The sequence below is a fragment of the Stenotrophomonas lactitubi genome, from assembly GCF_002803515.1.
GTDB lineage: Bacteria > Pseudomonadota > Gammaproteobacteria > Xanthomonadales > Xanthomonadaceae > Stenotrophomonas > Stenotrophomonas lactitubi.
This window is the reverse complement of record NZ_PHQX01000002.1, coordinates 399,985-442,018: the sequence shown is the minus strand read 5'-3', so window position 1 is coordinate 442,018 and position 42,034 is coordinate 399,985. Positions and strand designations below refer to the sequence as shown.

Here is a 42,034-nt window from a genome sequence, read left to right as displayed (position 1 = left end):
CTTGCTTTAAAACAATTAATAGTTGCTTGATCAAACGTCTGCAAGATGGACAATCATCCTTCCTGCAGGCGCCTTCACAAGATACCTGCGCATACTTTCAAAGATCCTGGGAAGTGGCCTCAGCGCCGTTCCCGTGTGCTGCGAAGTTTCCTTCGTAGCGAGCCGCCTATTATGCCGGACTTTTCGAGTCCGTCAACACCTTTCGTTCGATCATCTCGTTCGGCGGTGATGGCGTCCCTTGTGTCGCTGAAGCCCCTTGTTGGCGACCCCTGCGACGGGGGAGGGAAAGTATGTCCCTATTCGCGGCCTTTGTGAAGGGGGTGTGGCAACTTTTTTCATCGGATATTGCATCTGTTCATCCAGAAGGTCCTGGCAGGGACTGTTCCGCGGAGAGCAGAAGCAGCCGAGCGTGGGCTCGGCTGTACAAGAGCAGAAGCAGGGGCCGGCTGCGCCGGCCCCTGCGCCCGGTCAGGCAGCGACCAGGCGCACGCGGGCGAAGGTGCGCTTGCCGACCTGCAGCAGGCCCTCAAAGCCAGGCTGCAGCACCTGCTGGCCGTCTTCCACCACTTCGCCGTCCACCTTCACCGCACGCTCCTTGAGCTTGCGATTGGCCTCGGAGTTGCTCGGAGTCAGGCCGGCAGCGGTCAGCAGTGCGGCAATACGCAGCCCCTCGGCCGGGATCGCCACGTCCTGCAGCGGCAGCTGGGTGATATCGCCCTGCCCCGTAACAGCCGCTTCCCAGCCGGCAATCGCCTGTTCGGCCGCTGCGGCGTCATGGAAGCGGGTGGCCAGTTCACGCGCCAAGCGCAGCTTCACCACGCGCGGGTTCAGGCCAGCGGCGATCTGCTCGCGCAGGGAGGCCGCTTCGGCCTGGCTGATATTGAAGGACAGCAGCTCGATCCAACGCCACATCAGGGCGTCATCCACCTTCATGGTCTTGGTGACGATGTCGATGGCCGGTTCGCTGATGCCGATGTAGTTGCCCAGCGACTTGGACATCTTGTTGACGCCATCCAGGCCTTCCAGCAACGGCATGGTCAGCACCACCTGCGGCTTCTGGCCGTGGTGCTCCTGCAGGCCACGGCCCATCAGCAGGTTGAACTTCTGGTCGGTACCCCCCAGCTCGACGTCCGCTTCCAGGGCCACCGAGTCGTAGCCCTGCACCAGCGGGTACAGGAATTCGTGGATGGCGATGGACTGCTGGGCGGCGTAGCGCTTGGCGAAGTCGTCGCGCTCGAGCATGCGCGCCACGGTGTGCTGGCCGGCCAGGCGGATCATGTCGGCCGCGCTCATCTTGCCGAACCACTCCGAATTGAAGCGGACCTCGGTGCGGCTGCGGTCCAGCACCTTGAACACCTGCTCTTCATAGGTACGGGCGTTGGCCAGCACGTCGTCGCGGCTGAGCGGCTTGCGGGTCAGGCTCTTGCCGGAGGGGTCGCCGATCATGCCGGTGAAGTCGCCGATCAGGAAAATGACCTGGTGGCCGAGGTCCTGGAACTGACGCATCTTGTTCAGCAGCACCGTGTGGCCCAGGTGCAGGTCAGGCGCGGTGGGGTCGAAGCCGGCCTTGATGCGCAGCGGGCGGCCTTCCTGCAGGCGCGCGCGCAGATCCTCGAGCTTGAGGATCTCGTCGGCACCGCGGCCGATCAGGGCAAGGGCTTCTTCAATCGAGGACACGTGACTACTCCCGGCAACGCCGTTTCTTATGTGGGGTGTTAAAGCGAAGTTAACCCGATCGGCTTCACAAAAGCCAATAGGCACAAGGGTTTGACGCGAATTTGTTAGGTGTCTATGTTACCGGCGTTTGGGCCCGCGTTCCCGGGTCAGCCAGAGACCGACATCTGATGCTCAATTCCGATCAAGGCCGCGCACGCAAGCAGCGCTTCCAGGAACGACTCCATGTCCTGCACGACAACGCCCTGCACCGGAAGCTGAGGCAACACCTCCCCGCTGCGTTCAATGAGCGCTGGACGCGCCGTCATTGGATGCACGCCAGCCTGTTTGTGACCATCGGCGCACTGGTGGCCACGATCGTGCCGGGCTTCTCGCACACCATCGATGCCCCCTACGCCGACAGCCACACCAGCCTGGCCCTGCCGTTGCCCCCGCTGGCAATGGCCCGCCAGCAGCAGATCCCCGGTGACAGCTGGCAGGTGCTGCGGGTACAGCGCGGGCAGACCCTGAGCGACCTGTTCGACAAGGCCGGTATCTCCGCGACCACCCTGCACCGGGTGCTGGACCATCCAGGTGCGCGCGAATCGCTGACCAAGCTGCGCCCGGGCGCCGAGATCGCCTTCGACATGCCGCTGTCCGGTGACCTGCGCAGCATCCGCTTCGACCGCGATGCCGACAACCGGGTCGAGCTGAGCCTGAGCGGCGATGACATCAAGGAAACGGTGACCAAGCGCGAGACGTCCACGCGGACGGTGGTCACCAGTGGCGAGATCACCAGTTCGCTGTATGCGGCTGCACGTCGCGCAGGACTGTCGCCATCGGCAATCGCGACGATGACCGACGACATCTTCAAGTACGACATCGACTTCTCCAAGGACCTGCAGCCGGGCGACCGCTTCAGCGTGGTGATGGACGAGACCTGGCGCGAGGGCGAGAAGGTCGATACCAGCAAGATCCTGGCCGCGACCTTCACTACTGGCGGCAAGACCTATTCCGGCTTCCGCTTCGACCGCAACGGCAAGTCCGAGTACTACGACATCAGTGGCCGTTCGCTGAAGAAGAGCTTCATCCGCATGCCGATCCCGTTTGCGCGGCTGAGCTCGACCTTCGGCGCGCGCAAGCACCCGGTGCTGGGCAAGATGCGCATGCACAAGGGCGTGGACTATGCCGCGCGCACCGGTACCCCGATCATGGCCGCCGGCGACGCGCGGGTGCAGTTTGTCGGCGTGCAGCGCGGTTACGGCAACGTGGTGATCCTCGACCATGGCCGCGGCCACACCACCCTGTACGGCCACATGTCGCGCTTTGCCGGGATCAAGAACGGCCAGCGCGTGGCCCAGGGCACGGTGATCGGCTACGTCGGCTCGACCGGCCTGGCGACCGGCCCGCACCTGCACTACGAATTCCGGGTCAATGGCGAGCACCGCAACCCGCTGACGGTGACCATGCCGCCGCCGGAGCCGCTGAAGGGCGCCGAGCTGGTGGCGTTCCGGGCACAGACCGCGCCGGCAATGGCCCGCATCCAGGGCATGGAGAAGCTGATCTACGCCGACGCCAGCCCCGCACCGGCCGCCGAAAGCGCGACCACCGAGGTGGCCAGCACCAAGGACAAGGCGCCGGCAGGCCGCAAGCGCGGCTGAGCCCTGCGTTGACGAAGGAGGACACGGCAGCACAAGCTTGCCGTGTCCTTTTTTTATGCCCGCCATGAACACCACTGCCGATCCGTCCCTTCCCCTTTACTTGGGCCTGATGTCGGGCACCAGTGCTGACGGCATCGATGCCGCGCTGGTGCAGTTCCCAGCCGACGGAGGTTGCCGCTTCGTGCATGGGCTGACCGCCCGCTGGGAGCCGGTACTGCGGGCGCGGCTGGTAGCCCTCGGTGAAGGCGGTCCGCTGCAGTCGCTGGAGGAGCTGGGCGAGCTGGACGCGCGGATTGCGATCAGCTTCGCCGCCGCCGCCAACCAGCTGCTGGACGAAGCCGGTGTCGACCGTTCGCAGGTGCGGGCCATCGGCTCGCACGGGCAGACGGTGCGCCATCGACCGCTGGCCGATCCGGCGTTCACCCTGCAGCTGGGTGACGGCAACCGCATCGCCGAACTGACCGGCATCACCACGGTGTGCGATTTCCGCCGCCGCGACGTTGCCGCCGGCGGTCATGGTGCTCCGCTGATGCCGGCCTTCCACCTGGGCATGCTGGGTGCGGCCGATGAAGACCGCGCGGTGCTGAACCTGGGCGGGATCGCCAACCTGACCCTGATTCCGCGCGAAGGCGTCGTGCGTGGCTTCGATACCGGCCCGGCCAACGCGCTGATGGATGCCTGGTGCCAACGCCATACCGGGCGCAGCTTCGACGCTGACGGTGCCTACGCGGCCAGTGGTGCGGTGGATGACAGCCTGCTGGCCGGCTGGCGCGCCGACCCGTGGTTTGCGCTGCCACCGCCCAAGAGCACCGGGCGCGAGCAGTTCCACCTGCCGTGGGCCGAAGCGCACATGGAGGAAGGCCAGTTTGCCGCCGCCGATGTACAGGCGACGCTGCTGGAGCTGACCGCGGCGACGGTGGTGGATGCGCTGCTGGCCCAGCAGCCGGACACCCGCCGGGTACTGGTATGCGGCGGCGGTGTGCGCAACGCGCAGTTGATGCGGCGGCTGGCGGCGCGACTGCCGGGCGTGGTGGTCGAATCCACGGCACTGCACGGGCTGGACCCGGAGTATGTGGAGGCGATGGGGTTTGCGTGGCTGGCGCAGCGGACGATGGACGGGCTGGCGGGCAACCTGCCGAGCGTGACCGGGGCGAAGGGGCCGCGGATTCTCGGGGCGATCCATTTGGCGTAGAGGTTGGCGCCATCCACGCATGGCGTGGATCTACTGTTAGCCGGCCCTGCGGCAGCTAATCGAAGCCTTGGCCGGCAGGGAGGGCCTGCAGTGCGGCGATCGCATCGGACAGGGCGTCGACTTCGGGATCACCGAAGCCGGAGCGGACCTCCAGTTCACTGCTGAACAGGCCCTGCTCCAGCAGGACCGCGCAGGTCTGTTCATGGGTCCAGCCTCGGGCAACCGAGACCCGTTTGATGCGTTCCAGCAGCAGCGGGTCCAGGTCCCGCAGCACTACGTCGGCCATGCTCACTTCCCCGTTCGCAAGGCACCGCCCCCTCGGCGCGTCGGGGCGATCATCCCGCAGTAAGCGCGGACAGGCAATCAGGCGGCGGGTGACGGCCCACGATCAAGGATGCGTGGCCACAGCCAAGCCAGCAGCAGCATGGTCGGCACCACCGTGACAGCGCTGAGCATGAAGAAGGTGCTGTACGAGGTGGCCTCCACGATGTAGCCGGAGACGCCGCCGACGAACTTGCCCGGCAGATTGGCCAGTGATACCAGCAGGGCGTACTGGGTCGCGGTGAAGTTGCGATCGGTCAGCGAAGACATGAACGCCACCAGTACCGTGCCGGCGAAGCCCTGGAACAGGTTGTCGGCACTGAGCGCAGCGTAGAACGCCCACAACTGCCCCGGATTGTGCGCCATCAGCAGGAAGGCCAGGTTGGACAGGGCTACGCCCAGCGCCGCGACAAGCAGCATCCGGCGGAAACCGAAGGCGGCAACGGCGATACCGCCAATGAACGCCCCACCAATACCCATCCACACGCCGAACAGCTTGGAGACCGTAGCGATGTCGGCCTTGTCGAAGCCCGAGTCGAGATAGAAGGGTCCGGCCATCACGCCGATGACCTGGTCGGGAAACTTGAAGAACCCGACGAACGCCAGCAGCGCCAGTGCCAGCCCCATGCCGTTGCGGCTGAAGAAGCTGGTGATCGGCTGCACGAACGCTTCGGCAATGTCGATGCGGCGCTGGACGGCGTTGGCCGGACGCTCGGGCTCGCGGCAGAACAGGGTGGTGATGATCGGCAGGATCATCAGTGCAGCCATGGCCAGATAGGCAATGATCCAGCCTTCGAACTGTGCCAGGTACAAGGCGCCGGCACCGGCCAGGATCAGGCCGATGCGATAGCCCAGCGTATACGTGGCGGCCAACGCGGCCTGCGCGGTCTGCGGGGCGATCTCGATGCGGTAGGCGTCGACCACCGAATCCTGGGTGGCGCCTGCAAAGGACGCCACCAGTACCCAGGCCACCAGCGGCCACACACCCTGCTCTGGCCGAACGAACGCCAGTGCAACCAGGCCCACCAGCACCAGGATCTGCGAGACCAGCAGCCACGAGCGGCGGCGACCCAGGAAACCCAGCAACGGAAACGCGTAGCGATCCAGCAGGGGAGCCCAGACGAATTTGAGCAGGTAGAAGAAGCTGGCCAGGCTGATCAGGCCGATGCTGCCCAGATCGAGGCCGACATCGCGCAAGCGGGTGGACAGGGTCTGCGAGGCGATCAGCAGGAACGGCAGGCCGCTGCCGAAGCCCAGCAGGGCCATGGTGAGCGCCGAGGGCGTGCCGAACGCACGCTTGATGCCGGCCCAGCCCTTGTAGCCGGCCGGCTTGGCAGCCTCAGTCACAGGTCGTAGTCCACGATGAACGGTGCGTGGTCGGAGAAGCGCTGGTCGCGGTAGATCGAGCAGCTGCGCAGGCGGTCACGCAGGCCCGGGGTGATGAACTGGTAGTCGATGCGCCAACCCACGTTGTTGGCGCGGGCGGCACCACGGTTGCTCCACCAGGTGTAGTCCTCGCCGGTCGGATTGAGCAGGCGGTAGGCATCGGCCCAGCCGCGACCGGTGGCTACGTCGGTGGCCTGGCCGTGGTCGGCGCACAGGGCGTTGAGCCAGTCGCGCTCCTCGGGCAGGCAGCCGGAGTTCTTCTGGTTGGACTTCCAGTTCTTGATGTCCAGCGCCGAGCGGACGATGTTCCAGTCGCCACACAGCACGTAGTCGCGGCCGCTGCGCGCCCACTCCTCAAGGATCGGCCGCAGCCACTCCATCACTTCGAACTTGAAGCCCTGCCGCAGGTCACCCGAGCTGCCGGACGGAATATAGAAGGAGACCACGCTGAGGTTGCCGAAGCGTGCCTCGATGTAGCGGCCTTCGTCGTCGAACGGTGCCCAGCCCAGCGAGGTGATGACCTGGTCCGGTTCGCGCTTGCTGTAGATCGCCACGCCGCTGTAGCCCTTCTTGGTGATGGCATCGCGGTAGAAGCAATGGTGGCCATCCGGGCGGAACATCGGGTCGGTCAGCTGGTCTTCCTGGGCCTTGGTCTCCTGGATGCAGAGGACGTCGGCGTCCTGGCCACGGAACCAGTCGAGGAAGCCCTTGGTGGCGGCCGAACGGATGCCATTGGCATTGAAACTGATGATGCGCATGCGGAAGAACCTACGGCGGGAAACCGGGCAAGCATACCGGTTGCCTGCCGGGCTGAGCAGCCCGCGGGGGCCGCCCCGGATACCCGCGTGAAGGAGCCGGACGAGCGCGAAAAGCCCAGCTGGATTAGGATTTGCGCTCCAAATGAAGATGAATCGAGTTTTGATGAGCGACCACCGTCACCGTTTCCTGCAGCTGGCCCTGACCGCCGATGCCCTGCGCTTCGGCCAGTTCACCCTCAAGTCCGGCCGGCTGAGCCCCTATTTCTTCAACGCCGGCCGTTTCGACTCCGGTTCCCTGCTGTCGCAGCTGGGCGCGTGCTATTCCGACGCCATCGACGCCACCGGGATCAAGTACGACGTGGTGTTCGGCCCGGCCTACAAGGGCATTCCGCTGGCCACCGCGATGGCATGCGAGCTGGCCCAGCGCGGCCGCGATCTGCCGCTGTCGTTCAACCGCAAGGAAGTGAAGGACCATGGTGAAGGCGGCCAGCTGATCGGCGCCGACATGACCGGCAAGCGCGTGCTGATCGTCGACGACGTGATCACCGCCGGCACTGCCATCCGCGAGGCGCTGGCGATCATCCGCGCTGCGGGCGGCATTCCGGCCGGCATCGTGGTGGCCCTGGACCGCCAGGAGATCGCCTCGGACAGCGACCATCGCTCCGCCGCACAGGCCGTGGCCGAAGAAGCCGGCATCCCGGTGATCGCCGTAGCGACGCTGGCCGACCTGCTTGATTTCGCGTCCGGAAATCCGGAACTTGTAGGCTACCGGCAGCCGCTGGAGGCCTATCGCGCCCAGTACGGCGTCCGTTCCACGCGCTGACCACCAGGGGGAAGGTCGCATGTTCCGAGTTCCTGCCATCGTCGCCGCCAGCCTGCTGCTGGTGATGCCGCAGACGCTGCTGGCACAGTCCGGCGGCAAGGCTGCAGACAAGAAGCTGTACTGCTGGAACGAGGGCAAGGAGCGGATCTGCAGCGATGCGCTGCCAGCCGATGCGGTCAACCACGCCCGCGATGAGTTCAGCGCCAACAGCGGCCTGCGCAATGCGCAGGTGCAGCGCGCGTTGAGCGATGAGGAACGCGCTGCCGCCAGCACGGCGGCGGCGCAGGCCCAGCTGGACCAGATGGCCGAGCAGACCCGCCAGCGCACCGAACAGGCGATGCTGACCACCTACGGTGATGAGAACGCGCTGCGGCGCGTGTTCGCCGAGCGCCAGGAGGTGCTCGACAACAACCTCAAGACCGCCCAGTACAACGTGGCCAGCCTGCGCGATTCGCTGGTGGCCCTGCTTGCTGCCGCCGGTGACCGCGAACTGGCCGGCGGCAAGGTGGCCGACAAGCAGGCCCAGGCGATCGCCCAGCGCCATGCGCAGCTGAAGTCGCAGCAGCGGCTGCTGGCCAGCTTCGAACAGCAGCAGCAGGCATTGAAGGTCGAGATCGAAAGCAGCCTGCAGCGCTATCGGCAACTGAAGGGATTGGCGCCGGCGAGCCAAGCCCCGTGACTGCCGGTAGAGCCGAGCCCACGCTCGGCTCCGCTTGACCTCGGGAAAGAGCAGCCGAGCGTAGGCTCGGCTCAGCAGGGGGGCTGGTTACGGGTTGGCCCACGGAATTTATGCACTCTTTACGCGTCGGCCCGGTCCGGCGCGTAGTGCGTTTATGGGGGTGGGGACGACGATGACGGCCTGAGGTGGAGGGGTTCCACCAGGTCTCAATTCCATGTCCCCCTGGCTGTCGTTGCTGTGTGGCGTGCTGGTGCTGGTTGCCGCCGCCTATCTTCTTTATGTCGTGCTGCGGCCCGAGTCGTTCTGAGCGGAGCCTGCCATGACTGAAATTCTTGCCATTCTTGCCGCCAGCCTGCTGTTGGCCTGGCCCCTGGGCCTCTATCTTGCCCGGGTGATGCGCGGCACGCCGATGAAGGTCGACGTGCTGTTCCACTGGATCGAAAAGCCGCTGTACAAGGTGCTCGGCGTCGATCCCTCACGTTCGATGTCCTGGCGGGGCTACGTGCTGGCGTTCGTGCTCAGCAACGTGGTGATCGCGGTGCTGACCCAGGCCGTGTTCATGACCCAGGCGTGGTTGCCGTTGAATCCGGACCAGATCCCGAACATGCGCTGGGACACGGCGCTGCACACGATGATCTCGTTCCTGACCAACACCAACCAGCAGCACTACTCCGGCCAGGCGCAGCTGTCCTACTTCTCGCAGATGACCGGCATCACCGGCCTGCAGGTGGTGACGCCGATGATGGGCCTGGCGCTGGCCGTGGCGACGCTGCGTGCGTTGTTCTCGCGTGCGCCGAAATCGGTCACCGCGCCCGTCGCGGGCGATGACCGCCAGGTGGCGGTGGGCAATTACTACGCGGACGTCGTGCGCTTGTGCGTGCGCTTCCTGTTGCCGCTGTGCCTGGTATGGACGCTGCTGCTGACCAGCCAGGGCGTGCCCTCCACGATGGCCGGTGGCCCGCAGGCCACGCCGATCGACGCCAGTGCCGGCATGGCGCAGCAGAAGCTGCCGCTGGGTCCGGTTGCGGCGATGGTCGCGGCCAAACAACTGGGTGCCAATGGTGGCGGCTGGTATGGCCCGAACAGCAGCTTCCCGCTGGAGAACCCGACCCCGGTGTCGAACATGCTGGAGGTGATCGGCATCCTGCTGGTGCCGATGGCGGTGATCTTCATGATCGGCGCGTTCACCGGGCGCCGTCGTTTCGGCGCGCTGGTGTTCAGCTGCATGCTCGGCATGTCGCTGCTGTCCACCGGCGCGATGGTGTGGAGCGAGGGCCATAGCGCCAGCGCGGCCACGCCGCTGCTGATGGAAGGCAAGGAAGTGCGCTTCGGCGCCGATGGCACCGCGCTATGGGCGGCGGTGACCACCCAGGTCTCCAACGGTTCGGTCAACGGCATGCACGATTCGCTGAGCCCGCTCTCTGGCGGCCTGGCGATGGTCAACATGCTGGTCAGCGCGATCTGGGGCGGCATCGGCTGCGGCCTGCAGCAATTCATCGTGTACCTGCTGCTGGGTGTGTTCCTGGCAGGGCTGATGACCGGCCGTACGCCGGAGCTGTTCGGTCGCAAGCTGGAAACGCCACAGGTGCGCCTGCTGGCCCTGCTGGTGCTGCTGCAGCCGATCACCCTGCTGCTGTTCACCGCGATCACGCTGGCCGTGCCCGGTCTGGCCGGTACCTCCAATCCCGGTTTCCACGGCATCAGCCAGGTGTTCTACGAGTATGTCTCGGCCTACGCCAACAACGGCTCGGGCTTCGAGGGCCTGGGCGACGCCACGCCGTGGTGGAACCTGAGCTGCTCGCTGGTGTTGCTGCTGGGCCGCTTCCCGCTGCTGATCATCCCGCTGGTGGTGGCCGCGCAGCTGGCCGCCAAGCGGCAGGCCCCTGAATCGGCTGGCAGCCTGCAGATCGAAACCCCGACCTTCGCCCTGACTCTGGTCTCGGTGATCGTCATCCTGACCGTGCTGCAGTTCATGCCGGCGCTGGTACTCGGCCCTATCGCCGACCACCTGAGCCTGGGACTGCACTGAGGACACCCCATGAGTAGTCACGCAACCGCAAACCATTCCTCCTCCGTGGCGTCCCGCCCGGCCCTGCTCGATGCCGCCGGCCTGCGCCGCGCGCTCATCGAGGCCGTACGCAAGCTGTCGCCGATGCACCTGGTGCGCAGCCCGGTGATGGCGGTGGTGATGGCCGGCACGGTCGTCGCCGCGATCATCACCCTGACCGGCAACGCGCCACTGGGCTTCGGCCTGGCGGTGACGGCGATCCTGCTGGTCACCGTGCTGTTCGGCAATTTCGCCGAGGCCGTGGCCGAAGCACGCGGCCGTGGCCAGGCCGCCTCGCTGCGCCGCGCCCGCCAGGACCTGGTGGCGCGCCGTCTGGCGTCGGCGCAGGCCGGTGCAAGTGAAACCCAGGTGCCCGCCGCCGAGCTGCGCCCCGGCGACCACGTGATCGTCAGTGCCGGCGAGCTGGTGCCGGCCGACGGCGAGATCGTGCAGGGCCTGGCCACCATCAACGAAGCGGCGGTGACCGGCGAGTCGGCACCGGTGCTGCGCGAGGCGGGTACTGATCGCTCCGGCGTGATCGGCGGCACCAAGGTGCTGTCCGACCAGATCGTCGTGCGCATCACCGCCGAGCCGGGGCACAGCTTCCTGGACCGGATGATCGCGCTGGTGGAAGGTGCCAACCGACAGAAGACGCCGAATGAAATCGCGCTGACCCTGCTGCTGGCGGCGATGACGCTGACCTTCCTGGTGGTGGTGGCGACGCTGCCGGCGATCGGTGCCTCGGTGGGCGTCAAGGTCGATCCGCTGCTGCTGATCGCGCTGCTGGTGTGCCTGATCCCGACCACCATCGGTGGCCTGCTGCCGGCCATCGGCATCGCCGGCATGAACCGTGCGCTGGCCGCCAACGTGCTGGCCAAGTCCGGCAAGGCGGTGGAAGTGGCCGGTGACGTCGACGTGCTGCTGCTCGACAAGACCGGCACCATCACCTACGGCGACCGCCAGGCGAGCCACTTCCATGCACTGGCCGGGATCGACGCCGACCAGCTTCGTGAGGCGGCACTGCTGTCTTCGCTGGCCGACCCGACCCCGGAAGGCAAATCGATCGTGCGCCTGGCCCGCGAACAGGGCTGCACCACCGCCGAGCCGGACCAGGCCGACTACCTGGCTTTCAGTGCGCAGACCCGCATGTCCGGTGTCGACCTGATGCACGGCCGGCAGATCCGCAAGGGCGCTGCCGATGCGATCCGCGCCCATGTGCTGGCGCTCGGCGGCACCGTGCCGGCGGAACTGGCCGGGCGCGTGGACCAGGTCGCACGCAATGGTGCCACGCCGCTGGTGGTGGCCGAGGGTCGCCATGTGCTGGGCGTGATCGAGCTGTCGGACGTGGTCAAGCACGGCATGCGCGAGAAGTTCGCACAGCTGCGGGCGATGGGTATCCGCACGGTGATGATCACCGGCGACAACCCGCTGACGGCCGCCGCGATCGCTGCCGAAGCCGGTGTGGACGACTACATCGCCGAGGCGCGGCCGGAGGACAAGCTGGCACGCATCCGTGCCGAGCAGGCCGGTGGCCGCCTGGTGGCGATGGTCGGCGACGGTACCAACGATGCGCCGGCGCTGGCCCAGGCCGACATCGGCCTGGCGATGAACTCGGGCACGCAGGCGGCCAAGGAAGCCGGCAACATGGTCGACCTGGATTCGGATCCGGCCAAGCTGCTGGCGGTGGTGGAGGTGGGCAAGCAGCAGCTGATCACCCGCGGCGCGCTGACCACGTTCTCGCTGGCCAACGATGTATCCAAGTACTTCGCGATCCTGCCGGCGTTGTTTGCCGCCACCGTGCCTGCGATGGCCGCGTTGAACGTGATGCAGCTGTCGAGCCCGCGCAATGCGGTGCTGGCGGCGCTGATCTTCAATGCGCTGGTGATTCCCGCCCTGATTCCGCTGGCGTTGCGCGGTGTGCGCTTCCGCCCGGCCACCGCAACGGCGCTGCTGCGCCGGAACATGCTGGTGTACGGCCTGGGTGGCGTGCTGCTGCCGTTCGCGGCAATCAAGTTGATCGACCTTCTTCTTGTCCTGGTATTCGGCGCATGAACCGTTCTGACTCCCCTTCCCTTTCCCGCGAGCTGAAAAGCGAGGCGCGCGTGGCCACGTTGCAGGATGGCGCCAGCTGGCGCCCGGCCATCGGCCTGGGCGTGGCCACCCTGCTGCTGGCCGGTGCGGTCTACGCCGGCATCGCCACCGGTTTCGCCGGCCTGTCCTTCCCGGCGCAGGCCGAAGGCAGCCTGCTGCGTGATGGCAGCGGCCAGGTGCGTGCTTCGGCATGGCTGTCGCAGCCGTTCACTGGCGATGGCTACTTCCAGGCACGACCGTCAGCGGCCAACTACGACCCGATGGCAGCGGCCGGTTCCAACCTGGCACGCAGCAACCCGGCGCTGGCCGAACGCGTGGCGGCGAGCACTGCGGCAGTGGCCGCGCGCGAAGGCGTAGCGCCTGCGCAGGTTCCTGCCGATCTGGTCACCCAGTCCGGCGGCGGCCTGGATCCGCAGTTGTCGCCGGCGGCAGCACAGCTGCAGGTGGCACGCGTGGCCCGTGCGCGTGGCCTGCCGGTCGAGCGCGTGCAGGCGCTGGTGAAGGCCAACACGCAAGGGCGGCAATGGGGTGTGTTCGGCCAGCCACGGGTGAACGTGGTGACGCTGAACTTCGCCCTTGACCACGCAGCACGCGCACCGTGATGCAGGCCTGCACCCGCTGCGCGCACAATGGCGGCCATGACAGCGGCCCCCATGACTGATCTGCGGACCCGCCAGGCCAACGCCCTGGTGGAAGGCCTGCAACGCGAAGCCGGTGGCAAGCTCACTGTGTTCCTGGGCGCTGCGCCGGGCGTCGGCAAGACCTACGCCATGCTGACCCGTGCGCAGGAACAGCTGCGCCGTGGCGTGGACCTGGTGGTGGGCCTGGTGGAGACCCACGGCCGCGCCGATACCCAGGCCCTGCTGGAAGGCCTGCCACGGCTGCCGCTGAAGGACGTGGCCTACCATGGCCACGACCTGCAGGAGATGGACCTGGACGCCGTGCTGGCACGCAGGCCGGCGCTGGTGCTGGTGGACGAGCTGGCCCATCGCAATGCGCCGGGCAGCCGCCATGAACGTCGCTGGCAGGACGTGATGGAACTGCTGGACGCCGGCATCGACGTCTGGACCACGGTCAACATCCAGCATCTGGAAAGCCTCAACGATGTGGTGATGCGCATCACCGGCGTGCGCGTCAGCGAGACCGTGCCCGACGGCGTGCTCGACCGCCTGCACGACATCGTGCTGGTCGATCTGCCGCCGCGCGAACTGATCGCGCGCCTGCAGCAGGGCAAGGTGTACGTGCCCGAGCAGGCCGCGCAGGCACTGCAGGCGTTCTTCTCGCCGGCCAACCTGACCGCATTGCGCGAACTGGCGATGCAGGAAGCGGCCGACCGCGTTGACAGCAGCCTGCGCGAAGCGCGCGCCGCCCGCGGCGAGAGCAATCTGCCCCTGCGACGCGGCGTGCTGGTGGCGATCGATGGCGGCGGCCAGAGTGAATACCTGGTGCGGGTGGCGCGACGCATCGCCGAACGCCGCGATGCACCGTGGACGGTAGTGACAGTGCAGGGACGCCGCCAGGACGAGGCGACCCGGCGCGAGATCGATGCTGCGTTCGCGCTGGCCCGCCGCCTCGGCGGCGACGCCGAGCTGCTGCACGGCTCCAGCATCGCCGACGCATTGCTCGACCACGCCGCGCACAACGGCGTGTCCACGCTGGTCCTGGGCCGCACCCGCGAGCGACCACTGGCGCGGATGTTCAACCGCACCCTGACCCAGCAGCTGATCCAGCGCGGCGCGCACTACGAGATCACCATCATCAGCACGCCGCAGGCGCGGGCGCGTTCCCGTCGTGAAGGCCTGCTGCCACCAATGCGTGGGATCAGCCACGAACCATTGCAGGCGCTGATCGCCACCGGCCTGGCCTGCGCGGTCGCTTGGCTGGTGGAACGCTGGGTGGGCATGGCCGATCTGTCGATGGTGTTCATCGTGGCCGTTGTGCTGGTAGCCGCGCGTACCCGCGCCAGCGTCGCGGTGATGGCGGCGATCCTGTGTTTCCTCGCCTACAACTTCCTGTTCATCGCGCCACGCTTCACCTTCGCCATCGGCGCACGGCAGGGCGTAATCACCGTGTTCCTGTTCCTGGCGGCGGCATTGGTTGCCGGACGCCTGGCGTCGCGCCTGCGCATGCAGGTGATCGCCCTGCGCGCGGCCAACCGCCATGCGCGCGCGCGCCAGCAGCTGGGCCGGCAGCTGGCCAGCGCGGCCGGCAACGGTGAAGTGGCACAGGCCGGCCGGCATGCGCTGGAACAGGCCATGGACGTGCCCGCCTGGCTGCGGATCGGCGCCGATATCGCCGCCGGTGGCCGTCACCTGCCCGGTGATACCGACCTGGCGGCAGCCGACTGGGCCCTGCGCCATGGCCAGCCCAGTGGCCGCTTCACCGATACCCTCGCTGGCGCGCAATGGTGGTTCCTGCCGCTGTTGGACGGCGAGGACCGTGCGATCGGTGTGGCCGGCCTGTACCTGCCAGGTGCGCAGGCGCGGCTGCTGCCCGAACAGCGCCAACTGGCCGAAGCGATGGTCGATGACATCGCCCAGGCGGCGTTGCGCACGCGCCTGGTGGCGGAGCTGGAACAGGCGCACGTCAGCAACGAGACCGAGCGGCTGCGCTCTGCCCTGCTCTCCTCGGTGTCGCACGACCTGCGTTCGCCGCTGGCGGCGATGATCGGCTCGGCCGACAGCCTGGCCAGCTACGGCGCGGCGATGGATCTGGCCGACCGCCGCGCCTTGCTGGACACCATCCTGGTCGAAGGCGAGCGCCTGGACCGCTACATCCAGAACCTGCTGGACATGACCCGGTTGGGCCACGAGGGCCTGAAGATCAACCGCGACTGGATAGGCGTGGATGAGCTGATTGGTTCGGCCGCCCGGCGCCTGCAGCGCTACCAGCCGACGGTGCGGCTGGAGCTGGATATTCCGGCGACGCTGGCACCGATCTGGGTGCATCCGGCACTGGTCGAGCAGGCGGTGTTCAATGTGATGGAGAACGCTGCCAAGTTCTCGCCGGCCGATGCCGCCGTGCAGGTACTGGCGCGCGAACTGGACGGTCAGCTGCGTATCGACGTGATCGATGCCGGCCCCGGCATTCCCGACGACGAGCGCGCGCGCATCTTCGACATGTTCTACAGCGTCGAGCGCGGCGACCGCGGCCGCCACGGCACCGGCCTCGGCCTGACCATCTGCCAGGGCATGATCGGCGCGCATGGCGGCAGCGTGCAGGCGCTGCCCGGGCGCGACGGTCGCGGTACCCTGATCCGCATCACCCTGCCCCTGCTCAAGCCAGCCTCCCACGATGAGTCCGACCCCGACTGATGCCAGCGCACCGGCCCCGCGCGTGCTGGTGATCGACGATGAAACCCAGATCCGCCGGTTCCTGGACATCAGCCTGCGCGCGCAGGGCTATCAGGTGCGCCAGGCTGCGACCGGCCAGGAAGGCCTGCAGATGGCCGCCAGCGAGGACATGGACCTGGTGATCCTGGACATCGGCCTGCCGGACATGGAAGGCCACGAGGTGCTGGAACAGCTGCGGCAGTGGAGCCAGGTGCCGGTGATCATGCTGACCGTGCGTGCCGGTGAAACCGAGAAGGTGCGTGCACTGGACAACGGCGCCAACGACTACGTGACCAAACCCTTCGGGACCCAGGAGCTGATGGCACGGGTGCGGGCGCTGCTGCGCACACGCAGCGTACCGACCGATGGCACGCCGCCGGTGTTCGACGATGGCCACCTGCACGTGGACCTGGTGCGCCGCGAAGTGGCGATTGATGGCGAACTGGTGGCATTGACCCGCAAGGAGTACGCGCTGTTGTCGCTGCTGCTGCGCAATGCCGGGCGGGTGGTGACCCAGCCGCAGATCCTGCAGGAAATCTGGGGACCCACCCACCAGCACGACACCCACTACCTGCGCATCCTGGTCGGCAAGCTGCGGCACAAGCTGGGCGACTCGGCGCTGGATTCACGCTACCTGTTCACCGAGCCCGGTGTGGGGTTGCGGTTCAAGGGGTGAGGTGTGCCGACCAACGGTCGGCACCCACCAGACAAGTAGATCCACGCCATGCGTGGATGGACATCCATTGAAGAGCATCCACGCATGGCGTGGATCTACCGTGTCGACCAAGGTCGACACCTACCAAGAGCAGCCGAGCAGGGTGTGCCGGGCAGCACCTCAGAAGCCCAGCGGGGTGTCGCCCAGCACCGGCTGCAGCTGGCTGCGGAACAATGCCTGGATGCGTTCCAGTGCCGCTTCGTCGTTGCCTTCGAAGCGCAGCACCAGCACCGGCGTGGTATTGGACGCGCGCACCAAGCCCCAGCCGTCGGCGAAGTCCACCCGCAGGCCGTCGATGGTCGACAGGCGACCGCCGACATACGGGTTGTCCGGCGACTGCGCAGCAGCCACCAGCATCGCCACCAACGCATGCGGGGTTCCCTCGGCCACTGGCACCTTCAGCTCCGGCGTCGCCACCATTTCCGGCAGTTCGGCCAGCACTTCGTCCGGCGTTTCTTCGCGCTGGGCCAGGATCTCCAGCAGGCGTGCAGCGGCGTACAGGCCATCGTCGAAGCCGAACCAGCGCTCCTTGAAGAAGAAGTGGCCGCTCATCTCGCCCGCCAGTTCGGCGTCGGTCTCGCGCATCTTCGCCTTCATCAGCGAGTGCCCGGTCTTCCACATCAACGGGCTGCCACCATTGCGCAGCACGTGATCGGACAACTTGCCGGTGCACTTCACGTCGTAGATCACCATCGCGCCCGGATTGCGCATCAGCACGTCGGCGGCGAACAGCATCAGCAGACGGTCGGCGTAGATGATCTTGCCTTCACCGGTGACCACGCCAAGGCGATCGCCATCACCATCGAACGCCACGCCGAGGTCGGCGCCGAAGCGCTTGACCGTCTGCACCAGGTCTTCCAGGTTGGCCGGTTCGCTGGGATCGGGGTGGTGGTTGGGGAAGGTGCCGTCGACATCGCAGTACAACGGAATGACTTCGGCGCCGATCGCTTCCAGCAGCTGCGGCGCGAAGGCACCGGCCACGCCGTTGCCCGCATCGGTAACCACCTTCAGCGGGCGGTCCAGCTGCACGTCATCGGCAATACGCTGGATGTAGTCGGCGCTGACCTCGCGCTGCTGGTAGTCACCCGGTTCCGCCGCCTGCACCAGGCGGCCTTCGACAATGCGCTGGTAAAGGTCGGTGATCGCATCGCCGGACAGGGTTTCACCACCGATGACGATCTTGAAACCGTTGTAGTCCGGCGGGTTGTGGCTGCCGGTGACCGCAACACAGGTACCGGTGCGCAGGTGGAAGGCGGCGAAATACACGACCGGGGTCGGAGCCAGGCCGATATCGATCACCGCACAGCCGGCACGCCGCAGGCCTTCGGCCAGCCCCGCCGACAGTTCCGGACCGGACAGGCGGCCATCGCGGCCGATCACCACCTCGCGCAGGCCCTGCTCGAGGGCGACGGTGCCGATGGCCTGGCCGATCAGCGCGGCGGTGCGCGCCGTCAGTTCGCTGCCGACCACGCCGCGGATGTCGTAGGCGCGGAAGATGCCCGCAGCCAGTTCCTCGGCGGGAACCGGTGGCGGCGGAGGCGGCGCAGCCTCGGCCACCGCCTGGCCGGGTACCGTCGGCGGCACCATCTGCAGGCTTTCACGCAGGGTCGGGCCGTGATCGGCGTCGGCCACCGCGCTGCGCCGGCTGGGCAGCGGCAGTGACTTCGGCAGTCGGCCACGGCCTACCACCAGCAGTACCGCGATGAAGGCCAGCAGCAGGGCGACAATCGCGCTGGCCAGGGCTCCCAGTCCCAGTGGGCCGGGTTCCACATTGGGTACCCCGGCGGCCAGTCGCAGCGTGGTTCCGGCCACCGGGCGCGCCATTGCCTCGGCGCTCTCGGACAGGCCGGTATCGCCCTGCACCACGATGTTGTGCGTTCCCTGGCGCAGCGCCAGGAAGCCGTTGCCGGGGGCGCGCACCTGGTCCAGCGGCGCGGTCAACCGCAGCAGCGGCTGGCGCACATACACCACCGCCGGTCCCACACCGGCCAGCTGTACCGGCGCGGCCAGACCCAGGCGGTTGCCGCCGCCATCGCGGACCACGCGCAGGGTTGCCTTGCCATCGGCCAGCGCCGATTCCAGCAGGGCCAGGCGTGCATATCCAAAGGTGGCCGCATCTGCGTAGCCCGCGGCCAGGTCAGCGCCCAGCACCTCCACCTGCTCGACGCCGGTCCAGCTTTCCCGCAGCGCCAGCGCGGCGCCGGCGGCATCACCCGCCTGCAGCGCCTGCTGGACGCGGTCGCCCTTCAACTGCTGCTGCAGCTGCTGCAACTGGCCGGAGGCGGCCTGCTGCAGCCCTTGCACGGCCTGGTCGCGCGCCTGTTCCAGCGCGTCCCCGCTGGCTGCCTGCCGCCACTGCTGTACCGCGCTCCAGCCGAACCACGCGGCCAGCAGTACCAGCAGCACACCCAGCAATGGCGCGCTCCGTCCCAACGACTTTCCCCGCTGTGCTTCCCCGATGCCGCTCATCGATGTCCCCTGTCAACGCACCCCGGTATGGCCGAATCCACCCGTTCCCCGCACGCTGTCGGTGAAAGTATCCACCACCTGCAGGCTGACGCGGGCAATCGGCACGACCACCAGCTGCGCGATGCGATCGCCCGGCTCGATGGTGAAGGCCTCGCGGCCACGGTTCCAGACACTGATCAGCAGCGGCCCCTGGTAGTCGGCGTCGATCAGGCCGGTGCCGTTGCCGAGCACGATGCCATGGCGGTGGCCCAGGCCCGAACGCGGCAGGATCACCGCACACAGATGCGGGTCGGCGATATGGATGGCCAGCCCGCTGGGGACCAGTGCGGTATCGCCCGGCTGCAGGGTCAGCGCGGTTTCCAGCGCCGCGCGCAGATCCATGCCGGCGCTGGCTTCGGTGGCATAGGCCGGCAGCGGCCAGCTGTCACCGAAGCGCGGGTCGAGCAGCTTGACCTGCAACGGTTGTGGGGTGAATCCGTGGGTGTTGCTTGCCTGGGTCATGCCTGGAGTCTCCGCGCGATCAGCGCCAGCAGTTGTTCGGCCAGCTCACGCTTGGAAGTAGCCGGGAATACCTGTTCGCCATCCTGCCAGAAGGCCGTGGCGGCATTGTTGTCGCTTTCGAAACCACCGCCGCTGATACCCACCTGGTTGGCGATCACCAGGTCCAGGCGCTTGTCGACCAGCTTGCCGCGCGCATATTTCTCCACATCGTGGGTCTCGGCGGCAAAGCCGACCACCAGCTTCAACGACTGCGTCTGCGCGGCAACCTCGGCCAGGATGTCCGGGGTGCGCATCAGCTCGATCACCAGCGACTGGCTGTCGGCAGTCTTCTTCAGCTTCTGCGCGGCCACCTGGCGCGGGGTGTAATCGGAAACGGCAGCAGCGCCGATGTAGATGTCGGCCGGCAGCGCATTCAGTACCGCCTCGCGCATCTGCGCCGCAGAGCGCACATCGATGCGCTGCACGCCGGGCGGCGTCGGCAGCTGCACCGGGCCACTGACCAGCACCACCTGGGCACCGAGCCCGGCGGCAGCGGCGGCCAGCGCGTACCCCATCTTGCCGCTGCTGCGGTTGCCCACGTAACGCACCGGATCGATGTCTTCATAGGTCGGGCCGGCGCTGATCAGCAGGCGCAGACCCTGCAGCGCATGCGTTTCCGGCGCCGCAGCGGCTGCGGCAGCAGTGCCGTTGGCGGCCAGGGCGGCGACGATGTCGCCCGGCTCGGCCAGACGGCCGGGGCCGGATTCGCCTTCGGCCAGCGGCCCATCGACCGGACCGATCACCTGCGCGCCACGCTGGCGCAGCAGGGCGATATTGGCCTGGGTGGCCGGATGCAGCCACATCCGATGGTTCATCGCCGGGCACACGGTCAGCGGCGCGGTGCTGGCCAGGCACAGGGTGCTGACCAGGTCGTCGGCGTGGCCCTGGGCCAGGCGTGCCAGCAGGTCGGCGGTGCCCGGCGCGATCACGATGCGATCGGCCCAGCGTGCCAGTTCAATGTGGCCCATGGCCTGTTCGGCCGCGCTGTCCCACAACGTGGTGCGGGTCGGCTGGCCGGAAAGGGCCTGGAAGCTGAGTGGTGTGACGAACTGCTGGGCGCCGGCCGTCATCGCCACCTGTACCAGCGCACCGGCATCACGCAGGCGTCGAACCAGTTCCAGGGCCTTGTAGGCCGCGATCCCGCCGCCGACACACAAGAGCAGTTTCTGGCCTTCCAGCGCGCGGATCCGCGTCGGGGAAGCGTTGGGAGAATCAGCCACCTGGAATTCCTGTGCAAACGAGGGCGTTAGCTTACCCGAAGGCCAGCAACCTCCCGGTGCACGCGGCACATAGCGGGCGGCTATCAGCACATGGACAGCCCCCAGGGAGTTTTCCGGGTTTGCTGCATGCCGATTCGGAACTTTCCTATACCTCTTCGCGTCCCCGCTTTGCAGAATCATCGCTGGCCACCCAGGTGTGCCGTTCGATTTCCCAGGAGTTCCCCGTGCAACCGCGCATCATCATTGCCGACGACCATCCGGTCGTCCTGCACGGCATCCGAATCGTGCTCGAGCGTCACCAGATGGACGTGGCCGGTGCCGCTGCCGACGGTGCTGGACTGCTGCAGCTGCTGATACAGCAGCCCTGCCATGCCGTACTCACCGACCTGTCCATGCCCGGCCCGGGCCCGGACGGTCCCGCACTGCTGGCCGTGCTGCGCCAACGCCATCCCGAACTTCCCGTGGTGGTGCTGACCGGGGCCAGGCACCCGGGGTTGCTCGATGGCCTGCTACGCGATGGCGTACACGGCCTGGTCGACAAGAGCGCCGACTTCGCCGAGTTGCCGCAGGCCCTGCATGCCGCCATGGCAGGGCAGATATTCGTTTCCGATCAGCTGCGGCGCCACCTGCAGGCCCGCGATCTGCTGTTCCCGCATCCACCGGCCGCGTTGTCGACACGCGAACTGGAAGTGCTGCAACTGCTGACCGACGGCCTGAACATCAATGCCATCGCCGACCGCAGCGGGCGCAGCCCGAAGACGATCAGCCGGCAGAAGGCCGAAGCCATGCGCAAGCTGGGCCTGCAGAACAACCAGGAGCTGTACGACTACCTGCAGACCCGGCGCGATTGAGGACTTGGCCGACCCACGGGTACGGCAAGCGCTTATGGGAGCGGTCGGCGATGATCGCCATGATGGGCACCATGCCCATCCATGAATGGCCCGAAGAAGAGCGCCCCCGCGAGAAGCTGCTGGCCCGGGGGCCCACGTCACTGTCCGACGCCGAACTGCTGGCCCTGTTCCTGGGTTCCGGCATTGGCGGCCGGGACGCCGTACAGACCGCGCGCGACCTGTTGCTCGCCCACGGTCCATTGCGGGTGCTGCTGGACCGCCCCGCCCGCGAACTGTCGAAACTGCCTGGGTTGGGGCCGGCGCGCAGCTGCACGCTGGCCGCAGGGCTGGAACTGGCCCACCGCTACCTGGCCGCTGAACTGCAGCAGGGCGAAGCGGTCGGCAACAATCCCGTGACCGTCGGCCGCTACCTGCAGCACCGTCTGCGCGGGCAGGCCCGGGAGCTGTTCGTGGTCCTGTTCCTGGACAACCGCCACCGCCTGATCGCCTGCGAGGAACTGTTCGCCGGCACCATCAACGCAGCCCCGGTCTACCCCCGCGAAGTGGTCCGCAGAGCCCTGCTGCACAACGCCGCCGCGGTCATCCTCAGCCATAACCACCCCTCCGGCGACCCGGAACCCTCGGCCGCCGACGCACAGATCACCGAAGAGCTGCATCGGGCCCTCGCCCTGGTCGACATCCGCCTGCTGGACCACTTCGTGGTGGGCGAGGGGCGTCCCGTTTCGTTTGCTGAACGGGGTCTCCTACCGCCGCTTCAGGCCCGTCTGGTCGGATGATCCCCGCGGCAGCAGGCGGCCACGCCTGCCTTGGCAGGCAGGCCCCGGTCAGCGTTGGGGCCGGCATCTGCGCTAAAATGGGCGATTCCGCCGCTCATTCTCACAGCAGGCCTCGTGAAAAATCTCCTCCGCGCCCTGATCAGCCAAGGCATCGAAGCCTTGCGCGCCAATGGCACCCTGCCCGTCGACTCCCTGCCGCCGGACTTCGTGGTCGAGCGCCCGAAGACCCGCGACCATGGCGACTTCGCCACCAACGCCGCGATGCTGCTGGCCAAAGCCGCGCGCAGCAATCCGCGCGCAGTGGCGCAGGCGCTGGTCGAGGCGCTGCCGCGCAGCGAAGACGTCAGCAAGGTCGAGATCGCCGGCCCCGGTTTCATCAATTTCCACCTGGCACCGGCCGCGTACCAGCGTGAAGCCGTCACCGTGATCAAGGAAGGCGCCGATTACGGCCGCAACCTGTCCGGCAATGGCCGCACGGTGGGCGTGGAGTATGTGTCGGCCAACCCGACCGGTCCCCTGCATGTCGGCCACGGCCGCGCTGCGGCCATCGGCGACTGCGTGGCACGCGTGCTCGATGCCAACGGCTGGAACGCCAAGCGCGAGTTCTACTACAACGATGCCGGCGTGCAGATCGAGAACCTGGCGCTGTCGACCCAGGCCCGGGTGAAAGGCATCGTTCCGGACCAGGAAGGCTGGCCGGAAGGCGGCTATCGCGGCGACTACATCGCCGACGTGGCGCGCGCCTACATGTCCGGCGCCAGCGTCGACCTGGAAGGCACCCTCGTGGTTGGCGCCAAGGACCCGGACGACATGCAGGCGATCCGTCGCTTCGCCGTGGCCTACCTGCGCAACGAGCAGAACCTGGACCTGGCCGCGTTCGGCGTGGATTTCGACATCTACTTCCTGGAAAGCTCGCTGTACGCCGACGGCAAGGTGGCCGAGGCGGTGGCCAAGCTGCAGGCGTCCGGCCATACCTATGAAGAAGGCGGCGCGCTGTGGCTGCGCAGCACCGACTTCGGTGACGACAAGGACCGCGTGATGCGCAAGTCCGACGGCACCTTCACCTACTTCGTGCCGGACGTGGCCTACCACCTGTCGAAGTGGCAGCGCGGCTACGAGCGCGCGATCACCGAGCTGGGCGCTGACCACCACGGTTCGCTGGCGCGCGTGCGTGCCGGCCTGCAGGCCATGGAAGTGGGCATCCCGCAGGGCTGGCCGGAATACGTGCTGCACCAGATGGTGACCGTCATGCGCGGCGGCGAGGAAGTGAAGCTGTCCAAGCGTGCCGGCAGCTACTTCACCCTGCGCGACCTGATCGAAGAAGCCGGCCGCGATGCCACCCGCTGGTTCCTGATCGCGCGCAAGCCCGATTCGCAGCTGACCTTCGACATCGACCTGGCCCGCCAGCAGAGCAACGACAACCCGGTGTTCTACGTGCAGTACGCCCATGCCCGCGTGTGCAGCCTGCTGCGCCAGGCGCAGGAGAAGGGTCTGGTCTACGAACAGGGTACTGGCCTGTCCAACCTGGGCCGTCTGGACGATGACGCATCGCTGGCCCTGATGAACGAGATCTCGCGTTATCCGGAAGTGGTGGAAGCGGCCGGCGTGGCGCTGGAGCCGCACCTGGTCGCGCAGTACCTGCGCGAATTGGCACACGCCTTCCACACGTGGTATCACGGGACGCCGGTGCTGGTGGACGACGCGACCGATCGCAATGCCAAGTTGACCCTGGCCTGCGCAGCGCGCCAGGTACTGGCCAACGGCCTCGACCTCCTGGGCGTTTCCGCCCCGGAAAAAATGTAAGTCTCAGGAGACGCAGTAGACATGGCAGCACGACGCGGCAAGACACAGGCTCGGCGCAACAGCAGCCAAGGCACGCCCGGATGGGTGTGGCTGGTTGCCGGCGTGGCGATCGCCGCCGTGGTGTTCCTGGCGGCGCCGAACCTGTTCAAGGGCGAGGGCGATGGCTTCCTGCGCGCCGGTCCGCAGCCGAACCCGAACGCGCAGCCGGCGCCGGTGGCCGATGGCGAAAGCGATGTCGGCACCCAGCCGGCCGCACAGCCGGCCACGCCGAAACCGGCCGAACCGGAAAAGCCGGCCGCCACCCAGTACGACTTCTACACCCTGCTGCCGGGCAAGGAAGTTGAAATGTCCGACGCCGAACTGGCCGCCAGCGCGCGTGCCGAAGACCAGCGCCGGGCCAAGGCCGAAGCGCAGCGCGCGCAGGCCGCACTGGAAGGCAAGCCGGTGCCGGCGGTTGCGGCCGCCGCACCTGCGGCGACGGCGAGCGTTGCCAGCACCGCACCGGTGACCGCCACCAGCCGTCCGCTGCCGACCCCGGTAAGTGAACGCCCGACAGCAGCGACGCCGGCAGCCGGCACCACCGCGCCGGCCAGCACCGTTGCCGCCGCTCCTGCGGCACGCAGCGAAGCCGCGCCGGCCGCCGCCAGCGCTGCGGCAGCCCCGGCACCGGCCGACAATGCCCGCTACATCCTGCAGGCAGGTGCATTCGGCGCTTCCGGTGATGCTGAAGCGACCAAGGCCAAGCTGGCGATGATGGGCCTGGCTGCACGCGTGGAATCGGCGCAGATCAACGGCAAGACCGTGTACCGCGTACGCATGGGGCCCTATGGCAGCGCCGGTGAGCTTTCCGAAGCCAAGCAGAAGCTGGATGGCACCGGCCTGCAGGCGATGGCGATCAAGGCGCAGTAAGTCTGCGGGCATGAATGAAAAGCCGGGCGTTGCCCGGCTTTTTTTTGCCTGTACGCATCCAGGGCGCAGATCAGCCCTCGCGGGCAACCTGGAAGCCGGCGAACGACTGGCTGACCGGCATCAGCTCCAGGCGATTGATGTTCAGGTGCGGCGGCAGGCTCGCTACCCAGAAGATCTGCTCGGCGATGTCCTCGGCGGTCATCGGGTTGGCGCCGGTATACAGCTTGTCCGACGCGACCTGGTCGCCATGGGTGCGGACCACGGTGAACTCGGTTTCGGCCATGCCCGGCTCGATGGTGGTCACCCGCACGCCGGTACCGTGCAGGTCCGAACGCAGGCCCAGCGAGAACTGGCTGACGAAGGCCTTGGTGCCGCCATAGGCATTGCCGCCCGGATACGGATAGACACCGGCCACCGACGAAATGTTGATGATGGCGCCCTTGCGCTCCACCAGCTGCGGCAACAGGCGATGGGTCAGGGTGACCAGCGCGGTGATGTTGGTGTCGATCATCGTCGTCCAGTCCTTCAGGCTGGCGCTCTGCGCCGGCGCGGTGCCCTGGGCGAGACCCGCATTGTTGACCAGCAGGTCGATGTCGCCGAAGGCCGGCGGCAGGGCCAGCAGCGCCGCTTCCATCGCGACCGGATCACGCACGTCGAACACGGCCGCGTGCACCACCTCCTTGCCGTAACGCTCGACCAGCGGCTGCAGGCGTTCGCTGCGACGGCCGGTGGCGATCACTTTCCAGCCCGCCTGGGCGAAGCGGTGGACGGCAGCGGCGCCGAAGCCGGACGTGGCGCCGGTAATCAGGACGGTTCGGGTCATCAGACAACTCCGTGGGAAACCAGACCGCCATTCTGGCACCCTCGGTCCACGGCTGCGTTGCCTGATCGGCCCGCTGCGGTGCGCGCGGTCAGCGCAGGCGGAACACGCGTGCCTTCGGCAGGTCTTCGTCGACCTGCAGGAACCAGCGCCCGGCGATACCCGGGATCACCTCGATCTGCGGCGCCTGCAGGGTCCTGCGCAGCTTCATCTGGCCCTTCATCACCTGCCACTGCTGGCCGTTGTCGAGGCTGAACACCGTGCCCGGTTCCCAGCCCGCAACGTCGCCGACCACGCGGGCGCTGACCGGGCCCTCTTCCAGGCCCAGGTGCATCGCCGCCGGGGCGGGAACGTTGGCCGGCAGCGGCGCGCCGGTGCTGGCGGTAACCGGCGCCCGGGCGGCGGCGGGCGTAGATGCTTCGGCCTCGCGCAGCACGCGGTTCAGGGTCTGCAGCTGGGTCGCGTCCAGGCCCACTTCGGCCAGCTGGGCCGCGCTGAGACGCTGCTCCACGGGTACGTAGCGGTCCTGGGCGGTCGCGGCGAAGCTGCTGGCGACCAGCAGAAGGGAGAGGAGGTACCGGCGCATCGAAGGGAATCCCTGCAGAACAGCGCTCACGATGCTGCAATCCGGTGACAGTCCGGTTACAGCCGCCGGGCCGGTACAATGGGCCATGATCAATAACGATGTGCTGCGCAGCGTGCGCTACTCCCTGGACCTCGGCGACCACCACGTGGTGACCCTGTGCCAGATGGCCGATCCGGCGTTCGAGGTGGATGTCGAGCAGGCCAAGGCCTGGCTGCTGCGTGAAGACGAGCCGGGCTTCCAGCCGATGAGCGACAGTGCGCTGGCGCACTTCCTCGATGGCCTGATCCTGCACCTGCGCGGCCAGGATGAGGGCCAGGCGCCGCGCACGGTGGAAACCCGCATCGACAACAACCTGGTGCTGAAGAAGCTGCGTGTGGCCTTCCAGCTGCGCGATGTCGACATGATGGAGATCTTCACCAGCATCGGCTTCACTGTCTCCAAATCCGAACTCGGCGCGCTGTTCCGCCAGCCCGGCCACAAGAACTATCGGCGCTGCCTGGACCAGATGCTGCGCAACTTCCTCAAGGGCCTGAGCCTGCGCCTGCGCGGCTGAGCACGGCATCGACGAAGGCGCGTGCGGCCGGTACCGCGGTGACGGTACTGGCCCTTCTGGTGCGACTGCCCACTGCCTGGCGCCCCCGCCAGGCAGTATCGGCCGACTAGAAGCTGCCCTGCAGCGCCAGCTCCCAGCGTCCACCGGCATTGCCCGGGAACAGCCGCTTGGCGGCGCTGTCGGTGTCATGCACGGTGGCGCGCAGTTCCCAGGCCGGCGTCAACGTGGCGATGGCACTGAGCTGGCCATGCAGGTAGTCCGGCCCCTGCGCGGTGGCCAGCCAGTACTGCCCCACCGCTGCTTCCAGGCGCACGCGCTCGTTCAACGGCACCCGCACGCCCAGCTGCGCGTAGGTGCCGCGACGGCCGCCGGCCAGCGCATCGTTGGAGTGGGCGACCTGCAGCCAGGCGCGTTGCTTCCAGGTGGTGGTGACATTGAGTTCGGTCCAGTCCAGTGCGCGACCGGTACCCGGATAGACATAACGGGTGAGGTTCGCATCCAGGCTCCAGTCCGGCGACAGCGCGCCGGACCAGCCGGCGACGAGATCGAACTCGCTGCGTGCACCGTTGTCCGGCGTGAACGAGACATTCGAGCCCCACGCGCTGGCATACCAGCCCGACCCCACCGTCACCTTTGCCCCCACCTGCGCGGCTGGATCGCCGTCGCTCTGCGAGCTGCCGCGCCACACATAGTCGCTGGTCACTGCCGCCGTGCCACTCACCTGTACCTGCGCCTGCACGCTGCCGGCGCACAGCAGCCCCGCCAGTGCGGTCGCGCTGGCCACGATCATCCCCTTGCTCTTCACTGCACTCACTTCCTCGTCGAAGGCGGTCTGTCCGCCCGGGACGGCAGTGTCGACGGCATGGCCGTAACGGTTCGATGGCGATGCCGTCGCGCCAGCGCAAATTCAGCGTAAATCCGCGCCGCAACGAGCGCGGTATCATGCAGGCCTATTTCCAGGAACCAACCACGTGGACGCCATCCTGACCCCGGTATCGATCGGCGAGCTGATCGACAAGATCACCATTCTCGAGATCAAGGCCGAGCGCATCGACGATGCGACCAAGCTGGCCAACGTGCACACCGAACTTGACGGCCTGCTGCCGCTGCTGCAGCAGCAGCTTGAGGCACAGCCGGCACTGGCCGCGCTGAAGACGCAGCTGAAGGCCATCAACGAGCGCATGTGGGAGATCCAGGACCAGCTGCGCGACAAGGAAGCGGCGCAGGTGTTCGACGCGGCGTTCATCCAGCTGGCGCGCGGCGTGTACGGCACCAATGGCGAACGCGTGCAGGTGAAGAACGAGATCAACCGTGTCGCCGGTTCGGCGCTGGTCGAGGAAAAGCAGTACCAGGGCGAGTAAGCGCGCCCGTCAGCCGCACTCCAGCAGGTGGCGGATGCGGAACAATTCGACATCGCTGCGGATGCCAAGCTTCTGGTAGGCCGCTTTCTTCTGCGTGCTGATGGTGCTGGCCGAGCGCTGGAAGCGCCGGGCGACTTCGCCGGTGCTGCAGCCTTGCAGCAGCAGCCGCAGCACTTCGCGCTCACGCCTGCTCAAGGGCGCCAGGGTGGGCGCCGACATGCGCCGCGAGCGTGATCGATTCAGCTGCGTGCGCAGATCCGGGGGCACGAAACGCCCACCGCGGGCAACCACGTCCACCGCACGCAGCAGCATTTCCGGCGTAGTCGCCTTGGACAGGAAGCCGCGTGCACCGGCCTGCATCGTCGTGGCCACGGTGCTGGCATTGCAGTGCGCGGACAGCACCAGTATCGGCACGCTGGGCCAGCGTCGGGACAACCCGCGCAGCAGCTGCAGGCCATCGCCAAGATCGCCCAGCGGCAGTGCATCGATCACCAGCAGGTCAACGCAGCCCGGTTCGCTTTCCAGCAGTTGCAGCAGGTCACGTTCGTTGGCATAGCTGCCCCGCACGTGCACACCGCTCTGCTGGCGCAGCAATACTTCCACCCCCAGCCGCAGCACCGGATGCGGATCCAGCAGTGCCAGACGGCGCGGCCGATCGGGGAGCAGCGGTGGGAGTACGGGCGGCATCGCGGTGTATCCGGCAGCACGGGATATCCACCGTAGGCGGCCACCGGCGGTGGCGGAATCCAATTCATTGCAATGCAACATGACGCCGCGTATCGCAGTCAGGCTCTGTTTTGATTCCCCACAACGCAACAGGCCCGGCAATGCCGGGCCTGTTGCAGCACGAACAGCGCGCGGGCGCGCCGTAGATGCAATTACCAGCTGAAGCGCGGGCCGACGGTGTATTCCTTGTCGCCGTGACGGTTCATCTTCAGCTCGCCGTTCAGGCCCCAGTTCTGGTTCAGCTTGACCTGACCACCCAGGCGGCCGTACCACTGGCTGTCGATGTCGACGCCGTGCTTCTTCGAATAGTCTTCGTAACCGACCAGGCCGTAGACCTCAGCGTGGGCACCGAACGCGGTACGGATACCGGCTTCAGCGCTGTAGCCGTTGAAATCCAGGCCGTGCTTGCGGTCGAACTTCTGGTAGGCAACGCGGGCAACGAAGTCGGTCGACGGAGCGATTTCGACGTTGTAGCCGGCACCGACCTTCCACTGGTCAACCTTGATGTTGGTGTGGTCGACTTCCTGACGGCTGTATTCGCCGAAAGCGTGGAAGTTCGGCAGGAAGCCGTAGGAACCCTTCACGCCCCAGCCATCAGCCTTGATGCCGTCAACGTCGGTCTTGGCGTAATCAGCCTCAGCGTAGTTGTAGGACAGGTTCTCGGCGGCCGAAGCGGTGAACGGCAGGGCAGCGGCCAGAGCCAGAGCAATCAGCGAATTCTTCATGGGGGTACACCTTTACTTTCTTATGGTGTGCAGCAGCGCCAGGGCGCCATCGCATCGGGAATGTAAATTCTCCGTTATTCGCCACAACGCTCCCTGAAAACAGCGGTCTTCGCATTGCTGAATTTTTTGCATTGATTCAGCAAGGCTCAGGCATACGCGCGCGGTACGCGCACGCGCTTCGATTCAACGGTGCGGCAATCGATGTCGATTTCCTGCGCCCTGAAGCGTCGACTCAATGAAGGCCGTGCACCTGGCATGGTCCATTCCGGAGGCAAGCGATGAGTTACATCGATGGTTTCGTACTGGCGGTGCCGACCGCCAACAAGGAGAAATTCCTCGCCCACGCCCGCAGCGCCGATGTGGTGTTCCTGGAATACGGAGCGCTGCGGGTAGTCGAAGGCTGGGGCGATGACGTGCCACATGGCAAGACCACCGACTTCTTCGGCGCGGTGAAAGCCACGACGGAGGAAACGGTGGTGTTTTCCTGGATCGAGTGGCCGGACAAGGCCACCCGCGATGCAGGCATGCAGAAGATGATGGAAGACCCGCGGTTGGACCCGACGAAGAATCCCATGCCGTTCGACGGTGCGCGGATGATCTACGGCGGATTCGAGCCGATCTTCGAACTCAAGCGCTGACCCCGGCGGGCGTCCTCAGCGGGCGCCCGCTTCATCCTCGCCGGCCGCATGGCCGGCACCCAGCGCAGCACCCGCGCCAACACCCAGCCCGCCCATGCCGGCGCCCATGCCACCTCCGCCGCCGCCACCACCGGTGCGACCGCCCTTGGCTTCGCCCTCGTTGCGGCCCTTGCCACTTCCGCCACCGCTGCCCGCAGGGCGGGTAGGCCCTTGGCGCGGGATCTCCAGGTCGGCCGGCACCGGCGCAAGGTCCAGCGCCTCGCGGACGAAGTCGCGCAGCGAGATCACCAGTTCGTGTGTGTGCACCGGGCGCCCATGCGCCAGTTCACTGGCAGCGCGGGCAGCCAGTCGTACCTGCTCGTCGGTGCCCAGCAGCAGGATGTCCGACAACGCCGCTTCGACCGCATCGCGGATGCGCCTGGCCCGATCCGAGCCCGGCTCGGCAATGCCTTCTTCGTGGGCCCGCTGGCGCAGATCGCGCAGATGGGCCGGGTCGACTCCCAGCTCACCGGTGAAGGAACCACCCAGCGTCTTGTAGGCCGCCATCAAGGTACGCAGCCGCTCGTTGATCTGGCGGTTCTCGCGTTCGCGGCGCTGCTGCAGGGTCTGCATCACCAGCAGGCGGATGCCCACGCCGAGCAGGGTGATCAGGACCAACCCGGCCAGGGTGGACAGCACGCCCTGCCAGGAACTGAAATCGATACCGCGCATGGCCAGGACTCCTGCGGAAGACCTTCATCTTGCCCCAGCCTGCTGCCGCAGATCCACGTCAGGCGCGGATGAGCGCCCCCGAAAACGCAGAAGGCCCTCCCGCCCGATGAGCGGAAGGGCCTTCGAACCACGCGCGATTACTTGCGCTTGGCAGCCTTGCGCACGGCCTTCTTGGCCGGAGCCTTCTTGGCCACGGCCTTCTTCAGCGGTGCAGCCTTCTTGGCCACGGCCTTCTTCAGCGGTGCAGCCTTCTTGGCCACGGTCTTGCGGGTAGCGGCGACCTTCTTGCCGACAACCTTCTTGGCGACGGCGGTCTTCTTGCCGACGACCTTCTTGGCAGCAGCGGTCTTCTTGCCGACAACCTTCTTGGCAGCGGCGGTCTTCTTGCCGACGACCTTCTTGGCAGCGACGGTCTTCTTGCCGACAACCTTCTTGGCGGCGACGGTCTTCTTGCCGGCGACCTTCTTGGCAGCGACGGTCTTCTTGGCCACAGCCTTCTTGGCGGTCGCGACCTTCTTGCCGACAACCTTCTTGGCGGCCACGGTCTTCTTGGCTACAGCCTTCTTGGCGGTAGCGACCTTCTTGCCGACAACCTTCTTGGCAGCAGCGGTCTTCTTGGCCACAGCCTTCTTGGCGGTCGCAACCTTCTTGGTGGCGGCCTTCTTCACGGTGGCGACCTTCTTGCCGGCAGCCTTGGTGGTCTTCTTGGCAGCAGCAGCCTTCTTGGTCACGGTCTTGCCGGCAGCCGCCTTCTTCTTGGCCACTTCCTTCTTCAGGGCAGCCGCTTCGGCCTTGGCGTTCTTCTTGGCCGCTTCCAGCTTCTTCTTGGCGTTGGCAACGGTCTTGCCGACCGACTTGGCGGCCTTCTCGGCCTTCTTGGCAACGGTCTTCTCGACCTTGGCCACGACCTTCTTGGCCTTGGCGACGCGGGTGGTGGCAGCCTTGCGGGCGCGCTTGACGGTCTTCTTGACCGACTTCACTGCGTCTTCGGCGGCGTGGGCGATGGTCTCGCCGACGTTGGTGGCGGTTTCTTTCACGTTCTCGACGGCGTCGGTCACGACCGACACACCATTACCGTTGCTCATGTTGCCCTCCTAGGGGCCTGGATTGTCAAAACGGGGCGATGCTATACCGACAATGGCTATCGTGGAACGGGCACGGCCGCTCAATCGCATCCGGTGCGACGCAACTGGTGTAAGTGATGGCGGCGACTGACGCGCCCCGCAGTCAGGAAATCCCTTTTTTTAAGCAGTGTGCTGCGCAGCCCGCCTGCTGCCGGCATGCCGATGCAGGCACTGGCAGCAGCAACGCATCCGCGCAGCAATGAGCGTCATCGCAAGGTCAGGATGCGCGGAACTGCGCAAGTGTCGCGGTGTATCACGGCGCTGTCGGCCTGCCTTGCGGCGCTCGCACGCGGCTGTCGCGAACAGCGGTATGACGCGCGCGCCACCTTTCCGGCGCCCTCGGCACGGGTCGGATTTTCATGGGGCATTTATCCAGATCGCGACACACTCATTCAGCTTGTTCTACCGTATGCGTCAACGGCCCCCATCCCAGCCTGCGAACCGACTCCCATGCGACCGCTTCCCACCCTGCTTACGCTCGCAATCGCTGCTGCCTTCGGCGGCTTCGTTGCCACCGGCCTCAACGCGCATCTGGACAACCGTGCCGATGCCGCACCGCTGCCAGCGGTGCTGCCCACCACTGCGGCACTGCCGGCATCGGTCGCCGGGCAGGCGGTGCCATCGCTTGCACCGATGCTGGAAAAGGCGATGCCGGCGGTGGTCAGCGTCAACACCAAGCAGGTGGTGCGGGTGCGCAACCCGTTCTTCAACGACCCGTTCTTCCGCCGCCTGTTCCCGGACATTCCGCAGGAGCGGATCAACGAATCGCTCGGTTCGGGTGTCATCATCGATGCCACCGAAGGCCTGGTGCTGACCAACCACCACGTCATCGACAACGCCGATGACGTGCAGGTGACACTGGCCGATGGGCGCACGGTCAAGGCCGAATTCCTCGGCTCGGACCGCGACACCGACATCGCGCTGATCCGCATTCCGGCGCAGAACCTGACCGACATCAAGCTGGGCAACAGCGACCAGCTGCGGGTGGGCGACTTCGTGGTCGCCATCGGCAATCCGTTCGGTTTCAGCCAGACGGTCACCTCGGGCATCGTCTCGGCGGTGGGCCGCAGTGGCATCCGCGGGCTGGGCTACCAGAACTTCATCCAGACCGATGCGTCGATCAACCCGGGCAATTCCGGTGGCGCGCTGGTCAACCTGCAGGGCCAGCTGGTGGGCATCAACACCGCCAGCTTCAACCCGCAGGGCAGCATGGCCGGCAACATCGGCCTGGGCCTGGCGATTCCGTCGAACCTGGCCCGCAGCGTGGTCGACCAGCTGGTCAAGCATGGCGTGGTGGTGCGCGGTACGCTGGGCATCGAAAGCCAGAACCTGAGCGCGCAGATCGCGCAGGGCCTGGGCCTGGGCGAAACCCGTGGCGCACTGGTGACCCGCGTGCTGGCAGGCTCGGCCGGTGCCGCTGCAGGGCTGAAGCCGGGCGACGTGGTGGTCTCGGCCAACGGCCAGCGTGTGGACAGTGCCGAAGCACTGCACAACGTGGAAGGCCTGGCGGCGGTGGGCAGCGTGCTGACTCTGGACGTTCGCCGCGAAGGCAAGCCGCTGCAGATCAAGGCAACGCTGAAGGAACAGGCGCGCGTGGTCAGCGGCGAGAGCCTGGACCCGCGCCTGACCGGTGCCAGCTTCGTCGACCTGCCCGAATCGCTGCGCCAGTCCGGCGTGGGCGGCGTGCTGGTCAGCGAGGTCAAGCGCGGCAGCCGCGCGGCGACCAATGGCCTGCAGCAGGGCGACATCATCACCGATGCCACGGTTGGCGAATTCGCCGACCTGGCCAGCTGGCGCGCCAATTTCCAGCAGCGCCCGCCAACCCTGGTGCTGCGCGTGCTGCGCAACAATGGCCAGCAGCAGGGCCAGTTGGTGATGCGGTGATCGCCTGGCCGTAACGCCCCCTATACCCCCGTGATGCTATTGCTGTATGTCCAGGTCGGCTGAGCCGATCGCCCGTTCCCCCATCGCAACAGGAGTGATTCGATGAGCCCCACCAATACCGAAAACCTGAAGGACCACCTGGGTGAAGCCGGTTCCCACCTGAAGCAGGCCGCCAGCGCTGCCGGCGGTGCGATCAAGGGCGCTACCGGTGCCGCGACTGACGAACTGCGCATCGGCAAGGCCAACGTCAAGGCTGAACTGTCCGACAGCGCGCTGTCGGGCCTGGCTGCTGCAGAGTTCGGTGGTGCCGCCGCCAAGGAACAGGTCGACGCACTGATGGACAAGGGCAAGGACCTGATCGACAGCGCCGCTGAACTGATCCGCGAACGTCCGCTGGCCTCGTTCGGCGTGGCCTTCGCTACCGGCTGGATCATCGCCAAGCTGGCCCGCGGCAGCGACAAGTAAGCTGCGGCGTGAGCGAAGACACCACGCAACGTCCCGATCCGGCGGCCACGCCGCCGTTGGACGAGAGCATCCGCCAGGTCGGCGCTGCCGGCCGGGCGACCGTCGATTCGGCCAAGCACTCGCTGCGTTCGCTGCGCCGGTTGGCGTCGGCGGACTTCGCGCTTGCTCGCAGCGCGTTCGGGCGTGCGTTGGCTTGGGCCGGCGTCGCCATCGTGTTCGGCGCCTCGGCGTGGCTGCTGATGGCCGCCACCCTGATCGCCCTGCTGCAGAGCTTCGGCCTGAGCTGGCTGCAGGCGCTGCTGATCACCTCGTTGCTGAGCCTGGCCGTCACCGGCTATGCGATCTGGCGGGTTTCGTACTTCTTCCACCACACCGGCATGCACGCCACCCGGCGCCAGTTGTCCCGGTTGGGCCTGTTCGATGAGCCCACCGATGATGATCCCGATGCCGGCGTGCAGATTCCGGAGGGCAAGCCATGAAGTTCGGTGCACTGCAGCGGCGGGTGAAGCGCTGCGAACAGGTGATGGCCGTACGCATCGGCGAAACCCAGGGCAACTGGGGCGTGCTCAGCCAGGTCTGGCGACAGGGCTGGTCGCCACTGCGCATCGTGGTGGTCGGTCTGGCCGGCGGTTTCATCGCCGGCAAGCTGGAGGTTCCGGGCGAGGTCAACGGTGCGCGTTGGCTGCAGATGGTGGGCTCTGTTTCCAGCCTGTTCGCCAGCGCGCAGGCCGCGTTTGCCACCGTGGTGGCGGCGCAGGCGGCAGAAACCGCAGACGATGCCGCCGAGCAGGCGGATGAAGCCACCGGGCAGCCGCCTCCCGCAGCGGCACGACCGGCAGCGCAGCCGGCACCTGCGCCCGAGCCCGACTCGGAGCTGCGTGGGCCGCGTCCGGCCGAAGCGGCCACCGAATTGTCCGAACGTTGACGATCCTTACCCGCCGCGTTGATCGCGGCGGGCCGATAATGGGCTTCTCTTCCCGGTCGGTGCGTCGATGAGCGAGTCCCTGTTGTCCCCGTCGTCGCCTGCGCCGGACGCCCCCGCACCGCTGCCCCCCGCCCCGCGCCCACGTGGCCCGATGTCGCTGGTGATACTGGCGACCCTGGCCGTGGCGTTCACCCTGTGGGCGGCGCAGGACATCATCCTGCCCGTCCTGCTGGCGATGTTCTTCGCCCTGGTCGGCAACCCGATCCTGCGGCTGCTGCAGAAGCTGTGGATTCCGCGCGCGCTCGGCGCCCTGCTGGTGCTGGGTGCCGGACTGGGCGTGACCGGTGCATTGGCGGTGCAGCTGATCGGCCCGGCGATGGACTGGGCACAGGAAGCACCGCAGCAGCTGCGCAAGGTCGCGCGCCAGGTGCAGGACCTGACCAAGCCGGTGCAGCAGGCCAACCAGGCGGCGGAGAATTTCGCGCGCGTGGCCGGCGGCGACGGCAACCGCAAGGTGCAGGTGATCCGCACCCAGCTGGACGATCCGTACCGCATGCTCACGCGCGCGCCGCGGCTGGCCGCCTCGGTGCTGGCCGTGGTGCTGCTGACATTGTTCTTCATGATCTACGGCCAGAGCCTGCAGCGCGCGGCGATCGCCCTGTTCCCGAACCGGCAGCAGCAGCGATTTACCAGCGATATCCTGCGCTCGATCGAGCATGAGGTATCGCGCTACGTGTTGACCATCAGCGTGATCAACACCGTGGTCGGCCTGCTGTTGGCCGGCGTGCTGATGCTGCTGGGCATCGGCCTGCAGGAGGCCCTGCTGTGGGGCACCGTCGCGGCGCTGCTGAATTTCGCGCCCTATGTCGGCCCGCTGCTCGGCGTGGCATTGATGCTGCTGATGGGCTTCGTCGAGTTCCGCGACCCGCTGCAGGCGCTGCTGCCTGCGGCCGCCTACCTGACCCTGCATACCCTGGAAGGGCAGATGGTGACGCCGATCGTGCTTGGCCGGCAGATGAAACTGTCACCGCTGGTGCTGATCCTGGCGCTGATGGTGTTCGGCTGGGCCTGGGGCATGATCGGCCTGCTGCTGGCGGTGCCGCTGCTGGTCTGCATCAAGCTGGTGTTGGCACGACTGGAGGGCATGCAGGGCTGGGCGCGCTTGCTGGAGTGAGCGGGCCAGGGCCGGAAACAAGGGCAGAGCTGGCAGAATACTCCCCCTTTTTTCGGATGGATCCGTTCGGATGACCTCGTTCGCCACACGTTGCCTCGCCCTCGCCTGCCTTGCCACCCCTGCTTTCGCCGCGACGCCGCCGGCAATCGAGCAGGCGCGTGCCCAGCTGGTCGAAGCGGTCACCTGCCAGCGCCACCTCAGCCCCAAGCAGTTCGAAACGATCGCCCAGCTGCTGGCGCCGCCGCCGCTGCGGGCGGAAGACGGGGAGTCCAGCGGTGAGTTCCTGTTGACCACGCCGCTGATGGTGCTGGGCCAGCCAGTGAACCGCCTGCAGGCGTACGACGGCGACAGCGGCGAGGATGGCGTCGACAGTTTCACCGCGTACTTCAGCACCGCCAGCGTCGAACAGATCGCGGCACTGGCGAAGCTGTCCGACCCAGTGGCAGGCAGCTACACGCGGGAAGTGGGCCGGCACAACCTGGATGTGCAGCGGTTCGACGGCCAGACCACCATCGGCTGCTCCTACGACCTGCGCTGACGCACCCTGCAGCGCCCCCTGCCCGTCGCGCGCATGAAAGCGCGCGCGGGCAGGCGTAGAATGGCGGGGTGAAATTTCCTGTCCTTGCCATTACCCTCGACCTCGACGATACGCTGTGGCCGTTCGCTCCGATCGGCGCCCGCATCGACCAGGTCCTGTTCGACTGGATGCGTGAACACAGCCCCGCCACCGCCGCAATGTATCCGGTGGCGGCCATGCGCGAACTGCGCGAGCGCTCGTTCCGCGACAACCCCCACCTGCATTTCGACCTGAGCGCGCTGCGCCGGCTGACGATCCAGGAGGCGCTGGAAAACAGTGGCGCCAGCCTGGATCTTCTGGAACCGGCGTATGAAGTGTTCTACGCCGCGCGCAACCAGGTGGAGTGCTACCCCGATGCGCTCGACGCCCTGGCGCGGATCGCCGCGCGGGTGCCGGTGGCCGCGTTGAGCAACGGCAACGCCGACCTGGAACGGATCGGCCTGGCCCATCACTTCAGTTTCCAGCTGGGCGCGCGCGAGCATGGCGCGGCCAAGCCCGAAGCGAGCATTTTCCACGCCGCCTGCGACCGCCTGGGCGTCGCCCCGGCGCAGGTGCTGCACGTGGGCGACCACGTCGAGATGGACGTGGCCGGCGCGATGGCTGCCGGCCTGCGCGGCTGCTGGATCAACCGCGAAGCGGCCACCTGGAACCATCCGCAGCTGCAGCCTGACCTGCAGTTCGACACTCTCACCGGCCTGGCCGATTGGCTCGATGCCAACCTCGACGCCGCCGACGCTGACGAATCCCGGAGTACCTGACGCATGAGCGAGATCACTGGTTTCACCGCCGACACCACCGCCGCGCTGCCGTTGCACGTGCTGGACCGCAGCCAGTTCGAGGCGTGGAAGAACAGCCAGTCCGCTGCAACCCAGGCGTGGTTGAAGTCGCAGGGGTTCACTGCCGGCGCGCATTCGGTTGCGCTGCTGCCCGGCGCCGATGGCCTGGCGGGCGCGGTGATCGGCGTCGGCGATCGCGCCGATGCCTACAGCTACGCCCATGCACCGCATGCCCTGCCGGAAGGCAGCGTGTGGCAGCTGGCCAGCGAACTGCCGGCCGCCGAACAGGCGCTGCTGCAGCTGGGCTGGGGCCTGGGCAGCTACCGCTTCGACCGCTACCGCAAGCGCAACCGCACGCCGGCCCAGCTGGTTGCCGCACCGACCGGCGAGGTGGCCGACCTGATCGCCGCCAGCCTGCGCGTGCGTGACTGGGTCAACACGCCGACCGAAGACATGGGCCCGCAGCAGCTGGAAGACGCCGCGCGTGCCCTGGCTGAAGCGCACGGCGCGCAGGTTGAAGCCATCACCGGCGACGAACTGCTGGCGCAGAACTTCCCCGCCATCCATGCCGTGGGCCGCGCCTCGCACCGCGCGCCGCGGCTGATCGTGCTGCGCTGGGGCAAGGCGTCCGACCCGGCGCTGGCGCTGGTCGGCAAGGGCGTGTGCTTCGATACCGGCGGCCTGGATATCAAGCCGGCCGATGGCATGCGCAACATGAAGAAGGACATGGGCGGCGCCGCACACGCGCTGGCACTGGCCGGGCTGGTGATGGCCCAGCAGTTGCCGGTGCGCCTGACGCTGCTGGTTCCGGCGGTGGAAAATGCGATCGGCCCGGATGCCTTCCGTCCGGGCGAAGTGATCGCCACCCGCAAGGGCCTGAGCGTGGAAATCGACAACACCGACGCCGAAGGCCGAGTGATCCTGTGCGACGCGCTGACCTTCGCCGGTGAGCAGAAGCCGGACCTTGTGCTGGACTTCGCCACCCTGACCGGCGCGGCACGCATCGCGCTGGGTCCTGATCTGCCGGCGCTGTTCAGCAACGATGACACGGTTGCCCAGCAGTGGCTGCAGGCTGGCGACGCCACCCGCGACCCGGTGTGGCGCATGCCGCTGTGGCGCCCGTACCTGCGTTACCTGAGCAGCGGCATCGCCGACCTGGCCAACGCCGGTTCGCGCATGGCCGGCTCGGTGACCGCCGCGCTGTACCTGGAACGCTTCCTGGAAGATGGCCAGCGCTGGGCACATCTGGACGTGTATGCCTGGAACGATGGCGAGCGCCCGGGCCGCCCGGCCGGTGGCGAAGCCCTCGCCCTGCGTTCGGCCTGGGCGATGCTGAAAGCGCGTTACGCCTGATGCAGCCGCCGGGCATGGCCCGGCGCTGCCGATGCCGGGGCGGGTGCTGATCCGCAATTCCGGTGGGTGCCGGCCTTGGTCGGCACCGCATCACCCGGCAAATCTGACGAAAAATTGAATTTCGGCTCCGGCCGGGTTCTGCGAGGATGTGGTGGTCGCCCACCCACACGTCCGTGAAGGCAGGACTCCGACCATGTCGCTCTTCCGCTACACCCGCGCCGGCCAAGGGCCGCAGTCACCGCGCAGGCATTCACCGCTGCCCTGGATCGCCCTGATCGCGCTGATCCTGGGCATCGTCGCCCTCGCTTTCGCCTGGCTGGCCGGCTGGATCGGCCGCGACCGGCTGACCGCTCAGCGCTTCACCGACACCATCGAGGCCACCGGCCCTGCGCATCCCGGCTTCCGCCGCGCGCACAGCAAGGGCGTGTGCGTGAGCGGTTGGTTCGAACCCAGCGCGCAGGCACCCACGCTGTCCAGTGCGAGGGTGTTCTCGCAGGCGCGCGTGCCGGTGATGGGCCGCCTGTCGATCGGCGGCGGTGACCCCTACGGCGCCGACAACACCGCACGGGTACGCAGCATCGCGGTGCAGATGGTCAGCGATGATGGCCAGGAATGGCGGATGGCGATGAACAGCTTCCCGTTCTTCGCCGTGCCCACTGCCGAGGCCTTCTACGAGCAGACCCGCGCGCAGATTCCGGACCCCGCCACCGGCAAGCCCGACCCGCAGAAGATGGCTGCCGTGCTGGCGAAATACCCCAGCGCGCAGGCGTTCCAGCAGTGGGCCAAGAGCGCACCGTGGACCAGCAGCTGGGCCAACACCACCTTCAACAGCGTCAACAGCTTCTGGTTCACCAACGCGCAGGGACAGAAGCGCGCGGTGCGCTGGCGCTGGCAGCCGCAGGCAGCGGTGGTGGAGATGGATGCGGACGCACGCAAGCAGGCCAACGTCGATTTCCTCAGCCAGGAACTGCAGCAACGCCTGGCCACCGGCCCGGTGCGCTGGAACCTGGTGGTCAGCCTGGCTGCGCCCGGCGATGCCATCGATGACCCCTCGGTGCCGTGGCCGGAATCGCGCGATCAGGTGGTGGCCGGTGTGCTCAGCCTCGACCGCATGCAGTCGCAGGAAGAAGGTGCCTGCGGCCAGCTCAACTTCGATCCGCTGATCGTGCCCAGCGGCGTGCGCGGCAGTGACGACCCGATCCTGGCTGCACGCTCGGCGGTGTATTCGCAATCCTTCAACCGCCGCGAACGCGAGCGCGCCAGCGGCAACGTCGAGCAACCGAAGGAGGCTGCGCAATGAACACCGGCAACGGCCACTTCAACCTGCTCGCCCGGGTGCTGCACTGGTCCATGGCGCTGATGATCATCGCGATGCTGTTCGTCGGCGTGACCATGGTCGCCTCGCTGCACCTGCGGCCGATGCTGATCGACCTGCACCGGCCGCTGGGCATCGCCATCCTGCTGCTGGTGGTGCTGCGCCTGTACAACCGCCTGCGCCACCGTCCACCACCGCTGCCGGCGGATCTTCCCGCATGGCAGGTGCTGGCGGCGAAGGCTTCGCACTGGATGCTGTACGCGTTGATGCTGGCGATGCCGCTGATCGGCTGGGCGATGCTGTCGGCCGGCGGCTACCCGATCGTGCTGGGCGGTGGCCTGCACCTGCCACCGATCGTGCCGCACACCCCGGCGCTGTACGCCGCGCTGCGCAATGCGCACAGTCTGCTGGCCTATGTGTTGTTCGCCACGGTGCTGATGCACGTGGGTGCGGCGCTGTTCCACCTGTGGGTGCGCCGCGATGGCGTGTTCCAGGCGATGGCACGCGGGAAGGATTGACTGGGTTCGCCGGTTGTTCCCGGCGGGTCATTTCCGCGACTGCGGGGAGGTGTCACTTTCTTTGCTCGTGCACCGCGCTGCAGGAGCAGCGCGGAACGGCGTAGCCGGCCCGTAGGGTGGCGCACATGGATGTGCGCCATCAAGAAAGTAACCAAAGAAACGCTCCGCCGACCGCGAGCCGACGTGCTTCGCACGCCGGTGCCCTGCGCTCCTCGGTCCGTCGAGGGACGGCGCGGGAACTCGCTGCGCTCAGACACCCGCGCCTCTGCGCCCTCGCCGGACCTGCGGTGCTCGGCTCGCTTGAAGGCGGACGGGAGGGGCAAGGGCAACAGCAACAGCAACAGCAACAGCAACAGCATCCACGCATGGCGTGGATCTACTGGGTGCAACATCGGCTTTTGACGTTGGGTCCGCCTTCTAGCGAGCCGAGCATCGCAGGGGAATCAGGGGCGTAGAGGCGCCGATGTCTGAGCGCAGCGAGTTCGGCGCCGTCCCCTGATTCACCGAGAAGCGCAGGGCACCGGCGTGCGAAGCACGCCGGCTCGCGGCCGGCGGAGCGTTTCTTTGGTTACTTTCT

The 42,034-nt window shown here is 67.3% G+C and carries 41 protein-coding genes; 27 read left to right on the top strand and 14 right to left on the bottom strand.

The window, feature by feature from the left end; all coding sequences use genetic code 11:
* Window positions 1-468: 468 nt before the first annotated feature.
* Complete coding sequence (tyrS, locus tag CR156_RS21530) at window positions 469-1,677, bottom strand: tyrosine--tRNA ligase (RefSeq protein ID WP_100554502.1); 1,209 nt, start codon at window positions 1,675-1,677, stop codon at window positions 469-471.
* A gap of 167 nt (window positions 1,678-1,844) precedes the next feature.
* Between tyrS and CR156_RS21525 the strand changes: the two genes are divergently transcribed.
* The gene (locus CR156_RS21525) at window positions 1,845-3,314 is read left to right on the top strand and encodes a M23 family metallopeptidase (RefSeq protein WP_100554501.1); all 1,470 of its coding nucleotides are present in this window, start codon (window positions 1,845-1,847) and stop codon (window positions 3,312-3,314) included.
* Window positions 3,315-3,378: 64 nt separating this feature from the next.
* A complete protein-coding gene (locus tag CR156_RS21520; protein ID WP_100554527.1) occupies window positions 3,379-4,506 on the top strand; it encodes an anhydro-N-acetylmuramic acid kinase in 1,128 nt (375 codons plus the stop codon).
* 55 nt (window positions 4,507-4,561) lie between these two features.
* On the opposite strand, the gene CR156_RS21515 is transcribed toward CR156_RS21520, so the two are convergent.
* From CR156_RS21515 to CR156_RS21505, 3 genes are all read right to left on the bottom strand, one after another.
* Window positions 4,562-4,792: a hypothetical protein gene (locus CR156_RS21515; protein ID WP_025879428.1), complete on the bottom strand. Its 231-nt coding sequence runs from the start codon at window positions 4,790-4,792 to the stop codon at window positions 4,562-4,564.
* A gap of 77 nt (window positions 4,793-4,869) precedes the next feature.
* Entirely contained in the window at window positions 4,870-6,174 is a 1,305-nt protein-coding gene (locus CR156_RS21510; protein ID WP_100554500.1) for an AmpG family muropeptide MFS transporter, read from the bottom strand.
* Window positions 6,171-6,971, bottom strand: a complete 801-nt coding sequence (locus CR156_RS21505) for an exodeoxyribonuclease III (protein ID WP_089241327.1) — start codon at window positions 6,969-6,971, stop codon at window positions 6,171-6,173. The genes CR156_RS21510 and CR156_RS21505 overlap by 4 nt, the downstream gene beginning before the upstream one ends.
* Before the next feature lie 163 nt (window positions 6,972-7,134).
* Between CR156_RS21505 and pyrE the strand changes: the two genes are divergently transcribed.
* From pyrE to CR156_RS21465, 8 genes are all read left to right on the top strand, one after another.
* Complete coding sequence (gene pyrE, locus CR156_RS21500; protein ID WP_025879424.1) at window positions 7,135-7,794, top strand: orotate phosphoribosyltransferase; 660 nt, start codon at window positions 7,135-7,137, stop codon at window positions 7,792-7,794.
* Window positions 7,795-7,813: 19 nt separating this feature from the next.
* Entirely contained in the window at window positions 7,814-8,473 is a 660-nt protein-coding gene (locus CR156_RS21495) for a hypothetical protein (RefSeq protein ID WP_100554499.1), read from the top strand.
* 214 nt (window positions 8,474-8,687) lie between these two features.
* Window positions 8,688-8,780 carry a potassium-transporting ATPase subunit F gene (locus tag CR156_RS21490; RefSeq protein WP_005407770.1) on the top strand — a complete coding sequence of 31 codons (93 nt, stop codon included), beginning with the start codon at window positions 8,688-8,690 and terminating at the stop codon, window positions 8,778-8,780.
* Window positions 8,781-8,792: 12 nt separating this feature from the next.
* Window positions 8,793-10,502, top strand: a complete 1,710-nt coding sequence (gene kdpA, locus CR156_RS21485; RefSeq protein ID WP_089241333.1) for a potassium-transporting ATPase subunit KdpA — start codon at window positions 8,793-8,795, stop codon at window positions 10,500-10,502.
* Between the two features lie 9 nt (window positions 10,503-10,511).
* Window positions 10,512-12,572 carry a potassium-transporting ATPase subunit KdpB gene (kdpB, locus tag CR156_RS21480; protein ID WP_100554498.1) on the top strand — a complete coding sequence of 687 codons (2,061 nt, stop codon included), beginning with the start codon at window positions 10,512-10,514 and terminating at the stop codon, window positions 12,570-12,572.
* Window positions 12,569-13,213, top strand: coding sequence for a potassium-transporting ATPase subunit KdpC (kdpC, locus tag CR156_RS21475; RefSeq protein WP_100461950.1), 645 nt, complete (start codon window positions 12,569-12,571; stop codon window positions 13,211-13,213). Before kdpB ends, kdpC begins: the two co-directional genes overlap by 4 nt.
* 51 nt (window positions 13,214-13,264) lie before the next feature.
* Window positions 13,265-15,925 carry a sensor histidine kinase gene (locus CR156_RS21470; RefSeq protein ID WP_100554497.1) on the top strand — a complete coding sequence of 887 codons (2,661 nt, stop codon included), beginning with the start codon at window positions 13,265-13,267 and terminating at the stop codon, window positions 15,923-15,925.
* The gene (locus tag CR156_RS21465; protein WP_025879418.1) at window positions 15,906-16,619 is read left to right on the top strand and encodes a response regulator transcription factor; all 714 of its coding nucleotides are present in this window, start codon (window positions 15,906-15,908) and stop codon (window positions 16,617-16,619) included. The genes CR156_RS21470 and CR156_RS21465 overlap by 20 nt, the downstream gene beginning before the upstream one ends.
* Before the next feature lie 159 nt (window positions 16,620-16,778).
* Here CR156_RS21465 and CR156_RS21460 read toward each other — a convergent pair whose 3' ends face one another.
* The 3 genes from CR156_RS21460 to coaBC are packed head-to-tail and all read right to left on the bottom strand — an operon-like array spanning window position 16,779 to window position 20,887.
* The gene (locus tag CR156_RS21460; RefSeq protein WP_100554496.1) at window positions 16,779-19,127 is read right to left on the bottom strand and encodes a phosphomannomutase/phosphoglucomutase; all 2,349 of its coding nucleotides are present in this window, start codon (window positions 19,125-19,127) and stop codon (window positions 16,779-16,781) included.
* A gap of 12 nt (window positions 19,128-19,139) precedes the next feature.
* Window positions 19,140-19,628, bottom strand: coding sequence for a dUTP diphosphatase (gene dut, locus CR156_RS21455; RefSeq protein WP_089241345.1), 489 nt, complete (start codon window positions 19,626-19,628; stop codon window positions 19,140-19,142).
* Window positions 19,625-20,887 carry a bifunctional phosphopantothenoylcysteine decarboxylase/phosphopantothenate--cysteine ligase CoaBC gene (coaBC, locus tag CR156_RS21450; RefSeq protein WP_100554495.1) on the bottom strand — a complete coding sequence of 421 codons (1,263 nt, stop codon included), beginning with the start codon at window positions 20,885-20,887 and terminating at the stop codon, window positions 19,625-19,627. Before coaBC ends, dut begins: the two co-directional genes overlap by 4 nt.
* A gap of 224 nt (window positions 20,888-21,111) precedes the next feature.
* On the opposite strand from coaBC, the gene CR156_RS21445 reads away from it, so the two are divergent.
* From CR156_RS21445 to CR156_RS21430, 4 genes are all read left to right on the top strand, one after another.
* Window positions 21,112-21,738: a response regulator transcription factor gene (locus CR156_RS21445; RefSeq protein WP_100554526.1), complete on the top strand. Its 627-nt coding sequence runs from the start codon at window positions 21,112-21,114 to the stop codon at window positions 21,736-21,738.
* Window positions 21,739-21,809: 71 nt separating this feature from the next.
* Window positions 21,810-22,514, top strand: a complete 705-nt coding sequence (gene radC, locus CR156_RS21440) for a RadC family protein (RefSeq protein ID WP_100554525.1) — start codon at window positions 21,810-21,812, stop codon at window positions 22,512-22,514.
* Window positions 22,515-22,628: 114 nt separating this feature from the next.
* Window positions 22,629-24,317, top strand: coding sequence for an arginine--tRNA ligase (gene argS, locus CR156_RS21435; RefSeq protein ID WP_100554494.1), 1,689 nt, complete (start codon window positions 22,629-22,631; stop codon window positions 24,315-24,317).
* 21 nt (window positions 24,318-24,338) lie between these two features.
* Window positions 24,339-25,226: an SPOR domain-containing protein gene (locus CR156_RS21430; RefSeq protein ID WP_100554493.1), complete on the top strand. Its 888-nt coding sequence runs from the start codon at window positions 24,339-24,341 to the stop codon at window positions 25,224-25,226.
* A 70-nt stretch (window positions 25,227-25,296) separates the two neighbouring features.
* Here the strand turns inward: CR156_RS21430 and CR156_RS21425 are convergent, their stop codons facing one another.
* Together CR156_RS21425 and CR156_RS21420 are read right to left on the bottom strand one after the other, a co-directional pair.
* Window positions 25,297-26,049 carry an SDR family NAD(P)-dependent oxidoreductase gene (locus CR156_RS21425; protein WP_100554492.1) on the bottom strand — a complete coding sequence of 251 codons (753 nt, stop codon included), beginning with the start codon at window positions 26,047-26,049 and terminating at the stop codon, window positions 25,297-25,299.
* Between the two features lie 88 nt (window positions 26,050-26,137).
* Window positions 26,138-26,632 carry a hypothetical protein gene (locus CR156_RS21420; protein WP_100554491.1) on the bottom strand — a complete coding sequence of 165 codons (495 nt, stop codon included), beginning with the start codon at window positions 26,630-26,632 and terminating at the stop codon, window positions 26,138-26,140.
* A gap of 85 nt (window positions 26,633-26,717) precedes the next feature.
* Between CR156_RS21420 and CR156_RS21415 the strand changes: the two genes are divergently transcribed.
* Window positions 26,718-27,185 (top strand): YehS family protein, encoded by a 468-nt coding sequence (locus CR156_RS21415; RefSeq protein WP_100554490.1) that lies wholly within the window; start codon window positions 26,718-26,720, stop codon window positions 27,183-27,185.
* Between the two features lie 106 nt (window positions 27,186-27,291).
* Here CR156_RS21415 and CR156_RS21410 read toward each other — a convergent pair whose 3' ends face one another.
* Entirely contained in the window at window positions 27,292-27,990 is a 699-nt protein-coding gene (locus CR156_RS21410) for a TorF family putative porin (RefSeq protein ID WP_100554489.1), read from the bottom strand.
* 166 nt (window positions 27,991-28,156) lie between these two features.
* Between CR156_RS21410 and CR156_RS21405 the strand changes: the two genes are divergently transcribed.
* Window positions 28,157-28,546 carry a DUF6165 family protein gene (locus CR156_RS21405; protein ID WP_100554488.1) on the top strand — a complete coding sequence of 130 codons (390 nt, stop codon included), beginning with the start codon at window positions 28,157-28,159 and terminating at the stop codon, window positions 28,544-28,546.
* Window positions 28,547-28,555: 9 nt separating this feature from the next.
* Here the strand turns inward: CR156_RS21405 and CR156_RS21400 are convergent, their stop codons facing one another.
* Window positions 28,556-29,233, bottom strand: a complete 678-nt coding sequence (locus CR156_RS21400) for a response regulator transcription factor (protein WP_100554487.1) — start codon at window positions 29,231-29,233, stop codon at window positions 28,556-28,558.
* Window positions 29,234-29,424: 191 nt separating this feature from the next.
* Entirely contained in the window at window positions 29,425-29,997 is a 573-nt protein-coding gene (locus tag CR156_RS21395) for an OmpO family porin (RefSeq protein ID WP_089241369.1), read from the bottom strand.
* 278 nt (window positions 29,998-30,275) lie between these two features.
* Between CR156_RS21395 and CR156_RS21390 the strand changes: the two genes are divergently transcribed.
* Window positions 30,276-30,635, top strand: coding sequence for a DUF1428 domain-containing protein (locus CR156_RS21390; protein ID WP_089241371.1), 360 nt, complete (start codon window positions 30,276-30,278; stop codon window positions 30,633-30,635).
* A 15-nt stretch (window positions 30,636-30,650) separates the two neighbouring features.
* Here the strand turns inward: CR156_RS21390 and CR156_RS21385 are convergent, their stop codons facing one another.
* Window positions 30,651-31,346, bottom strand: a complete 696-nt coding sequence (locus CR156_RS21385; protein ID WP_100554486.1) for a hypothetical protein — start codon at window positions 31,344-31,346, stop codon at window positions 30,651-30,653.
* Window positions 31,347-31,483: 137 nt separating this feature from the next.
* Entirely contained in the window at window positions 31,484-32,431 is a 948-nt protein-coding gene (locus CR156_RS21380) for a histone (protein ID WP_100554485.1), read from the bottom strand.
* Window positions 32,432-32,920: 489 nt separating this feature from the next.
* Here CR156_RS21380 and CR156_RS21375 point away from each other — a divergent pair, with 489 nt between their 5' ends.
* The 10 genes from CR156_RS21375 to CR156_RS21330 all read left to right on the top strand — a co-directional run bounded on the left by CR156_RS21375 (window position 32,921) and on the right by CR156_RS21330 (window position 41,457).
* Entirely contained in the window at window positions 32,921-34,354 is a 1,434-nt protein-coding gene (locus tag CR156_RS21375) for a Do family serine endopeptidase (protein WP_099819644.1), read from the top strand.
* 102 nt (window positions 34,355-34,456) lie between these two features.
* Complete coding sequence (locus CR156_RS21370) at window positions 34,457-34,819, top strand: hypothetical protein (RefSeq protein WP_025878359.1); 363 nt, start codon at window positions 34,457-34,459, stop codon at window positions 34,817-34,819.
* 8 nt (window positions 34,820-34,827) lie between these two features.
* On the top strand, window positions 34,828-35,298 hold the full coding sequence (locus CR156_RS21365; RefSeq protein WP_089241379.1) for a phage holin family protein: 471 nt from the start codon (window positions 34,828-34,830) through the stop codon (window positions 35,296-35,298).
* Complete coding sequence (locus CR156_RS21360; RefSeq protein WP_100554484.1) at window positions 35,295-35,744, top strand: protein sip-5; 450 nt, start codon at window positions 35,295-35,297, stop codon at window positions 35,742-35,744. Before CR156_RS21365 ends, CR156_RS21360 begins: the two co-directional genes overlap by 4 nt.
* A gap of 67 nt (window positions 35,745-35,811) precedes the next feature.
* Window positions 35,812-36,918, top strand: coding sequence for an AI-2E family transporter (locus CR156_RS21355; protein WP_100554483.1), 1,107 nt, complete (start codon window positions 35,812-35,814; stop codon window positions 36,916-36,918).
* Window positions 36,919-36,988: 70 nt separating this feature from the next.
* Entirely contained in the window at window positions 36,989-37,456 is a 468-nt protein-coding gene (locus tag CR156_RS21350; RefSeq protein WP_100554482.1) for a hypothetical protein, read from the top strand.
* Between the two features lie 68 nt (window positions 37,457-37,524).
* A complete protein-coding gene (locus tag CR156_RS21345) occupies window positions 37,525-38,253 on the top strand; it encodes an HAD family hydrolase (protein ID WP_089241387.1) in 729 nt (242 codons plus the stop codon).
* A 3-nt stretch (window positions 38,254-38,256) separates the two neighbouring features.
* Window positions 38,257-39,624, top strand: coding sequence for a leucyl aminopeptidase family protein (locus tag CR156_RS21340; protein WP_100554481.1), 1,368 nt, complete (start codon window positions 38,257-38,259; stop codon window positions 39,622-39,624).
* 193 nt (window positions 39,625-39,817) lie between these two features.
* Window positions 39,818-40,924 carry a catalase family peroxidase gene (locus CR156_RS21335; RefSeq protein ID WP_100554480.1) on the top strand — a complete coding sequence of 369 codons (1,107 nt, stop codon included), beginning with the start codon at window positions 39,818-39,820 and terminating at the stop codon, window positions 40,922-40,924.
* A complete protein-coding gene (locus CR156_RS21330; protein ID WP_100554479.1) occupies window positions 40,921-41,457 on the top strand; it encodes a cytochrome b in 537 nt (178 codons plus the stop codon). The genes CR156_RS21335 and CR156_RS21330 overlap by 4 nt, the downstream gene beginning before the upstream one ends.
* Window positions 41,458-42,034 lie beyond the last annotated feature (577 nt).

Coding starts and splice junctions, on each gene's coding strand:
- CR156_RS21335 (WP_100554480.1), top strand. CDS start 39,818: ATGTCGCTCTTCCGCTACACCCGCGCCGGCCAAGGGCCGCAGTCACCG.
- CR156_RS21430 (WP_100554493.1), top strand. CDS start 24,339: ATGGCAGCACGACGCGGCAAGACACAGGCTCGGCGCAACAGCAGCCAA.
- dut (WP_089241345.1), bottom strand. CDS start 19,628: ATGACCCAGGCAAGCAACACCCACGGATTCACCCCACAACCGTTGCAG.
- CR156_RS21375 (WP_099819644.1), top strand. CDS start 32,921: ATGCGACCGCTTCCCACCCTGCTTACGCTCGCAATCGCTGCTGCCTTC.
- CR156_RS21420 (WP_100554491.1), bottom strand. CDS start 26,632: ATGCGCCGGTACCTCCTCTCCCTTCTGCTGGTCGCCAGCAGCTTCGCC.
- CR156_RS21460 (WP_100554496.1), bottom strand. CDS start 19,127: ATGAGCGGCATCGGGGAAGCACAGCGGGGAAAGTCGTTGGGACGGAGC.
- pyrE (WP_025879424.1), top strand. CDS start 7,135: ATGAGCGACCACCGTCACCGTTTCCTGCAGCTGGCCCTGACCGCCGAT.
- CR156_RS21525 (WP_100554501.1), top strand. CDS start 1,845: ATGCTCAATTCCGATCAAGGCCGCGCACGCAAGCAGCGCTTCCAGGAA.
- radC (WP_100554525.1), top strand. CDS start 21,810: ATGCCCATCCATGAATGGCCCGAAGAAGAGCGCCCCCGCGAGAAGCTG.
- CR156_RS21390 (WP_089241371.1), top strand. CDS start 30,276: ATGAGTTACATCGATGGTTTCGTACTGGCGGTGCCGACCGCCAACAAG.
- CR156_RS21350 (WP_100554482.1), top strand. CDS start 36,989: ATGACCTCGTTCGCCACACGTTGCCTCGCCCTCGCCTGCCTTGCCACC.
- CR156_RS21415 (WP_100554490.1), top strand. CDS start 26,718: ATGATCAATAACGATGTGCTGCGCAGCGTGCGCTACTCCCTGGACCTC.
- CR156_RS21360 (WP_100554484.1), top strand. CDS start 35,295: ATGAAGTTCGGTGCACTGCAGCGGCGGGTGAAGCGCTGCGAACAGGTG.
- CR156_RS21330 (WP_100554479.1), top strand. CDS start 40,921: ATGAACACCGGCAACGGCCACTTCAACCTGCTCGCCCGGGTGCTGCAC.
- CR156_RS21395 (WP_089241369.1), bottom strand. CDS start 29,997: ATGAAGAATTCGCTGATTGCTCTGGCTCTGGCCGCTGCCCTGCCGTTC.
- CR156_RS21490 (WP_005407770.1), top strand. CDS start 8,688: ATGTCCCCCTGGCTGTCGTTGCTGTGTGGCGTGCTGGTGCTGGTTGCC.
- CR156_RS21370 (WP_025878359.1), top strand. CDS start 34,457: ATGAGCCCCACCAATACCGAAAACCTGAAGGACCACCTGGGTGAAGCC.
- CR156_RS21515 (WP_025879428.1), bottom strand. CDS start 4,792: ATGGCCGACGTAGTGCTGCGGGACCTGGACCCGCTGCTGCTGGAACGC.
- CR156_RS21470 (WP_100554497.1), top strand. CDS start 13,265: ATGACTGATCTGCGGACCCGCCAGGCCAACGCCCTGGTGGAAGGCCTG.
- CR156_RS21425 (WP_100554492.1), bottom strand. CDS start 26,049: ATGACCCGAACCGTCCTGATTACCGGCGCCACGTCCGGCTTCGGCGCC.
- CR156_RS21400 (WP_100554487.1), bottom strand. CDS start 29,233: ATGCCGCCCGTACTCCCACCGCTGCTCCCCGATCGGCCGCGCCGTCTG.
- CR156_RS21340 (WP_100554481.1), top strand. CDS start 38,257: ATGAGCGAGATCACTGGTTTCACCGCCGACACCACCGCCGCGCTGCCG.
- CR156_RS21465 (WP_025879418.1), top strand. CDS start 15,906: ATGAGTCCGACCCCGACTGATGCCAGCGCACCGGCCCCGCGCGTGCTG.
- CR156_RS21495 (WP_100554499.1), top strand. CDS start 7,814: ATGTTCCGAGTTCCTGCCATCGTCGCCGCCAGCCTGCTGCTGGTGATG.
- CR156_RS21385 (WP_100554486.1), bottom strand. CDS start 31,346: ATGCGCGGTATCGATTTCAGTTCCTGGCAGGGCGTGCTGTCCACCCTG.
- CR156_RS21380 (WP_100554485.1), bottom strand. CDS start 32,431: ATGAGCAACGGTAATGGTGTGTCGGTCGTGACCGACGCCGTCGAGAAC.
- CR156_RS21355 (WP_100554483.1), top strand. CDS start 35,812: ATGAGCGAGTCCCTGTTGTCCCCGTCGTCGCCTGCGCCGGACGCCCCC.
- kdpB (WP_100554498.1), top strand. CDS start 10,512: ATGAGTAGTCACGCAACCGCAAACCATTCCTCCTCCGTGGCGTCCCGC.
- CR156_RS21520 (WP_100554527.1), top strand. CDS start 3,379: ATGAACACCACTGCCGATCCGTCCCTTCCCCTTTACTTGGGCCTGATG.
- CR156_RS21505 (WP_089241327.1), bottom strand. CDS start 6,971: ATGCGCATCATCAGTTTCAATGCCAATGGCATCCGTTCGGCCGCCACC.
- kdpA (WP_089241333.1), top strand. CDS start 8,793: ATGACTGAAATTCTTGCCATTCTTGCCGCCAGCCTGCTGTTGGCCTGG.
- kdpC (WP_100461950.1), top strand. CDS start 12,569: ATGAACCGTTCTGACTCCCCTTCCCTTTCCCGCGAGCTGAAAAGCGAG.